This window comes from Nitrosovibrio sp. Nv17 (assembly GCF_900119085.1).
Classification (GTDB): Bacteria; Pseudomonadota; Gammaproteobacteria; order Burkholderiales; family Nitrosomonadaceae; genus Nitrosospira.
On sequence record NZ_FPIQ01000014.1, the window covers coordinates 1 to 57,671 of the forward strand.

The 57,671-nt window shown below is 65.0% G+C and carries 51 protein-coding genes (1 of these 51 running past the window's edge); 38 read left to right on the forward strand and 13 right to left on the reverse strand.

What is annotated here, in order from left to right; translation table 11 throughout:
- Positions 1-609 precede the first annotated feature (609 nt).
- Both BT108_RS08845 and BT108_RS14170 read left to right on the forward strand, forming a co-directional pair.
- On the forward strand, positions 610-1,182 hold the full coding sequence (locus tag BT108_RS08845; protein ID WP_072294184.1) for a hypothetical protein: 573 nt from the start codon (positions 610-612) through the stop codon (positions 1,180-1,182).
- A gap of 947 nt (positions 1,183-2,129) precedes the next feature.
- Entirely contained in the window at positions 2,130-2,933 is an 804-nt protein-coding gene (locus BT108_RS14170; protein WP_255369678.1) for a PEP-CTERM sorting domain-containing protein, read from the forward strand.
- Positions 2,934-3,177: 244 nt separating this feature from the next.
- Here the strand turns inward: BT108_RS14170 and BT108_RS08860 are convergent, their stop codons facing one another.
- The 4 genes from BT108_RS08860 to BT108_RS08880 form a co-directional block, all read right to left on the reverse strand.
- The gene (locus BT108_RS08860; RefSeq protein WP_072294186.1) at positions 3,178-3,411 is read right to left on the reverse strand and encodes a hypothetical protein; all 234 of its coding nucleotides are present in this window, start codon (positions 3,409-3,411) and stop codon (positions 3,178-3,180) included.
- Positions 3,412-3,594: 183 nt separating this feature from the next.
- Positions 3,595-4,320 (reverse strand): flagellar brake protein, encoded by a 726-nt coding sequence (locus BT108_RS08865; RefSeq protein ID WP_072294187.1) that lies wholly within the window; start codon positions 4,318-4,320, stop codon positions 3,595-3,597.
- An 813-nt stretch (positions 4,321-5,133) separates the two neighbouring features.
- On the reverse strand, positions 5,134-5,388 hold the full coding sequence (locus tag BT108_RS08875) for a hypothetical protein (protein ID WP_072294189.1): 255 nt from the start codon (positions 5,386-5,388) through the stop codon (positions 5,134-5,136).
- A 390-nt stretch (positions 5,389-5,778) separates the two neighbouring features.
- On the reverse strand, positions 5,779-6,663 hold the full coding sequence (locus tag BT108_RS08880) for a DMT family transporter (RefSeq protein ID WP_072294190.1): 885 nt from the start codon (positions 6,661-6,663) through the stop codon (positions 5,779-5,781).
- A gap of 383 nt (positions 6,664-7,046) precedes the next feature.
- On the opposite strand from BT108_RS08880, the gene BT108_RS08890 reads away from it, so the two are divergent.
- The 11 genes from BT108_RS08890 to BT108_RS08940 all read left to right on the forward strand — a co-directional run bounded on the left by BT108_RS08890 (position 7,047) and on the right by BT108_RS08940 (position 23,155).
- Complete coding sequence (locus BT108_RS08890; protein WP_072294192.1) at positions 7,047-7,748, forward strand: DUF2325 domain-containing protein; 702 nt, start codon at positions 7,047-7,049, stop codon at positions 7,746-7,748.
- A 420-nt stretch (positions 7,749-8,168) separates the two neighbouring features.
- The gene (locus BT108_RS08895) at positions 8,169-8,627 is read left to right on the forward strand and encodes a chemotaxis protein CheW (protein ID WP_072294193.1); all 459 of its coding nucleotides are present in this window, start codon (positions 8,169-8,171) and stop codon (positions 8,625-8,627) included.
- Positions 8,628-8,629: 2 nt separating this feature from the next.
- A complete protein-coding gene (locus BT108_RS08900; protein ID WP_072294194.1) occupies positions 8,630-10,111 on the forward strand; it encodes a CheR family methyltransferase in 1,482 nt (493 codons plus the stop codon).
- Positions 10,108-10,686, forward strand: coding sequence for a chemotaxis protein CheW (locus BT108_RS08905; RefSeq protein WP_072294195.1), 579 nt, complete (start codon positions 10,108-10,110; stop codon positions 10,684-10,686). The genes BT108_RS08900 and BT108_RS08905 overlap by 4 nt, the downstream gene beginning before the upstream one ends.
- 90 nt (positions 10,687-10,776) lie before the next feature.
- On the forward strand, positions 10,777-12,240 hold the full coding sequence (locus BT108_RS08910; protein ID WP_072294196.1) for a HAMP domain-containing methyl-accepting chemotaxis protein: 1,464 nt from the start codon (positions 10,777-10,779) through the stop codon (positions 12,238-12,240).
- 9 nt (positions 12,241-12,249) lie between these two features.
- On the forward strand, positions 12,250-14,565 hold the full coding sequence (locus BT108_RS08915) for a hybrid sensor histidine kinase/response regulator (RefSeq protein ID WP_072294197.1): 2,316 nt from the start codon (positions 12,250-12,252) through the stop codon (positions 14,563-14,565).
- A gap of 10 nt (positions 14,566-14,575) precedes the next feature.
- On the forward strand, positions 14,576-15,640 hold the full coding sequence (gene cheB / locus BT108_RS08920; protein WP_072294198.1) for a chemotaxis-specific protein-glutamate methyltransferase CheB: 1,065 nt from the start codon (positions 14,576-14,578) through the stop codon (positions 15,638-15,640).
- Positions 15,637-18,591, forward strand: coding sequence for an EAL domain-containing protein (locus BT108_RS08925; protein WP_072294199.1), 2,955 nt, complete (start codon positions 15,637-15,639; stop codon positions 18,589-18,591). The genes cheB and BT108_RS08925 overlap by 4 nt, the downstream gene beginning before the upstream one ends.
- A gap of 187 nt (positions 18,592-18,778) precedes the next feature.
- The gene (locus tag BT108_RS08930) at positions 18,779-19,471 is read left to right on the forward strand and encodes an ABC transporter ATP-binding protein (RefSeq protein WP_072294200.1); all 693 of its coding nucleotides are present in this window, start codon (positions 18,779-18,781) and stop codon (positions 19,469-19,471) included.
- Positions 19,472-19,475: 4 nt separating this feature from the next.
- Entirely contained in the window at positions 19,476-22,028 is a 2,553-nt protein-coding gene (locus tag BT108_RS08935) for an FtsX-like permease family protein (protein WP_369817050.1), read from the forward strand.
- Positions 22,025-23,155: a lipocalin-like domain-containing protein gene (locus BT108_RS08940; RefSeq protein ID WP_255369679.1), complete on the forward strand. Its 1,131-nt coding sequence runs from the start codon at positions 22,025-22,027 to the stop codon at positions 23,153-23,155. Before BT108_RS08935 ends, BT108_RS08940 begins: the two co-directional genes overlap by 4 nt.
- Before the next feature lie 30 nt (positions 23,156-23,185).
- On the opposite strand, the gene BT108_RS08945 is transcribed toward BT108_RS08940, so the two are convergent.
- The 3 genes from BT108_RS08945 to djlA form a co-directional block, all read right to left on the reverse strand.
- Positions 23,186-24,478, reverse strand: a complete 1,293-nt coding sequence (locus BT108_RS08945; protein WP_072294201.1) for an alpha/beta fold hydrolase — start codon at positions 24,476-24,478, stop codon at positions 23,186-23,188.
- A 27-nt stretch (positions 24,479-24,505) separates the two neighbouring features.
- Positions 24,506-26,524 carry a S8 family peptidase gene (locus BT108_RS08950; protein WP_072294202.1) on the reverse strand — a complete coding sequence of 673 codons (2,019 nt, stop codon included), beginning with the start codon at positions 26,522-26,524 and terminating at the stop codon, positions 24,506-24,508.
- A gap of 150 nt (positions 26,525-26,674) precedes the next feature.
- Complete coding sequence (gene djlA / locus BT108_RS08955) at positions 26,675-27,451, reverse strand: co-chaperone DjlA (RefSeq protein ID WP_072294203.1); 777 nt, start codon at positions 27,449-27,451, stop codon at positions 26,675-26,677.
- 110 nt (positions 27,452-27,561) lie between these two features.
- Between djlA and BT108_RS08960 the strand changes: the two genes are divergently transcribed.
- The 5 genes from BT108_RS08960 (at position 27,562) to BT108_RS08980 (ending at position 32,205) form a co-directional block, all read left to right on the forward strand.
- Positions 27,562-28,296: a glutathione S-transferase N-terminal domain-containing protein gene (locus tag BT108_RS08960; protein ID WP_072294204.1), complete on the forward strand. Its 735-nt coding sequence runs from the start codon at positions 27,562-27,564 to the stop codon at positions 28,294-28,296.
- Between the two features lie 84 nt (positions 28,297-28,380).
- Positions 28,381-30,045, forward strand: a complete 1,665-nt coding sequence (ettA, locus tag BT108_RS08965) for an energy-dependent translational throttle protein EttA (RefSeq protein ID WP_072294205.1) — start codon at positions 28,381-28,383, stop codon at positions 30,043-30,045.
- A 53-nt stretch (positions 30,046-30,098) separates the two neighbouring features.
- Positions 30,099-30,590 carry a retropepsin-like aspartic protease family protein gene (locus tag BT108_RS08970; protein ID WP_255369680.1) on the forward strand — a complete coding sequence of 164 codons (492 nt, stop codon included), beginning with the start codon at positions 30,099-30,101 and terminating at the stop codon, positions 30,588-30,590.
- A 51-nt stretch (positions 30,591-30,641) separates the two neighbouring features.
- Entirely contained in the window at positions 30,642-31,331 is a 690-nt protein-coding gene (locus BT108_RS08975) for a formylglycine-generating enzyme family protein (protein ID WP_072294206.1), read from the forward strand.
- Positions 31,332-31,584: 253 nt separating this feature from the next.
- Positions 31,585-32,205: a Fic family protein gene (locus tag BT108_RS08980; RefSeq protein ID WP_072294207.1), complete on the forward strand. Its 621-nt coding sequence runs from the start codon at positions 31,585-31,587 to the stop codon at positions 32,203-32,205.
- 360 nt (positions 32,206-32,565) lie between these two features.
- On the opposite strand, the gene BT108_RS08990 is transcribed toward BT108_RS08980, so the two are convergent.
- Positions 32,566-33,684: a hypothetical protein gene (locus BT108_RS08990; protein WP_072294208.1), complete on the reverse strand. Its 1,119-nt coding sequence runs from the start codon at positions 33,682-33,684 to the stop codon at positions 32,566-32,568.
- Between the two features lie 336 nt (positions 33,685-34,020).
- Between BT108_RS08990 and BT108_RS08995 the strand changes: the two genes are divergently transcribed.
- The gene (locus BT108_RS08995) at positions 34,021-34,905 is read left to right on the forward strand and encodes a helix-turn-helix domain-containing protein (protein WP_177257290.1); all 885 of its coding nucleotides are present in this window, start codon (positions 34,021-34,023) and stop codon (positions 34,903-34,905) included.
- Positions 34,906-35,072: 167 nt separating this feature from the next.
- On the opposite strand, the gene BT108_RS13830 is transcribed toward BT108_RS08995, so the two are convergent.
- The gene (locus BT108_RS13830; protein ID WP_177257291.1) at positions 35,073-35,228 is read right to left on the reverse strand and encodes a hypothetical protein; all 156 of its coding nucleotides are present in this window, start codon (positions 35,226-35,228) and stop codon (positions 35,073-35,075) included.
- A 23-nt stretch (positions 35,229-35,251) separates the two neighbouring features.
- Here BT108_RS13830 and BT108_RS09000 point away from each other — a divergent pair, with 23 nt between their 5' ends.
- The 9 genes from BT108_RS09000 (at position 35,252) to BT108_RS09040 (ending at position 43,994) form a co-directional block, all read left to right on the forward strand.
- The gene (locus BT108_RS09000; protein ID WP_072294209.1) at positions 35,252-35,908 is read left to right on the forward strand and encodes a hydrolase; all 657 of its coding nucleotides are present in this window, start codon (positions 35,252-35,254) and stop codon (positions 35,906-35,908) included.
- Positions 35,909-35,989: 81 nt separating this feature from the next.
- Positions 35,990-36,682: a hydrolase gene (locus tag BT108_RS09005; RefSeq protein ID WP_072294210.1), complete on the forward strand. Its 693-nt coding sequence runs from the start codon at positions 35,990-35,992 to the stop codon at positions 36,680-36,682.
- Positions 36,683-36,812: 130 nt separating this feature from the next.
- Positions 36,813-37,085, forward strand: coding sequence for a XapX domain-containing protein (locus BT108_RS09010; protein ID WP_072294245.1), 273 nt, complete (start codon positions 36,813-36,815; stop codon positions 37,083-37,085).
- Between the two features lie 216 nt (positions 37,086-37,301).
- Positions 37,302-39,197, forward strand: a complete 1,896-nt coding sequence (locus BT108_RS09015; RefSeq protein ID WP_072294211.1) for an amidohydrolase — start codon at positions 37,302-37,304, stop codon at positions 39,195-39,197.
- A 14-nt stretch (positions 39,198-39,211) separates the two neighbouring features.
- Positions 39,212-39,667, forward strand: a complete 456-nt coding sequence (locus tag BT108_RS09020; protein ID WP_072294212.1) for a DoxX family protein — start codon at positions 39,212-39,214, stop codon at positions 39,665-39,667.
- Positions 39,643-41,259, forward strand: a complete 1,617-nt coding sequence (locus BT108_RS09025; RefSeq protein ID WP_072294213.1) for an MFS transporter — start codon at positions 39,643-39,645, stop codon at positions 41,257-41,259. Before BT108_RS09020 ends, BT108_RS09025 begins: the two co-directional genes overlap by 25 nt.
- Before the next feature lie 104 nt (positions 41,260-41,363).
- Positions 41,364-42,242 carry an alpha/beta fold hydrolase gene (locus BT108_RS09030; RefSeq protein WP_072294214.1) on the forward strand — a complete coding sequence of 293 codons (879 nt, stop codon included), beginning with the start codon at positions 41,364-41,366 and terminating at the stop codon, positions 42,240-42,242.
- A gap of 271 nt (positions 42,243-42,513) precedes the next feature.
- A complete protein-coding gene (locus BT108_RS09035) occupies positions 42,514-42,738 on the forward strand; it encodes a type II toxin-antitoxin system Y4mF family antitoxin (RefSeq protein ID WP_072294215.1) in 225 nt (74 codons plus the stop codon).
- Positions 42,735-43,994, forward strand: a complete 1,260-nt coding sequence (locus BT108_RS09040) for a type II toxin-antitoxin system HipA family toxin (protein WP_072294216.1) — start codon at positions 42,735-42,737, stop codon at positions 43,992-43,994. Before BT108_RS09035 ends, BT108_RS09040 begins: the two co-directional genes overlap by 4 nt.
- 38 nt (positions 43,995-44,032) lie before the next feature.
- On the opposite strand, the gene BT108_RS09045 is transcribed toward BT108_RS09040, so the two are convergent.
- The 3 genes from BT108_RS09045 to BT108_RS09055 form a co-directional block, all read right to left on the reverse strand.
- Entirely contained in the window at positions 44,033-45,685 is a 1,653-nt protein-coding gene (locus BT108_RS09045; RefSeq protein ID WP_072294217.1) for a tetratricopeptide repeat protein, read from the reverse strand.
- Between the two features lie 4 nt (positions 45,686-45,689).
- Entirely contained in the window at positions 45,690-46,430 is a 741-nt protein-coding gene (locus BT108_RS09050) for a hypothetical protein (RefSeq protein WP_072294218.1), read from the reverse strand.
- 480 nt (positions 46,431-46,910) lie between these two features.
- Complete coding sequence (locus BT108_RS09055; RefSeq protein ID WP_177257292.1) at positions 46,911-47,381, reverse strand: hypothetical protein; 471 nt, start codon at positions 47,379-47,381, stop codon at positions 46,911-46,913.
- Positions 47,382-47,707: 326 nt separating this feature from the next.
- On the opposite strand from BT108_RS09055, the gene BT108_RS09060 reads away from it, so the two are divergent.
- The 3 genes from BT108_RS09060 (at position 47,708) to BT108_RS09070 (ending at position 49,718) form a co-directional block, all read left to right on the forward strand.
- Complete coding sequence (locus BT108_RS09060) at positions 47,708-48,241, forward strand: DUF421 domain-containing protein (protein ID WP_072294219.1); 534 nt, start codon at positions 47,708-47,710, stop codon at positions 48,239-48,241.
- Between the two features lie 229 nt (positions 48,242-48,470).
- Positions 48,471-49,310 carry an OBAP family protein gene (locus BT108_RS09065; protein ID WP_072294220.1) on the forward strand — a complete coding sequence of 280 codons (840 nt, stop codon included), beginning with the start codon at positions 48,471-48,473 and terminating at the stop codon, positions 49,308-49,310.
- Between the two features lie 6 nt (positions 49,311-49,316).
- Positions 49,317-49,718, forward strand: coding sequence for a DUF2892 domain-containing protein (locus BT108_RS09070; RefSeq protein WP_072294221.1), 402 nt, complete (start codon positions 49,317-49,319; stop codon positions 49,716-49,718).
- A gap of 134 nt (positions 49,719-49,852) precedes the next feature.
- Here the strand turns inward: BT108_RS09070 and murA are convergent, their stop codons facing one another.
- On the reverse strand, positions 49,853-51,103 hold the full coding sequence (gene murA, locus BT108_RS09075; RefSeq protein WP_072294222.1) for a UDP-N-acetylglucosamine 1-carboxyvinyltransferase: 1,251 nt from the start codon (positions 51,101-51,103) through the stop codon (positions 49,853-49,855).
- Between the two features lie 161 nt (positions 51,104-51,264).
- Between murA and BT108_RS09080 the strand changes: the two genes are divergently transcribed.
- From BT108_RS09080 to panC, 7 genes are all read left to right on the forward strand, one after another.
- A complete protein-coding gene (locus BT108_RS09080) occupies positions 51,265-51,654 on the forward strand; it encodes a Rid family detoxifying hydrolase (RefSeq protein WP_072294223.1) in 390 nt (129 codons plus the stop codon).
- Positions 51,655-51,671: 17 nt separating this feature from the next.
- Positions 51,672-53,753 carry an ATP-dependent DNA helicase RecG gene (gene recG / locus BT108_RS09085; RefSeq protein ID WP_072294247.1) on the forward strand — a complete coding sequence of 694 codons (2,082 nt, stop codon included), beginning with the start codon at positions 51,672-51,674 and terminating at the stop codon, positions 53,751-53,753.
- Positions 53,754-54,036: 283 nt separating this feature from the next.
- Positions 54,037-55,431 carry a polynucleotide adenylyltransferase PcnB gene (gene pcnB, locus BT108_RS09090; protein WP_072294224.1) on the forward strand — a complete coding sequence of 465 codons (1,395 nt, stop codon included), beginning with the start codon at positions 54,037-54,039 and terminating at the stop codon, positions 55,429-55,431.
- Between the two features lie 5 nt (positions 55,432-55,436).
- Positions 55,437-55,946: a 2-amino-4-hydroxy-6-hydroxymethyldihydropteridine diphosphokinase gene (gene folK, locus BT108_RS09095; protein WP_072294225.1), complete on the forward strand. Its 510-nt coding sequence runs from the start codon at positions 55,437-55,439 to the stop codon at positions 55,944-55,946.
- Positions 55,943-56,584 (forward strand): deoxynucleoside kinase, encoded by a 642-nt coding sequence (locus tag BT108_RS09100; protein ID WP_072294226.1) that lies wholly within the window; start codon positions 55,943-55,945, stop codon positions 56,582-56,584. The genes folK and BT108_RS09100 overlap by 4 nt, the downstream gene beginning before the upstream one ends.
- 38 nt (positions 56,585-56,622) lie before the next feature.
- A complete protein-coding gene (panB, locus tag BT108_RS09105; protein ID WP_072294227.1) occupies positions 56,623-57,414 on the forward strand; it encodes a 3-methyl-2-oxobutanoate hydroxymethyltransferase in 792 nt (263 codons plus the stop codon).
- Positions 57,415-57,428: 14 nt separating this feature from the next.
- Positions 57,429-57,671, forward strand: the 5' portion of a protein-coding gene (gene panC, locus BT108_RS09110; protein ID WP_072294228.1) for a pantoate--beta-alanine ligase. Its footprint extends 588 nt past the window's final position; 243 of the gene's 831 nt are visible here — the first part of the coding sequence; the start codon lies at positions 57,429-57,431; its stop codon lies off the right edge, out of view.

The window sequence follows — 57,671 nt, forward strand, 5'->3', positions numbered from 1 at the left end:
GCTTCCCCAGTGAAGCATCATCTTACTTGCATCACAAACAAAATCTGAATATCTCTGATCATACAAGGATGGGTGGAGCGCAGCGTAACCCATCAAAACCTGTGGAAAGTCCCCGTAGCAACCCATCATCGGGATGAACCACCTTGACCCAGCGGTTCCATGAATTCGGTGGGTTGCGCTCCGCTTCACCCACCCTACAATTTCACCCACTCCCTGAAAGCATCCGTAGGATGGGTGGAGCACAGCGCAACCCATCATTTCTTCCGGAAAACGCCGCGATGGGTTGCATTTCATTCCATCCATCCTGCCTGGTTTGATCTTTTGAAACACTTCCGTATAATCCCAATAAAGTCTATTTATTAACGCACATACCGAAACACAAACCAACGCGACGCTCGGAGCGCCGAAAAGCGCGCTGAAATCCGAACGCATGCCTTGATTCCCGGAAACACGTCCGATTATTCATATTTGTTGCGGAAACCCTCCAATGACCTGGAGTATTCAATCGTACGCTGCACGATCATTCCCGGCAGTCCTGTGGAATCAGGATGAAGTGCGTGGAGCCGAGGATGTCACCATTCCCAATCGATTCAGTGAGGACATGAGATCATGCCGTCGCCATTGAAAGTGGACGAAGACGGGAACTGTCCGGATTGGCGCCCCCATTTCCGGAAGCTCACCCTGACTGACGCGAGGCTCGTCTTTTACAGCCACACCAAGGAGGGCCTCGCGAACTTCTTCCGCGAAAAGTCCGACTTGAAGGTCTGGGGCGGCGACGCCTTTGTGATCTACGCATATCGTGGGCGGTACTCGAAAACGCGTAAGTTCGGCAAGACCGAGATGTACGACTCGATGGATCTCGGCCACAATGGTTGGAAGGCCGGCGTGTTATCGCACGCGGGCGTGGACCTCCCGCTGCCCGAAGGTGTGCAGGACCTGATCGAGGAGGCGCTCCCGCACATCCTGAGTACCTCCCGTTATTATGTCGGTTTTCAGCTCTTCAAGTCTGGGTCTGTGGGTAAGGATAAGGGCAACTACTCATACCCTCCTGATAAGGCCCACCTCCTGCACGGCCAGAAGACGCTGGAGATACTTACCCATGGCAAGAAGGAGATCTCGTTCAAGGATGTGGCGCAGAAGCTGGGCGAAAAGGGTTGGACGGGGATCGTGGATCTTCCCTGAGATTTCCGGGGGGCGGGCATGACTGGCGGCCTGGCGTGTCCCGCGCGCGCCGGCTGGTCTACGTGAACGTCATCGATCTCAAGGTGCGCGCACCGGATTGCCTGCCGCTCTCGGCGCGGAATCGGCAATGCGACGTCCGCCTGTTCCTAGGCCTTCCTGAAACGCGCCTTGACGGCCTCCGCCTCGGAGTCCTTCTTCTGCGCGCGCAGCATCCGTAGCATCCGTAGGATGGGTGGAGCGCAGCGCAACCCATCATCTCCCGCAGAACGCCGCGGTGGGTTGCATTTCATTCCACCCACCCTACCACCACCCGCCGCATCCGTAGCATCCGTAGGATGGGTGGAGCGCAGCGTAACCCATCAAAACCTGTGGAAAGTCCCCGTAGCAACCCATCATCGGGATGAACCATCTTGACCCATCGGTTCCATGAATTCGGTGGGTTGCGCTCCGCTTCACCCACCCTACAATTTCACTTCACTCCCCGATAACATCCGTAGGATGGATGGAGCGCAGCGCAACCCATCATCTCCCACAGAACGCCGCGGTGGGTTGCATTTCATTCCACCCACCCTACCTGACTGAACATCGAGATTCTGATCTTCGGTGGAGACGCGGGCATACCGGATCTTCATCCCAGGCCGCATCCCTTCTCATGCCGTACACCTGCCAACATGCACATGGAACGGGACTGGCGCCCTCCGTACGTTCCAGAAAGGAACCTTTTAGGGATTATACTGAAGCGCTTAAAAAGATCAAGAAAATCCGAGCCCATTCCTTATCGGGCTCTTCTTTTCTTCACCATCCCAAAGACGTTCCTTTGTTGGACGATGCGCACACCCCGATCACAACCGTTCGAGATCCACGGGCACGAAATCAGCATCTCCCTGCAACGAATCCACCGGCGGGTGAATCCCCGGTTCCTTGACGCAAAAATTTGGAGGCTGTGGATGAAAACCAATATTAAATTGTTCGTAGTTTTATCTTCCGCGTTAATCGGTTATACGACTTCAAGCATGGCCGTAGCAGCAAATGTAACTTTTACGGATAGTACTTTTAATCTTTCAGATTATTCAATTTCAAAATATCAAAATTCCAACATCATAGACGTCACGGTAAGCCAAACTTCATCAGGAAATCCGGGCCCTGCTCTTCAAATTGAAATACATTTCCCCAGGACATTTGAAAGCGTAATTAATGCTTCACAATACTTAATAAATACCACTTTTCGCTATGATCCCAGCGTTCAAGGGGAGATAGATTCAATTAGCGTATCATCAGATTTGCAAGGTGTAGTCATCCAGAACGGGGCGTCTGTTCCCTTCAATCCTGTTGGCGGCAGGAACGGAGGTGGTTTAATGTTAATAAAACAAGGAGAACAGCTTTACACCAATCTACTTGGTGCAGGTTCCCCTGTTGTCGGAGGCAACAACTTTGGCTTTACACACGCTGATGGGCTTAAGGCGTCGGATTTTGGGCTCATCACCAATCTTGTCACTATACAAATAGATAATACACGGCATCCCAGCTTTACCAGCGGTGTTTTGGAATTTGGATTTCCAATGGGTCTTTATGGTACAAACTTATTCGGATTTCCCGAGACTACTGGCATTGTAACGATAGATAATCTGAGCTTTACCGTTTCTTCCGTGCCCGAGCCCGAGACCTACGCCATGCTGCTGGCCGGGCTCGGTCTGGTTGGCTTTGTCGCGCGCCGCGGAAAGCGCTCCCGAAAAGCAATGGCCAGCAGGTAGCACTGCCCCGCGAGGATGGCCGCTGCCGGGTTTTGCGGTAACGAAAGGGAAGACATGGGATTCCCGGTGGCCGGGACAGCCAGAAGACCGGTTGTCCCGGCCACCGGCCGGCCTGATCTCGATCTCCTGCCCCTTCGAGAGCCGTGGAGCACGGTATCGACTCATGGCCCACAGACGCACCGGACGGTCGGCCCGATCCCACGAGGCATGCCCGGATTCGTGCGGAAGCGGCCGCGCCGCCCCGTCAATGCGTGCCGGACAGCGCGTCGGGATCGTCGTCCACCCAGGCCCGCGCTTCCGCATGGGCTGCGCTCCGGGCTTCCGCCTCATCCGCGACCGGCGGGGAAAAGCTTTCGTAGACCACCACGTTCTCCCGGTCGAGAATCCTGTATCGCCCGTTCCACAGGTTGACGGTGTCGTCATGTTCCAGGCTGACCATGACTTTGTATCCCTTGTATTCGGTCTGATCGATCTTCATTCGGCCTCCTGCCGTTTCACGCGCCCGAGGCGCACGCCCATCCGGCTGTGCGCGACATTTCCACACCGCATGCCACGCTGCCGGAAAATCGCTTCCATGATGAAGAAAACGGGGCGGATGCTCCGTTCGATGGGCAACACTGCGCGCCGTGCCGCGGGCGGGGCACGGGGGCACGGGCCGCGGCTAGCGCACTCGATTGCGCTCCAGTTCCAGCCTGTTGATGTAGCGCTGGACCATGGACAGCATATACTCCTGCGGGTCGACGTACACGCACCGGATGCGCTGACCCGGCTGGCGGAAATCCCGGGAGGCGTCGCACACCTGCAGGTTGGCCCTGGCCGCGCCCACGCCGGGTAATTCCATCAGGCAATCGCGATAGATGACGCCTTCCTTGAACTCGATGGCGGAGTGCGTGTCGATGATCGCCACGCCGCCACGGCTGATGTCGTGCAGGGCGACCTCCACGGCCGGCGGGACATCCCGCTTCCGGACAGGGAGCGGGATGATACACTTTGCCGGGACGATCTCCGGCACGCTGGCCCGGAAGTATTCCCTCTTCTGGATGCGCAGCAGCGTCTCCGGCACGGGCATGAGAAACACGTCGCGTCCGTTGATCCGGGCCTTCTCCACGTCGTCGCACTCGAACTGTATCTTCACGCCGTCGGGAAACGTCGTGATATTCAGCTTCTCGGCCTTCAGCACTCGTCCCAGGGCATCGTCGCTGCCACAGTCGAGCGCCAGCGTACGTTGCTCGGCATCGATATCGATGATCGTCGTCAGCACGGGATCCTTGCCGTCGCCGCATTGACAGGTCAGCAACGACCCCGTGCGCATGACGGACTTCAGGATGGAGAGAATTCCCGTTCCGGAATAGATGCGGTACGACTCGTTGTCACCCTGCTCTGGCATGGCCGGCTGATGCGAAAATGGTGCGCTAACCTGAACCCAGGTCCCGACGCTGCTGATTTTCTGCGTCCCTATGAATCACGTCAATGAAAATTTTCTGTCATACTCACAAAAATTTTTCAAAAAGTTCAAAAATTTCGGAACTTTCCATATTGACGTCAGTCAAATTTTCGCGGTTGGGTTGCCCATGTTTGTAGTATGGTCATTTCCGAGCATCCTGCCCGTATACGATAAATACCTGAAAGCAAAGGAGATGTTTAGGGAGGCGTACTGACCAGACTTAGAGAACGAGGCACGACATGTGGATGGTCAAATTCTTGAGCATCTCGATCCTTAAAGGAGGTAATCATGGAACTGACAATTCTCGTAGTAGGCATAGTCGCCGTGGGTCTGTGGTTCTTTCTGTCCAAAGATGGACGGCATGAATAGAACCGAGCCTGTAACCCTGCACAGGAAAAGCAGCAGGGATAATCTTCTGGCTTCGCATACTCGACGAAACCAGGACTGACAGTTTTCCTAGCCGGTGCTCTTTCCGTGATCCCTCGGGAGCATCGGCTTTCTTTCACCTGTTTCCATCCCGCAACAAGGAAGTCCCATCCACGCCCCGGTATCGTTCTCGCCGGGCCTCGCCCCCTTCCCGCGCCTGGGGCCGCAGGCGAAAATTTCTGGTCCGCCGCGGGATGGCGTGGAGCGGATCAACAGGGGCAGGATCGGTGGCGTGCAGCAACCCATCATCTCCCGCAGAACGCAGTGCGATGGATGCATTTCATTCCACCCATCCTGCCTGGCCGCCGCTGCGGGCGGGGGTTTTTCCCCTCAGTCCCGGTGCGCCTCCGCGTTGACGGCACCGCCCTCGCTGTGGGGATGGCGCAGCTGCGCCAGCAGATGTGCGGATACGTTCATGACGAAGGGCACCAGCAGGATCGCAACGACGAGCACGAGCAGGATCGTATGCACCCCGACTTCGGTTTCGCCACGCGCCACCCTCCTGAAGAATCCCATGCACAGGTAGATCAGGCCGATCGCCAGCAGCAGGCCGAGGATCAGGTAGTCCATTCCGTTCGTGAACATTGGTTTCCGGATGCTCCCGACCCACTTCGCCTTGCGCGCGCCCGAAAGGCAACGCCGCTCATCGTACCACACCCACCCTGGATACGGAGCATAGCGGATCCATAGATCTGAGATTCTTGTGAGGAGTCATAGGGCCAGCGCATGAATGATTGAACAGGACGGTGGATCTACCAATATCACATAAAATGATTAAAATGATCATGCCACTTGCGAAACAGCATGGCAGCCGGCGTCCTGTCATACATATCCACAATACGTTTGATGATGAACGCCTTCTCCAAATAATAATCCGCGTCGAACGCCGACGCATCTCCTCTTTCTCCTCTCTCCTCTATCCTCTCTCTGCACCCGCCGCCTCCCGGCGGGTTTTTATTGTCGTCGCGATGACGCTCAGTCCAATGGAGCGGCGCCGGAACCGGAATGGCGGCGTGCGCCGATCACGCACGCCACGACCGCTACGGCCGTGCCCAGCATGCCCGCCTCGATGGGTTCGTGCAGCAGGACGGCTGCCAGCAGCATGCCCAGGAAGGGCTGCAGCAGCTGCAACTGGCTGACGGCGGCGATGCCGTCCTGCGCCAGTCCGCGATACCAGAAAATGAATCCGATCAGCATGCTGAACAAGGATACGTAAGCCAGGGAAATCCAGGCGGGCATGCCGATCTGCTGCCAGGTCGGCGGCTGGGTCATGATGCTCAGCACCGCTGTCAGCGGCAGCGACAGCACCAGCGCCCAGGAAATCACCTGCCAGCCGCCCAGATGACGCGACAGGCGTCCGCCCTCCGCATAGCCGTAGCCGCAGGTCATGACGGCCATCAGCATCAGCAAATCCCCCTGCATGGATGTAGGCAGGCTATGCGTCAGCGCGAACCCGGCCACGCAGAGGCCGCCCGCCGTGGCGAACAGCCAGAAGGCCGGGGGCAGGCGTTCACCGCCCCGCAGCACGCCAAAGATCGCAGTGGCCAGCGGGAGCAGGCCCACGAAGACGAGCGAGCGGGCGGCCGTGATGTGCTGCAAAGCCAGGGCGCTGCACAATGGAAACCCGACCACCACGCCGCATGCCACCAGCAGCAGGCTGGCGATATCGCCATGCCCCGGGCGTTCTGCCTTCAGGATGCGCAGCAGGAACAAGGCCAGCACCCCTGCAATCGCAGCCCGCATCGCCGTCAGGAAGATCGGGTCGAAATCGACCACCGCCACGCGGGTCGCCGGCAGCGAGCCGCTGAAGATCATGACGCCGATGAAACCATTGAGCCAGCCGCCGGAGGCCTGCTTCACTCCGCCCCCGGCGGTCGCGGCCCCGGAAGCCGTTTTCCCCGGTCGCCGGCTTCCTGCCGCGGGTGGATCGCTGCCCTCCCCGCGGCGCCGATGCCAGGATTCGCGGCCGCCTCCAGCCGCGCGGACGCCCGGTGGAAGATTTCCCGATCGGGTATTGCAATTGCCGGGGCATTCATTGTATTATAATGATAATAGTTCTCATTATCATTCCATGACTTCAAAACATCCTGCGCCTGGCGCCCTGAAAATGGAACGACCGAAGGACAATCCGCACTTCCCGAACCGTGCAGCCGCCATGATACGTCCATTCTGCATCTTCCTCCATGCATACCGGCCGTCGCGGACGATCGCCCTGCCACCCAGCAAAGTAAAACGGAGATAGCATGCACCCTCATTCGACGCGAAACACTGTCCAGCTTGCCCGGCCCCGGCGGCCCAGCCCGCTGCAATATCGTCTGCAGGCGCTCAGGGGAGCCCTGGCGCATCTCATCGGCAGGCTGATCGGAAACACCCGGACCCTGCATCTGGCCGCCACGATGACGAGCCTCCCCGGCGTCCGCCCGGAACAGGGCGTGGAAGCGGTTTCGCAAGCCGGATCGCCCGGCGGACAGCCGGGGCGCGCCCCGCTTCCGCCCATGGTGCTGATCCGGAGCTGCCTGAGGGCGCGTCCGGCCCCGTCCCCGGACGCGGATTCCCCGGTGCGGCTGATCAAGGCGCCTGCCATCCCTGCCGTTGCCGAAGGCGGCGACGAGGCGGGGAGCACACGCTTCGATCTCGGCGGCCTCTGCATCCTGTGCGTGGGCGGCCGCGCCACCCTGTACCCCGCGTACCGCCGCCTGATCGAGGCGTCAGGCGGGCATTTCCTGATCTATCGGGGCGATCCCCAGGAAAAGATCAGCTATCTTCCCACCCTGCTCACCCGCGCCGACGCGATCATCTGCCCCGTGGACTGCGTCAATCACACCGTTTACTTCGCCATCAGGCGCTATTGCACACGCTTCGGCAAGCCCTGCGCAATGCTGGAACGGTCGGGCCTTCCCACATTCCGCAGAGGCGTGGAAATGCTCGCCGCAGCCGCTTCCTGATTCCTCCCGAGGCTTTCCGGCACCGGGGCGGTCGTGCGCGGTACCGCGCCCTCCCCGCCGTCCCGGTTCCATCGTTACCTGTAAGATTTTACAGCTGTCTAAAGTCAACATTCTGTAGTCTCATCACTCCAATGCAATCCACACCGGCAAAGGAGGCGACGGGGACCGCCGATCAGTATACGCCAGCTATTCCGGAGGATCGGCCTGAAGCGGGACCGCATCTTCCAGATGAATCCGAAAGATCCGCTTGTGGACAGGGCGGCCTCGACACCCACCCTCCGATCCTCGATCGGTTCCGATAGCCGCCACCGGCACGCGACGGCGAGGGTGCCGCCCATGACACGGGAGCCAAATCTTCACTAACGGAAACCGGTGCCACATGAAACACCCTGCTCCCCGCCGCTCTTCACATGCCCTCGAATGGTCGACCCATACCTCGTCTTTCTGCTGGATGATCGGCGCCACGCACTGCATTTGTCCGTGGTCGACAGGGTCGTGCACATGGTCTACGTCACCCCCTTGCCGGGCGCGCCGGACATCGTGCTCGGCGTCGTCGACATGAGAGGCCGGCTCATGCCCGTGGTCGACGTCCGGAAACGCTTCGGACTGCCCGGGCGCCGCCCCGCGCCGGCCGACCAGCTCATCGTCGCACGCATGAAACAGGAGCCCGTCGCCTTGGCGGTGAACGACACCCTGGGCATCGTCGAGTGCGCCGACCAGGAGCGGATTCCGGTATCCGGCATCCTTCCCGGCGTACCGTACTGCAACGGGGTCATACGGACCCGGGACGGCCTGATCCTGATCCACGACCTGGACGCCTTCCTCTCCCTGACAGAGGCCGCCGCTCTGGACCGGGCGCTGGATGCCGCCGGGAGGTGACCATGCAGGCCGCCCTTCCATCCCCCCTGCTTTCGCAACTGAGCCGGCTGCTCGCCGTGCAGATGGGATTGCACTATCCGGCCGAGCGCTGGCGCGATCTCGAGCGCGGCATCGGCGCCGCCGCACCCGAGCTCGGCGTGGACGACGCGCGCACCTGCGCCCAGCTGCTGTCGTCCGCCCCGTTGACCTGCCGCCAGATCGAGGTGCTCGCCCGGCACCTGACCGTCGGGGAAACCTACTTCTTCCGCGGGCAGAAATACTTCGACGCGCTCGACGCGCACATCCTCCCCGCCCTGCTGGAGCGCAGCGCCCGGGATAACCGGCCGTTGCGGATATGGAGCGCGGGATGCTGCACCGGGGAGGAGCCGTATTCCATCGCCATGTCCCTCGACAAGCTCATGCGTGGAAAGGAATGGAAGGCGGTCATCGTCGCCACCGACATCAACCCGGCCTTCCTGGAGAAGGCAGCGCGGGGGATCTACGGGGAATGGTCCTTCCGGGAAACCCCGGCCTGGATCAGGGAGCGATATTTCAAGCGCAGGAAGAACGGGGAATTCGAGATCGTCCCGCACATCCGCAGGCGCGTGGCATTTTCCCACCTGAACCTCGCAGGCGGTTCCTACCCTTCCCCCGACGGCAGCTTCAACGCGATGGACATCATTTTCTGCCGCAACGTGCTGATGTACTTCAATCCGGAAGGGATCCGCAGAACCGCCCGGAAACTCCACCGGTCGCTCGACCGGGACGGCTGGCTGATCGTGAGCCCCGCGGAGGTATCCGTCAGCCTGTTTCCGCAATTCGAGGCGATCTCCTACGAAGGCTCGATCTTCTATCGCAAGACGGAAAGGGCCCCGGCACGAGCGGACGCACCGCCTCATGTGCCGCCGCCATCGCACGCCGCGGATATCCCTGCGCCAGCGACGCCGGCATCCGGCCATGCCGGATGCGCAGGCGGCGCGTCCCCCCGGCTGCGGGACACACTGGCCGAACCTTCGCCGCGTGCATCAAGCCTCCCCTCCCGGGCGGACGCGCACGCCGCCGTCCCCGCAAGCCCTGCCGCCGCGGAAACGCACTATCAAGCCGCCCGTTCCTGCGCCGACGCAGGAAATTTTCCCGAGGCGATCGAATGGTGCGAAAAAGCCATCAGCGCCGACAAGCTCAATCCGGCGATCCATTACTTCCTGGCCAACCTGAAAAACGAGACCGGGAACGGCGCCGCAGCCATGGAGTCCCTGCAGCGCACGCTCTATCTCGACCCCGATTTCGTGCTCGCGCACTTTTCCATGGCGGCCCTGCATCTGTCGCATGGCCGCACGCGGGAAGCAAGGCGGTGCTTCGGCAATACCTGGTCCCTCCTGCAGCGGCTGCCCGCCGACATGCCCCTGCCGGAGTCGGAAGGCATGACCGCCGCAGGCCTCATCGAGATCATGCGCACGCTCGACCCCCTCGATGCCACGCCGGACAACGGGAAAGGAATCACATGAACCAGCGGCTCTCCCCGCCTGAAACGGCGGAAGCGGATACGGCGCGCGCCTTGGAGGAAACGCAGCGCACCCTGAAGGCAAGGGCGCTGGCGCTGGCGCAGGCACCCCTGCCCGCAGGGGAGGAAGGCCAAGGGATCCTGCAGGTCATCGAATTCCTGCTGTCGAAGGAGCGTTTTGCCGTCGAATCCGGCCTGGTGCGCGAAGTCGCGGTGCTGGAGAACCTGGCACCGCTGCCGTGCACTCCGGCCTTCGTGCTGGGAGTGGTCAACCTGCGGGGAGAAATCCTGCCGGTCATCGACCTGCGCCGATTCTTCGACATGCCGGAGCAGGGGCTGGCCGATCTCGACCGGATCATCGTGCTGCAGTCCAAGACCACCACGTTCGGCATCCGGGCGGACGCCATCGTCGGCCTGCGCCGGGTCCCGGCGGCGGCGATCCAGGCGCCGCCTCCCACCCTCACGGGCATGCACCGCGACTATCTCACGGGCGTGGCCCCGGGGCCGCTGGCCATCCTCGACGCAGCGCGGCTCATGCACGATCCGCGCATCGTGGTGGAGGAGCACGTGGATGAATGAGGCACAGCTGCCGTGGCGCACCTTCCCCAGCCGCGCCGCATGCCCGTCGCTCCGGGGGCTCGTCCGGACTCGAGCCAGGAGGGTCAGGGCATGAGCATCAGCAGGAAAATCATCGGGGGATTCATCGTCATCCTGGCGCTGCTCGCGCTGGCGGCCGGCATTTCCCTGTACGCGCTCAATCACACCCAGGACAGCTACAATCGCTTCCTCAATGTGGATGAGCGCCTGCTGGAAAGCACCAATGAACTGCGCGCTTCCCTGTATGCCCAGCAGACCTACCTGCGCGGCACCCTGCTGTACCCGGAACTCAGGGCGGAGCATGAATCGCTGCTGCAGTCGAACGGGGAGTATTTCCGGCAGGTCATCGAGAAAATGCGGCGCCTGATGAGCACCGACGGGGAAAGCAGTCTCATCGACGATTTCGAGGCGCGGCAGGCGCAGCTGGAAAAGGCCCAGCAGGACATCATCCGGCTGGTGAGGGAAGGCAAGCAGGAGGAAGCGCGTCTGCTGACCATCCAGACATATCGTCCCCACGCCGACGCCACCATCGCCCAGGCGAGGGATTTCTACGAGCAGCAGTCGAAACAGATGGGAAAAGCCAGGGCCGAGCTTACCGCCAACGTGAGGCACACCACCCTGCTCACGGCGGCCGTCAGCCTGCTGGCCATCGTTTTCGGGTTGTGGATCGGCATCGCCCTCGGCCGCCTCATCACGCGGCAGCTCCGGGAGAGCGTCGCGCAGCTGTCCTCGTCGTCGGCCGAGATCCTCGCCACCACCACCCAGGTCGCCTCGGGCGCCGCCGAGACCGCGGCCGCCGTGAGCGAAACCACCGCCACGGTGGAAGAGGTGAAGCAGACCGCGCAACTGGCGAGCCAAAAGGCGAAGCACGTCTCCGACAGCGCCCAGAAGGCATCGAGCGTCTCCCAGGCCGGCCGGGAGTCGGTCAACCAGACCATCCAGGGCATGCACCACATCCAGGAGCAGATGGAAGCGGTGGCGGGCAGCATCCTGCAGCTGTCGGAGCAGGGACATGCCATCGGGGAAATCATCGCGACCGTCAACGATCTGGCGGAGCAGTCCAATCTCCTGTCCGTCAACGCGGCGATCGAAGCCGCGCGCGCCGGCGAGCAGGGCAAGGGCTTCGGCGTGGTGGCGCACGAGATCAAGAGCCTGGCGGAGCAATCGCGCCAGGCCACCAGCCAGGTGCGCAGGATTCTGGGCGACATCCAGAAGGCCACGCATGCGGCGGTATTGGCCACCGAGCAGGGCAGCAAGGCGGTCGCGGCGGGCGTGAAACAGTCGACTGAAACGGGGGAAGCCATCCATCTCCTGTCCACCAGCATCGGCGAGGCGGCGCAGGCGGCGACCCAGATCTCGGTATCCAGCCAGCAGCAGATGGTGGGCATGGATCAGATCGTGCAGGCCATGGGCAGCATCCGGCAGGCCAGCGAGCAGAACGTGGCGGGAACGAGGCAGGCGGAAGCGGCAGCCCAGGGGCTGTACGAGATGGGCAGCCGGCTGAGCGCCATGATCAGCGGCAGAACGGACCGATAGGACGGCAGCATGCCAGGTGACGATGTATTCCTGCAGAAGCTTCTGGCGACATTCCGGGTCGAGGCCGATGCCCACGTGCAGGCCATCGGCGCGGGATTGCAGGCCCTGAAAAAAACCCCAGCGGGGCAGCAGCATGCCGACATCCTGGAAACGGTGTTCCGGGAGGTGCACAGCCTGAAAGGCGCGGCCCGCGCCGTCAGCCAGGCGCATATCGAGGCCGTCTGCCAGTCTCTGGAAGACAGCTTCGCCGCCCTCAGAAACGGCCTCGCCGCCCTTTCCCCAGCCTGGCTGGAGCTGCTGCTGCAGGCGGCGGACACGCTGGGCGCCTTCCTGGCCGAGGACGGCGGCAGGCCGTCGGCGGCGGGATCCCTCATCGGGCGGCTCGAAGCCATGCTGAGGAAATCGCTGACCGGAAGCAATGCCTCCGCTTCCGCGAAAACCGCCGAATCCGCCTCCATGGCCGAAACTCCGCCGTCCGCGGCCACGGGTGCTGCAAACACCCTCGCCACTCCGGCCCTGGCGCAGGCGGCGATCAGGGTCTCGCCCGCGCGGGTCGACGCGGTGATGCGCCAGGCCGAGGAACTGCTGCTTCCGCGGCTGGCGCTGGACCAGCATGCGGGGGACTTGCGCACGACCATCGCGGAACTGTCGGCATGGAAAAAACGGCTGCTGCAGATCCAGCCGGCATTGCGCACGCTCGATCGCGCCCTCCTCCGGCCCGGCGGCGAGGGCGCGAATCCGGAGGGTGGACACGCAATTCCGCGGCTGCTCAAATACCTGGACGAAGAACGGTTCCACATGAAGGCGGCCGAGGAAGGGCTTGCGAAGCTGCTGCGGGCGATCGAGAAGGACCGGCGCATGCTGGCCGGCATGACCGACGCGCTGCATCAGGATGTCAAGGAGATGCAGCTGCTGCCGTTCTCGTCGCTGCTCGACGTTTTTCCCCGGTATGCCCGAGAACTGGCGCGCGAGCAGGACAAGGCCGTCGAGCTGTCGATCCAGGGCGGGAGCATCGAGATCGACCGGCACATTCTCCAGGAGATCAAGGATCCGCTGATCCACATGCTGCGCAATTGCATCGATCACGGCATCGAGCCGCCGGCCGCACGCCTGGCCAAGGGAAAGCCGCCGCACGGCCGGATCAGCCTGGCATGCACGCAGAAGGACAGCGGGGTGGTGGAAATACGGGTAGCGGACGACGGCGCCGGCGTGGCCGCCGACAGGGTGGCCGCCGCCGCCCGCAAGCTGGGGGCCTGCTCCAGCGAACAACTGGAACGGCTGGATCCGGCGGAACGGATGGCGCTGGTCTTCCAGTCCGGCGTCTCCACCGCGCCTGCCGTCACCGACATCTCCGGGCGCGGGCTGGGACTCGCCATCGTGCGCGAGAAAATCGAGCGGCTCGGGGGGAGCATCACGCTCGAGTCGAGTTCGGCCACCGGTACCACGTTCCACATGCTCCTGCCGCTGATGCGGGCAAATTTCCGCGGGGTGCTGGTGCACATCGGCGAGCAGCTTTTCGTCATACCCTGCACGCACGTGGAGCGAGTGATGCGCATCGCCCCCGAGGATGTCCACACCGTGGAGAACCATGCGACCATCCTGGTGGATGAAAAACCGCTGGCACTGGCCTGGCTGGGCAGTGTCCTCGAACTGGGCCGGCCGGCGACGGCGACTGCCGCAACCCATTCCACGGTGCTGATCCTCGCCGCCGCCGCGACCCGCATGGCGTTTACGGTGGAAAGGATCGCCGGCGAGCAGGAGGTTCTGGTCAAGACGCTCAGGCGCCCCCTGGTGCGCATACGCAATATCGCCGGCGTCAGCGTGCTGGGCACGGGCCAGGTCGTGCCGGTGCTCAACGTGCCGGATCTGATGAAAACAGCGATCGGGCGGGGGGCCGCCCGCCCCGCTGCCGTTCCCGCGCCGCCGGCGGCGCCTGCGGAGACGGCGGAAAGGCCCTCCATCCTGGTGGTGGAAGACTCCGTCACTTCGCGGACACTGCTCAAGACCATCCTGGAATCGGCGGGCTACCGCGTCGGCACCGCCGTGGACGGGGTCGACGGCTACACCGCGCTCAAGACGGAAAAATTCGACCTGGTCGTCTCTGACGTCGAGATGCCGCGCATGGATGGATTCGATCTGACCGCGGCGATCCGCGCGGACAGGCATTTCGCGGAACTCCCGGTGGTTCTGGTCACCGCCCTGGAGTCGCGCGAACATCGCGAACGCGGCATCGACGTCGGCGCCAGCGCCTATCTCGCCAAGAGCGGCTTCGACCAGAGCAATCTGCTGGAGGTCGTCCGGCGCCTGATCGGGGCCCCATCATGAGGCGCGCGCCATGATCAACGTCCTCGTGGTGGAAGACTCGCCCACCGTGCGCGAACTGCTCGTCCACATCCTCGGATCGGATCCCGGCATCGCGGTCGTCGCGACGGCGCGCGACGGCGAGGAAGCACTCGACCTGGTGCGCCAGCACCGTCCCGACGTCGTCACCATGGACATCCACATGCCCAGGCTCAACGGCCTCGAGGCGACCCGCGCCATCATGGAAACCCATCCCACCCCCATCGTCATCGTCAGTAGCAGCGAGAACATCCACGAGGTCGCGACCACCTTCGACGCGATGAATGCCGGCGCGCTGGCGGTACTGCGCCGCCCGGCCGGCCTCGGCCATCCGGAGCACCGATCCACGGCGGAAGACCTGATACGGACCGTCAGGCTGATATCGGAGATCAAGCTGGTGCGCCGCTGGCCGCAGCTGCGCGAGACGGCGCCCCTGCCGCGCAGGGATGCCGATCCGCTCGACCCGCCGGAGCAGATACGCGTCATCGGCCTGGGCGCCTCCACCGGCGGCCCTTCCGCCCTCGAAGTGATCCTGAGGGCCCTGCCGGGAAACTTCTCCCTTCCCATTCTCATCGTCCAGCACATGACGGCGGGCTTCGTGCAGGGCTTCGTGCAGTGGCTGGCCGGCTCGTGCAGCCTGCCGCTGCACGTCCCCCTGCACGGCGACCCGATCCTGCCGGGCCACGTCTACATCGCACCCGACGATTGCCAGATGAAGGTGGAGCACGGCGGCAGGATCGCCCTGACGCAGGACGAGCGCGAGCATGGCCTGCGGCCCTCCGTTTCCTATCTGTTCCGCTCGATCGCGACGGTCTATGGCCGCACCGCCGCCGCCGGCCTGCTGACGGGCATGGGACGCGACGGTGCCGATGCGCTGCGGCTGCTGCGGGAATCGGGCGCGCTGACGTTCGCGCAGGACAGGGAAACCTCGGTGGTCGACGGCATGCCCGGGGAGGCTATCCGGCTGAATGCGGCGAGGTTCGTGATGCCGCTGGGGAGGATCGCCCCCCTGCTCCTGAATCTGAACCGTCAAAACAACGGCGCGTGGGCACACTCATGACATCGCAGGCGACTCATCCCCATGGCGCCGAGATCCTGATCGCGGAGGACAGCCCCACCCAGGCGGAAAGGCTCCGCTATCTGCTGGAGGGCAGCGGCTACCGGGTGCGATCCATGCCCAACGGCAGGCTGGCGCTCGAGGAGGCGCGCCGCAGCAAGCCGGCGATGATCATCAGCGACGTGATGATGCCCGAGATGGACGGGTTCACGCTGTGCCGGGAGATCAAGCAGGACGAGCTCCTGCGGGACGTGCCCGTGATCCTGCTCACCTCGCTCTCGGACATCGGCGACATCATGCAGGGGCTGGAATGCGGAGCCGACCATTTCATCCGCAAGCCCTACGAGGACCATTACCTGCTCACCCGCGTCGAGTACCTGCTGATCAACCAGAGCCTGCGCAAGGGCCAGAAGACGCGGATCGGGATGGAAATCTACCTGGGCGGGCAGCGGCACTTCATCACCGCCGAACGGCAGCAGATCGTCGACCTGCTGATCTCCGTCTACGAAGAGGCGATCCACATCAACAAGGAGCTTCATGCGCGGCAACTCGAACTGGCGCATTCGAACCATCTGCTGACCGGACTCTACCGGATCGCCGAGGGCCTGAACCGGGCAGTCAATGAGCACGAGGTATGCGACAAGGCGCTGGATCATGTGGTGGAACTGCCGGGCATCGACGCCGGATGGCTCTATCTCTGGGAGCAGGACGGCACCCGGACGACGGCAACCCGCGGCATTCCGGACACGCCGGCGCTCAGGGAAGCGATGGAGCGCCTGGGCGAGCGCCAGCGCGGCCTGCTCGCCGAAGGCACGAGCCATGCCGCCGGAATCGACCGGGATGCGCTGTCCATGCCGCTCGGGAACGCGCTGCCGGGTTTCGGCTGCCATGCCGGCATCCCGCTCTGGATCAACAACCAGTACCGTGGCGTCCTCAACCTGGCGGGCGCGCGCCAGGAACCGTTCGGGAACCATGAGCTGGAAACCTTCCAGGGCGTCGGCCACCAGATCGGCATCACCCTGGAACGCGCCCGCCTGCACGCGCACATGGAACAACTGGTGGAGGCACGCACGGCGGCGCTGACCGCGGAGATATCGCGGCGCAAGGAATATGAAATCCGCATCATCCGGCTCAACCGCATCTACAGCGTCCTGAGCGGCATCAACAATACCATCGTGCGCGTGCGCTCGCAGCAGGAACTGTTCGACAAGGCGTGCCACATCGCGACCAGCGACGGCAAGTTCCTGTTCGCCTGGATCGGCCTGTTCGATGCCGACGCGCAGCGTATCGACCCGATGGCCAAGGCGGGCGACAACGACGGCTTCCTGTCGCGGATCGACCTGACCGATGCCGGCACGCCGGGGGATTCCTGGTTGATCGCGGAAGCGATCAGGTGGACCAAGCCCGCCATCTGCAACGACCTGACGGTCGTCATCCACGACCCCATGCGTGCCTGGCACGCCACGGCGCTGGAACGAGGCTACCGCTCCGAAGTCATCCTGCCGCTGGTCGTCGACGGCCGCCTCGAAGGCGTATTCGCGCTCTACGCATCGGAAACGGGATGCTTCGACGAGGAAGAGATGACCCTGCTCACGGAAATGGCAGGCGACATCTCGTTCGCCATGGATCACCTGAAGAAGGAGGAGCGCATCAATTACCTGGCCTTCTTCGATGCCATCACCGACCTGCCCAACCGGGCGCTGTTCCTGGACCGGGTCGACCAGCGCATCGGCACCCTGCGCGACAGCCGCGAGATCCTGTCGGTGATCCTGCTCGACATCGAGCGGTTCAGCAGCATCAACGAATCGCTCGGCCACCAGAGCGGCGACGATCTCCTGCGCCAGCTGGGAAAGCGCCTGATACTGCTGCTCGACGAAACCGACGTGCTGGCGCATCTTTCCGCGGATCACTTCGCCATCGCCATCCGCCATGCCGAAGGCAGCACGGACATCGTCCATGTCCTGGAGAAGCTGCTGCTCGGGATACAGGATCAGCCTTTCCAGATCGGCACGCACGAGCTGCGCATTTCCGCCCGGGCCGGCGCCTCCTCGTACCCCGCCGACGGTCGCAACACCGATACCCTGCTGCGCAACGCCGAGACGGCCCTGAAGAAAGCCAAGCTGTCCTACGACAAATACCTGTTCTACGCACCCGAGTTCAACGCCCGCGTCACCGAGAAGCTGAAGCTCGAGACCAAGCTGCGCCGCGCGATCAAGGAAGGGCAGCTGGTGCTCCACTATCAGCCGAAGATCGACCTCGGCAGCGGGAAGATCAGCGGGCTCGAGGCCCTGATGCGCTGGCAGGACCCGCACAACGGCCTGGTCCCGCCGCTGCACTTCATTCCCCTGCTGGAGGAAACGCGGCTGATACTGGATGCGGGAAGATGGGCGCTGTCGAAAGCCATCGAGGATTCCCAGACATGGAAATCCCTGGCGCTCGATCCCCCCAAGATCGCCGTCAACGTCTCGCCCATCCAGCTGCGGCAGAAGGATTTCGTCAGCATGGTGGCCAGCGTCATCCATGGCGCACGCGGCGCGGACATCGAACTGGAGCTGGAGATCACCGAGAGCGTGATCATGCAGGACATCGAGACCAACATCCAGAAGCTGCGGATCATTCGCGACATGCACATCGAGGTCGCGATCGACGATTTCGGCACCGGGTATTCCTCGCTCAGCTACATCGCCAAGCTGCCCGTCAACGTCCTGAAGATCGACCGCGCGTTCATCATCAACATGACCAGCAATCCGGACGACCTGCACATCGTCTCCGCCATCATCTCCCTGGCCCACTCGCTGAACCTGAAGGTGATCGCGGAAGGCGTGGAAACCCGCGAACAGGCCGATCTCCTGCGCAAGCTGGCGTGCGACGAAATCCAGGGCTACCTGTTCAGCCCCGGCGTGCCCGCGAAAAAGATCGAGGAATTCCTCTCCCGCAAGACCACGCTGCAGTAGCCGCGCCGCCCGACGGGACGGCAGGACGATGCCGCCAGCGGTTACAATAGGGCTTTTTCCGGAGCCGCCGATGCGCCCCCCATTCACCGCCGCTGCCCGCGGCGCACGCCGTCCCGCATGCGCCGCGCGAGGCCGCCCGCGCCGCGCCTCCCCGCTTTCCGCGTACCGGCCCGGGCGCTGAACCGGCATGCTGGAGCTGCGCGACGTCCGCAAGGGCTACGCAGGCGGCCGGCAGGTGCTGTCCGGCCTGTCCTACGCGCTGGCCGCGGGGGAGTACGTGGCGGTCATGGGCGAATCCGGCGTCGGCAAGTCGACCCTGCTGAACCTGATCGCAGGCCTGGACGTCCCCGACTCGGGCGAGATACGGATCGACGGCATCGCCATATCGTCCCTGGATGATGACGCGGCGACACGGCTGCGGCGCAGGCGGCTGGGATTCGTGTTCCAGGCATTCCACGTGCTGCCGCACCTGACGCTGCAGCAGAACGTCGCCCTGCCGCTGCTGCTCAACGGCGTTTCCGTGAAGCACGCCGAGGCGCGCACACAGGACATGCTCGACGCGGTCGGACTGCACGGCAAGGCACGGCAGTTTCCACGCCAGCTGTCCGGAGGGGAAATGCAGCGGGTCGCCATCGCCCGCGCACTGGTGCACCGACCCGCCCTGCTCCTGGCCGACGAACCGACCGGCAACCTGGATCCGGATACCGCGCGCGACATCCTCGCGCTCATGCGCGCCGAGATCAGGGAGAACGGCGCATCCGCCATGATCGTCACCCATTCGCGCCTGGCCGCGGAGACCGCGGACCGGATCCTGGTGCTGACGCAGGCGGGCCTGCATTCCATGGAGCCGTCCTCAGCGGGAGGCCGCGCGCACCCATGAGGCCATGATGCAGGCAATGATGCTGCGGCGCTGGCTGCTGTGGGGCGAATGGCGGGCGCACGTGCCGCAGGCGGCCGCGGTCGTCGCCGCCATCGCGCTGGGAGTCGCCCTCGGGTTCGCGGTGCACCTGATCAACGCGGCCGCCTACAACGAGTTCGCCGCGGCCGCCAGAAGCCTGTCGGGCGAATCCGACCTGCAGGTGCGCGGCGTGCAGGCCACGCTCGACGAAACGCTGTACCCTTTCCTGGCGCAACGCGACGGCGTCCGGATCGCCAATCCGGTCCTGGAGCTCGACATCATCGTTCCCGCGCATGCAAACGAACGCAGGCACGGGATGCTGAAGGTCGTCGGCCTCGACATCTTCCGGGCGGCCGCCATCGCGCCGGACCTGGTCGGCATCCCGGAGGAGGACAATCTGTTCGACCTGCTGGCGGACGACGCCATCTTCCTCTCCCCCGCCGCCATGGAGTGGCTGGGCGTCCGCCGCGGCGACCCGCTGCCGCTGCGCCGCGGAACGCAGGTGGTCACGCTGCGCGTGGCGGGCGGACTGGCGCGGGCGCGGGCGGGACAGCGCCTGGGCGTCATGGACATCGGCGCGCTGCAATGGCGCTTCCGGCAGCTCGGCCGGCTGTCGCGGGTGGAGCTGCAGCTGCTGCCGGGCGTCGACCGCGACGCCTTCAAGGCGGCGCTGGTGCGGGATCTGGACGAACGCCACCTGGTGACGCAGGTTTCCGACCAGGAGGCGCGCGTCGCCAACATGTCGCGCGCCTACCGCGTCAACCTCAACATGCTGGCGCTGGTGGCGCTGTTCACCGGCGCCTTCCTGGTATTCTCCACCCAGATGCTGTCGGTCGTGCGCCGCCGCCACCAGCTTGCGCTGCTGCGCGTCCTGGGTTTCACGCGTGCGCAGCTGCTGTGGCAGATCGCCCTCGAAGGCGCGATCCTGGGCACCGCCGGCGCCCTGCTGGGGCTGGCCCTGGGACATGCCGCAGCCGCGGCGGCGCTCGACCTCTTCGGCGGCGACCTGGGCGGGGGGTTCTTTTCCGGGATTCAACCGCAAATCCGCTTCGATCCGGCCGCGGCCGGCGTCTTTTTCCTCCTTGGCGCGGGCATCGCCATGCTGGGCAGCATGGCGCCCGCATGGGAGGCGGCCCGCACCCACCCCGCGCCGGCCCTCAAGCCGGGGAGCGAAGACCACGCCTACGCCCGCCTCGCCAGCCCCTGGCCGGCCCTCGCCTGCCTGGCGGCAGGCGGCCTGTTCACGCAACTGCCGCCGGTGTCGGGCCTGCCGGTCTTCGGCTATCTCGCGGTCGCGCTGCTGCTGATCGGCGGCATCGCGCTGATGCCGCGCCTGGCCGCGTCGGCCTTTTCCGGCCTGCTGTCCCTCGCCGCCCGCCGCCCCCTGCGCGTGATCCCCGCGCTGGCGCTCTCCCGCCTCGCCAACGCCCCCAACCAGGCGGCCGTCGCGCTCGGCGGCGTGCTGGCGAGCTTCACCCTGGTGGCGGCGATGGGCATCATGGTCAGCAGCTTCCGCATCTCGGTGGACGAATGGCTCAGGCACATCCTGCCGGCCGACCTCTACGTGCAGACGGCGGCCGCCGGCGACACGCGGGGCCTCACGCCGGCAGAGGCAGAAATGATCGCCGCCGCGCCAGGCATCCTGCGAGCCGATTTCTTCCGCTCGACCCAACTCGCGCTGGACCCCGCGCGTCCGGGCGTGACGCTGATCGCCCGGCCCATCGATGCGGCCGACCCCGCCGCCACCCTGCCGATGACCGGTACGACCCTGCCTCCCGCCGCGCTGCCGCGGGACGCCATCCCCGTATGGGTGTCCGAGGCGATGGTGGACCTGTACGGCCACACGCCCGGAAAGCGGATCACGCTGCCCATCGGCGATGCGCCGCGGGACTTCGTGGTGGCCGGCGTGTGGCGCGACTACGGGCGGCAGTTCGGCGCCATCCAGATGCGCCTGTCGGACTACCGCTCGCTGACCCGCGATCCCCTCGTGAACGACGCCGCGCTGTGGCTGCGGGCGGATGCCACGGCCGAGGATGCCATGGCATCGCTGCAGCGGCTCCCCTTCGGCGGCGTGCTCGACATTTCCGCGCGCAGCCGCATCCGTGCGCTGAGCCTCGACATCTTCGACCGCAGCTTCGCGGTGACCTACCTGCTGGAAGCCGTCGCCGTCATCATCGGGCTGCTGGGCGTGGCGGCCGGATTCTCGGCGCAGACGCTGGCGCGCATCCGGGAATTCGGCGTCCTGCGCCACATCGGCATGACGCGCCGGCAGATCCTCGCCCTCCTGGCTGCGGAAAGCGGCCTGCTGACCGCGCTCGGCATCGTGCTGGGGTTCGTGCTCGGGGGATGCATCAGCCTGATCCTCGTCTTCATCGTCAACCCGCAGTCCTTCCACTGGACCCTGCAATGGCACCTGCCCGGGCAGGAACTCGCCGCCGTTGCCCTGGCATTGCTGCTGTCGGCCTCCCTGACGGCGCTCGCGGCCGGGCGCCGCGCCCTTGCGGACAATGCCGTGCGGGCGGTGCGGGAGGACTGGTGACGGGCCGCGCCCGGCCGCGCCCGCCCCGCGGCCCAGCACTGCTCGCCGCGGGCATGCTGCTCGCCACGCTGTGCTGGGCGGATGCCGCCGTCGACCCCGCGGCGGAAGCGGAGCCGGCCCCGCGCTTCGCACCGGTCGTGCCCGGCACCCCGCTCGCCTTTCCCGCGGATTTCGGCGCCCATCCGGACTTCCGCACCGAATGGTGGTATGCCACCGGCTGGCTGGAGATGCCCGACGGCAGGCCCCTCGGCTTCCAGGTCACCTTTTTCCGCGCCGCCACCGAGGTCGATCGCGCCAACCCCAGCCACTTCTCGCCGAAGCAGCTCATCATCGCCCACGCGGCGCTGTCCGATCCGGCCGTGGGCAGGCTGCTGCACGACCAGAGAAGCGCGCGCGAAGGCTTCGGCCTGGCCTACGCCCGGGAGGGCGACACCGACGTGAGGCTGGACGACTGGCACCTGGTGCGCACCAGGAACGGTCACTATGAAACTGTCATCCATGCGGACGGCTTCACGCTGCGCCTGTCCCTGGCGCCGACCCAGCCGCCGATGAAGCAGGACCGGGACGGCTATTCGCGCAAGGGCCCACGCCCGGAGCAGGCCAGCCACTACTACAGCGAGCCGCACCTGCGGGTCTCCGGCAGCGTCACCCGCGACGGCAGCACCATGCCGATCAAGGGAACCGCCTGGCTCGACCACGAATGGTCCACCGCCTACCTCGACCCGGACGCGGACGGCTGGGACTGGGTCGGCGCCAGCCTGGACGACGGCTCCGCCCTGATGGCGTTCCGGATACGGGGAAAGGACGGCAGCACGATCTGGGCCTACGCCGGCCTGCGCGACGCGGCCGGGCGCTTCACGCTGTACGAACCCGGCCAGGTGGATTTCCAGCCGCGGCGCACCTGGCGCTCGCCGCGCACCGGCGCCGCCTATCCGGTGGAGATGCAGATCCGCACCGGCACGACCGAATGGCGGCTCCTGCCGCTGCAGGACGACCAGGAACTCGACGCGCGGCAGTCCACCGGCGCGGTCTACTGGGAAGGGGCGGTCACGGTGACGCGCGACGGCCGGCCGGCCGGCCGCGGATACTACGAGCTGACGGGCTACGTCAGGCCGCTGCGGCTGTGAGCGGCCCCGGCCGCCTCCCCGGAGATCCGGTCAGGGCAGGAACGCCTTGCGCACGGCGTGGCAGATTTCTTTCCCGGTCACATCGCTGTGATCCCTGATGAAGCGGCTCGCCTCCAGATTGAAGAACCTGCCGGGCTGGAACGCGTAGTCCCCGCCCACTGCGAGCAGCGGGCCATCGACAGCCTCGCCCGCCTCCATCTTCTGCGCCCCGTTCCGGCCGATCGCGCCGAAGACGTCGTTCTTGTCGCCGAATGCCATGGCCTTGTCCCCGTTGATCCGCGACGCCAGGGGGTAGGCCAGGCCTACCGCCTTGTCGTTGGGGGTGTGCGTGATCAGGATGGGGCCGCCGATCCGCTTCCTGTCCACCACGTCGCGGAAGAAACCCGCCTTCGAAAACCCGTTGTGGGAGAAGGCCGCCTGCAGCAGCGTCATGCTCCTTATCCTGTCGGTATGGGAATGGGCGGCCGCCGCGGCGACCACACGGCCGCCGAAGCTGTGGCCGATGAGGTGAACCGCCCGTACCCGGGAGGCAAGCCTGTCGACGAGCGGCGCCACGCCGTTCTTGCCGACGGTCCCGGCGCGGGTCTTCATTTCGTAGTAGGTCGTGTAGTTCAGGATGTTCATGGCGGCAGCCTTGAACCCCGAAAGGACCTCCACGATTCCCGCCGCGCCGCCCTCCCCGGCGACGCCATCCGCCGCCTGACCGGGCAGCGAAGCCCCCCCGCGGCCCGCGATCTCTTCATCCAGATCGTCCGCATCCGCCTTGAGGCTCGTCATCAGCTCGTTGCCGTCGTCCTTGAAGAAACTGTCCGAGGCGTCATCCTTCGTCGCCGCACCGGGATCCAGCAGCGCGCGGATCCTTTCCATGAATGCGCGCCGGGCGCTGGCCTTCTCGTCGAGATCCGGGAGCAGGGCCTCGACTTCGTCGAGCAGCCGGCGCTGGTCGGGATCGGTAAAGAGTTCCTTCATCCGCTCCAGCCTCTGCAGGACGATCCTGTCGGACTCCGCGTCCCCGAACCCGAGGCCTGCAGCGCCGTGACCCGCGTCCGGCGCACCGGAAACCGATAACGATTCATCATATTTTTTCGAGGGCCAGATCACTCCGACGACCGCAAGCCCCGACACGTCGCCGGGATCGATCGCCCGGAAGTTTTCAAAGAATCGGCGATAAAGCCCCTCCGCCTCGAGCCTATCGTTGTTCCAGCCATGGGATATGACGAAAACACTCTCGATCCCCGGCGGGAGATCCGCCTGCTTCCCGATCTCCTGGCCGTCCTTGCCGAACTCAGCCTCGATGTAGGGAATTCCCGCAATATCGTTCATGGATAGGCTCCTCTCCGTCGTTTCAGATTATATCGATTGAATCGCCCGCATCAGATCCACCAGCCCCGCACCCTGAAAATACCGGTCGCGCCGCAGATCCGTCGCGGATTGCAGAAAGATGTCCTTGACGCGCTCGGCCTTGCCGATGAACTCGATCCGCACCGAGAGGAACGCCGCGATCGCGCCGCTGACGTGTGGAGCCGCCATGCTGGTGCCGCTCGTTTCCACGTAGTCGCATTCCATGCCGTGCGCGCCATTTTTCTTCAGGAGCCCGGTGGCGCACGAGATGATCTTCTCGCCCGGCGCGACCAGATCGGGCTTGAGACGCCCGTCGCCGGTGGGACCCTTGGAGGAAAAATACGATACGCCGTAGATGTGGGGCATGTCGCGATGGGTGGAGCCGACCGTGATGGCAAGATCGGCATTGCCCGGATCGTTGATGGTCAGCGCCATGCCCGCCGCGGTGGCGCCGATGGAGGACTTCAACGTTCCATAGCCCGTATTGCCGGCCGCCACGACCACCACCACTCCCGTCTTCACCAGGCGATCCACCTCCACGCACAGCGGGCTCTGGCCGCAGGCGAACCATTCCGGCTCGAAGCTGTATCCCAGGCTCATGTTCACCCCATGGATCAGCAGCCTGCGGCCGTAGCCGTTGATCTCCTGGATATGCGCGATCGCGGCGATCAGGTTGCTCACGCTGCCCTTGCCGTTCTCATCGAGAACACGCAGGCTCACGAGCCTGCACTGCGGGGCCATTCCGCGCATGCCCCCGGTCAGCTTCGTCGACTGGTATTCGACGTCTTCGGCGTCCTTTTTCAGGTAGCGGGAAACCGCGGTGGGAACACGGGCCTCCGCCAGGGCGGATGCGCCCGCGGGGGCGGCCTCCGCCTGGACGTCCCATTCACCGGCGATTATCCCGGCCACATGCGTGCCATGGCCGTTTTCGTCATCGAACGGCCCGCTCCCGTCCACCGTGAAATCCTTGTGCCACGTCAGGGCTTCATCGACGTTGTTGTATTTGCGGAAATGCCCGTGATCGCGCCGGATCCCGGAATCCATGACGGCCCACGTGATCCCCGCGCCCTGTGCGGAAAACGAATTCTGGGCCGCATCGGCCTTCACCGTGGCGATCGACTTGCTGATGTACGCCGAAACCTCGAAATCCGGCCAGATGCGGAATATCGCACGGAACTTGCCGGGATCGATCCTCGGCGCCGGGGACGGATCGTCCGCCATCCCGTCACGTGCCCGGAGTTCGGCCTCCCGGGCCTGCGCCTTGGCATCCTGGATATTCAGGTCGACGAGAGCCTGGATGGCGCGTGCTTCCAGCCGGGCGAACACATAGCCGCTGCCGTGCTGATCCTTTTCGAGATGGATGTCCTGCCCCGCATCCTGCACCCGCGCCTTCCGCTTGGCTTTTCCGATGTTCTCGAACACCCAGGCCCGGGCCGCTTCGCGCCCGCCCGGATATTCGAGATTCAGGTCGATGATGACATCGTATCGATCGGGATGGATCCGCACCAGGGGCCTGCGGTCATCCGCAAGCCGGTCGTTCGCCGCCAGCATGCGGCGGATGACGGCGGCGTGCAGGCGGGCAAATCCATACGACTCCGCGTCTCCCAGGAGGGGGCCGATCGTCTGCGCCGCCACCGCCCGCTTGAGGGCGTCGTGGCGGCGACGCTCCCTTGAAGACATGTCATCGTCACGATGCCTTCCCGAACCCTCCTGGGCTTTCCCTTTCCCTTCCATGGCGACCAGGCGCTTCTCCGATGCCGCTACCGCGGCCTCGGCCGCCTGCGCCGCCATCTCGAGAACGTTCCGGTGCAATTCTTCCGCCGTGTCGAAGTTCGATCTGGCGTACTCGATCACGCTGTTGAACTTGCGCAGATCGATCCCGCGCCCGGCCTGAAAGGCCCCGATCCGCCGCAGTTCCCTCTCCATCTCCCGCAGCAGGGGAATGGCGATGATCGAGCGGTCGAGCACCAGCGGATCGAACGACTTTACCTGCATCTGCTCTTCGGGTGGACGGCTGGTCGATGACATGCGTGCCTCTTGCCGGGAATGGGGATGCGAAACGGCAAACCCGTCTATGATAATCCGTTTCGGGTTTTTGCAACAAGCTCATCGCACGCCGGAACCCTCGGCGGCCGCGGTACGCCCCCTGGCCGGATGGGGCCGCCGTGAATGGCGGGCTCAGGTCATGCCCCGGCTCTTCTTGATCAGGTCGTAGGCCTTCTGCACCTCCTGGGTGCGGGCAGTCGCCATCGCGATCATGTCCTCGGGCATGCCCTGCCCCATCAGCTTGTCGGGATGATACTGGCTCATCAGCTTCCGGTAGGCGCGCTTGACCTCCTGGTCGCTGCTGCCGGAGGCGATGCCCAGCGCCTCGTAGGCGTCGTCCAGCGTGCTGGCGGAGGCGGGCTGCGCCTCCGAGAAGTGCGACTGCCCCAGGATCATGCCCAGGAGCTGCCTGAATCCGGATTCGTCGTAGCCCAGCCGGGCGGCGAAACCCTTCAGGAGATTTTCCTCGGCGGCGTCGATGCGCCCGTCCGACAGCGCCATGACGATGAGATATATGAGCAGCATCTGCCGGAGGTTGGCGGTATGCCCGCAGACGGCCATGAACTCGTCGAGCTTCTGCATGACATCGTAATCCTGGGCGGCGCCCTGCCTGAACAGGGCGATCGCCTGCTGCCGGTGCTCCGGCGTCATCCCCAGCTTGCGCATGAAATCCTCGACGTGGTCGATCTCCTGGCGGGAGATGTGCCCGTCCGCCTTGGCGAGCTTGCCCATGAGGATGAAGAGGGTCTCGATGAAGACCGCGCGGCGGTGGGCGCCGGTGAACGGATTGACGGCGCCGGCGCCGTATGCCCGGTAGCGGTCCAGGGCGCCGCCGGCCAGGTAGCCGAGGATCGCGCCGAAGAAGCCGAGGAAGTAGTAGCCGAGCAGGAGTCCGAGCAGCTTGAACAAGAAGGTTCCTTCGCGTAGTGTGAAAGGCTGCGACCATGCCGCATCCGCACGTGTACCGCCCGCGCGGGGGCAATGCCAATGTGTTTCCTGTTGAAAGAATGGAGCCAGCGATGATCGAATTGTATTCGAGCCCGACGCCCAACGGACAGAAAATCATGATCATGCTCGAGGAAACCGGATTGGAGTGGCGGCACGTCGACGTCGATATCGGCCTTGGCGACCAGTTCAGTCCGGAGCACCTGGCGCGCAGCCCCAACAACAAGATTCCCGCCATCGTGGATACCGGCGGCCCCGCAGGCGCACCCTACGTCATGATGGAGTCCGGCGCCATCCTCTGCTACCTCGCGGAGAAGGCCGGCATGCTCCTGCCCGCCGCGCCGCGCGAGCACTACGACACGCTGCAGTGGCTGTTCTTCCAGGTCGCCCACGTCGGGCCCATGTTCGGCCAGGCCAATCATTTCAACGGCCAGGCGCAGGCGCACGCCTACGCCCGGCAGCGCTACAACGACGAATGCCTGCGGCTGTACCGGGTGCTGGACAACCGCCTGATGGCCTCCCCCTGGCTCGCCGGCGCGGCGTATACCATCGCGGACATCGCCACCTATCCCTGGTGCCGCCGGCATGCCGAGCGCGGCATCGACGCCGCCTCCCACCCCGGCTTCACGCGCTGGTTCCAGGCCATGGAAGCGCGTCCCGCGGTGCAGCGCAGCAACGCCCTGGCCGCGGAAATCCGGGCGCGCATGGCGCGCGCGGCGGAGGGGCGTCCCGCCATCGACATCTATGACACACGGGACAACGCCGAGCGCCTCGCGCGCGCCACCGCACCACGGCGGCAGGAATCCTGAACGGCGCCCGCACGCGGGCTTCGTATATCGCGCCGCGATGGGTTAAACTCGGGGAATTTGCTCAACCGATCAGGATACCGCTCCATGGCCCAATACGTCATGACCATGAACCGCGTGGGCAAGGTCGTCCCGCCCAGGCGCACCATCATCAAGGACATCTCCCTCAGCTTCTTCCCCGGCGCCAAGATAGGGCTGCTGGGCCTCAACGGTTCCGGCAAGTCCACCGTGCTGCGGATCATGGCGGGTGTGGACCGGGAGATCGAGGGCGAGGTCACGGCGATGCCCGGCCTCAAGATCGGCTACCTCCCGCAGGAGCCGCAACTCGACCCCGGGCAGACCGTGCGCGAGGCCGTCCAGGAGGGCCTGGGCGACGTGGTCGATGCGCAGCGCAAGCTGGAGGAGGTCTACGCCGCCTACGCCGAGCCCGACGCCGACTTCGAGGCGCTGGCCGCCGAGCAGTCGCGGCTGGAAGCCATCGTCGCCACCGGCGGCGGGGACACCGCGCAGCAGATGGAGATCGCCGCCGACGCGCTGCGCCTGCCCGACTGGGAGGCCACGGTCGGGCACCTCTCCGGCGGCGAGAAGCGCCGCGTCGCCCTGTGCCGGCTGCTGCTGTCGCAACCCGACATGCTGCTGCTGGACGAGCCCACCAACCACCTCGACGCCGAGTCGGTGGACTGGCTGGAACAGTTCCTCACCCGCTTCCCCGGCACGGTGGTCGCGGTGACGCACGACCGCTACTTCCTCGACAACGCCGCGGAGTGGATCCTGGAGCTCGATCGCGGCCACGGCATTCCCTGGAAAGGCAACTACAGTTCCTGGCTGGAACAGAAGGAAACCCGCCTGAAGCAGGAAGAATCAAGAGAGTCGGCGCGGCAGAAGGCCATTCGCAAGGAGCTGGAATGGGTGCGGCAGAATCCCAAGGGACGCCAGGCCAAGTCCAAGGCGCGCATCGCCCGCTTCGAGGAGCTGAGCTCGCAGGATTACCAGAAACGCAACGAGACGCAGGAAATCTTCATCCCGGTCGCCGACAGGCTGGGCAGCGAGGTCATCGAGTTCAGGAACGTCTCCAAGGCGTACGGGGAGCGCCTGCTGATCGACGGCCTGAGCTTCAAGGTGCCGCCGGGCGCCATCGTCGGCATCATCGGCCCCAACGGTGCGGGAAAGTCCACCCTGTTCCGCATGATCGCAGGCAAGGAGCAGCCGGATGCAGGCGAGATCGCCCTCGGCGCAACCGTCCGGATCGCGCACGTGGACCAGTCGCGCGACGCCCTGGAAAACGACGAAACCGTGTTCGACGCCATCTCGGGCGGCCACGACCTCCTCACCGTCGGCCGCTTCGAGACCCCCGCGCGCGCCTACCTCGGCCGCTTCAACTTCAAGGGCACGGACCAGCAGAAGCAGGTCGGCGCCCTCTCCGGCGGCGAGCGCGGACGCCTGCACCTGGCCAAGACGCTGATCGCGGGTGGCAACGTCCTGCTACTGGACGAACCCTCCAACGACCTCGACGTGGAGACCCTGCGCGCCCTGGAGGACGCCCTGCAGGAATTCGCCGGCAGCGTGCTGGTCATTTCCCACGACCGCTGGTTCCTCGATCGCATCGCCACCCACATCCTCGCGTTCGAGGGCGATTCCCAGGTCGCCTTCTTCGACGGCAACTACCAGGAGTACGAGGCCGACAAGCGCAGGCGGCTGGGCGAGGAGGGCGCGAAACCGAAGCGCATCCGCTACAAGCCGATTAACCGCTAGCGCCGCGCGGCAGCCGGCATGCGGACTCCCCTGCCACCGACGGACCCGCCGCGATGAGCGGCCCCGCGCCCTGGGGCCATCTCACCGCCCTGGCGATCTGGATCGCCCTCTCCGGTGCGCTGTACCTGTACTTCGACGCCTACCACAAGCCCACCGTCGCGGTCGCGGATGCGGTGGCCGGCGGCGACGGCGTCACCATCCCGCGCTCGCGCGACGGCCACTACTACGTGCGCGGCGCGATCAACGGCCACCCGGTCGACTTCATGGTGGACACCGGCGCCGGCGCCGTGTCCGTCAGCCACGAGATCGCCCGGCGCGCGGGCCTGCCGCGGGGAGCGCCCGCCCGGTTCATGACGGCGAACGGCGACGTCATGGGCGAGATGGTCCCGGGACAGACCGTCGAGGCCGGCGGCATCGTGGTGCAGGGACTCAGCGTGGGAGTCGGCCTCCACGGCGAGGTGGCGCTGCTGGGCCAGAATTTCCTGCGCAAAGTGGAAGTCGTGCAGTCGAATGATAAAATGGTGCTGCGGGTCAGAACCCGCTAGGGTGCGGCGCGCCGAACCGCTCGACGGGATGCCTGTCAGAAGAATAACATCATGAGATCCGTCCACTACATTCTGCTCCTTGCAGCAATGCTGCTCGCTCCCCCGCAAGCGTACGCGGCGGATCCGCAACCGGGCGCGAGCGACCGGGCATGCCCGGTCTGCCCGGAGATGGTGGCCATCCCCGGCCACAAGTTCGCCATCGGCAGGCACGCCGTGACCTTCGCGGAGTGGGATGCCTGCGTGGCGGATGGCGGCTGCGGCGGCTACCAGCCCTCCGACGCCGGCTGGGGACGGGGCAACCGCCCCGTGATCAACGTGCACTGGAACGATGCCCAGACCTACATCCGGTGGCTGTCGGAAAAAACCGGCAAACCCTATCGTCTGCCCACCGTCGAGGAATGGGAGATCGCCGCGCGCGCCGGCACCACCACCGACTACTACTGGGGCAACGACGTGGGACGCAACCATGCCAACTGCGACGGCTGCGGCAGCGAGTGGGACAACCGCAGGACGGCGCCGGTGGGCAGTTTCCGGCCGAACGCCTACGGACTGTACGACATGATGGGCAACGTCTGGCAGTGGACCGACACCTGCTGGCAGGGCAACTGCACCAAGCGCCTGTTCCTCGGCGGTTCCTGGAACCATCGCCCGCAGGACATGCGTACCTCGACGCGCAACTGGTTCGCGGTGACCAAGCGCATGCGCTACCTCGGGTTTCGCGTCGCGCTGACGCTGCCCTGACGCTGCCCCCGTTGCCTTGCCGCGACTCTTCGAAGATGTCTGTTGTAAGGAATTTTCCGCAGTTATGATATGTGAGAAAATTTCTATATATCAATGTATTAGGTTTGATTGTGGTGTATGAGTGCACTTGGCAGTTGATGAATCAGGGGCCACATGGGTGCAATGCGAAAACAAGCGTGGGAGTGATCCACCGCAGGTGCTACGTGATGTTCAATGGCAGCATGGCTTCTCGGGAGTGAAGTGGGGCCAGTGATTGAACAACGGCGTCTCGAACTGGCGCAGCGCCAGATACGAGGAGCGCGAGCCCATCGAGGTGCGTATCAGCCACAATGAATTCGTGGTGGTGAGTTATCCCGGCCCGGACAGGTCTATCCGCATGGAAGACCTGAAGGCAGGCCGTGCCGTCAGCCGCCGCTACCGCAATCGGCGCATCGGCGAGTTCTTCAAGGAATTGGAGATGACCGAGGGGCGCTCCACCGGCATTCCGAAGATTCTGAAGGAAATGGCCGCCAACGGCTCGCCCGCGCCGCTGTTCGAGACGGACGACGACCGGCTGGCGTTTGTGATCCGGCTGCCGAGGCATCCTTTATCTCTGGTTCCCACCGGGGAAGTCACAGGGGAAGTCACAGGGGAAGTCACAGGGGAAGTCGAACGCTTGCTCCGTGCCGTGGCCGGAGAGATGTCTCGCCAGCAAATCCAGTCCGCGCTCGGCCTCAAGGGCGAAGATCATTTCCGCAAGGTCTACCTGCTGCCAGCCCTCGAAGCCGATCTGATCGAAATGACACTGCCCGATAAGCCCCGCAGCAGCAGGCAACGCTATCGATTGACGGCCATCGGACGGCAATGGCTGGAAGCGCATCCCGGCAGGGGTTGAAGTTGACTCTTTTTTCGTGGGCACTTTGATTTCAAGGAATTGACGTCATCCGCTGGGGTAATCTTGCACAAGAGCCGGGCATCGGCATACCCCGAAGTTCGACGGCCTGCGCCCGAGGTTGCGCCGCACCGACTGCGGACTTGGTGAGCTTGAGTTTTGCCATGATGACTCCTCGGAACGGCCCGATTCCCGGGAGCCTCACAGGAGCCTTCGGTGGGAAAACCAAGTCAGGTTTCGGAAAGCACCGGCATATGTGGAACCCGCCTAACTTATTGATAGACCTGCTGTATCGTGTCTAGCGCGTACCAACGAAATGCGGCACTGGAGCCATCGTGAAATGAAAAAACCGGTGTGCCGGGATCAGGCGCCCTGCTTCTCTCTCAGGAGCGCCTCCGACCGTTCGATCGTCCTGCGCAACGCCTGGTCGAGGGCAGGCTCGAGCCTGCCCAGCAGCTCCCGCCGGAAGTGCAGGGACAATTCACCCTCCAGCGGCGGCAGCGCCTCCACCGCATCAAGCAGCGGCACGTCCTCGGGCATGGTGTCGAGCCTGAACCCGGGCACGTGCCAGTGCAGCGTCAGGCGCAGCAGCACGCACTTGTGGCAGACGCCGCAGTTTCCCTGCGCCGAGGGGCGTTCCCAGCACACGCGCAGGTGGCGCTGCATCAGCGGCGCGGCAACGGGGTGGGTTACCAGCCGCCGGATTTTCTCCGACCGGTAGACGTCTTCCCCCGTGCTGCGCACCGACAGCCGGGTGGAGGACCAGAGCGGATCGAGATCCGGATGCGAGCCCCACGGACCCAGATGGTCCCGGTCGTAGCTGGACGAGATCAGCAGCGTGCCGATCCGCTCCTGCAGCAGGTGCCCGAGGAAGGCGATCGCGCTGCCGTGGGACGCCTCCCACGACACCCTGCGGAACAGGCGATGCCGCCGCAGATCGGTCTCGATCACCGTCCAGTCCTTCCCCGTGGCATGGGCGATGTCCGCCAGGGACGCGCGCATCGGGGCCAGGATGTCCTCCCGTTCCAGCGGAACGTCGAATCCGGCGGCCAGGATCAGGAGATCGGGTGCGGGGTCGGCGAAGAAGCAGGAATGGAACGAGTCGACGCCAAGGCTGAACGCCAGCCCCACGCCGGGAGCCGGCACCCCGGGCTCGCCCGGTGCCAGGCCTGGCGCAGCCACGCCCCAGCCCCACCACGCGTCGACCTGCTCCAGTATGCGATGCGCATTCTCCAGCCATACCGGGTCGCACGCGGCGCCGGCGAGGCGCCTGCCCGTCGCCGCGGCGGGCAGGAGAAACGCCGTGCCCACGGCCTCGGGAGACAGAATGAGCCCGGTGCGCTCGCTGCGTACGCGCAGCGGCATGCCATCGACCTCCAGGCTCAGGTCATGGCCGTGCTGCGCCCGCGCGGGAATGCGCACGGGCCGCCCCAGCAGGCGCATGATACGGTCGCGTGCCTTGGGCCTGCGCATCGTGTCCATTTTCCCTTCCTCCCCTGACGGTCCGAGGCGGACTATACCCGCTTTTCGCCGGACCGCCCATCGCTTCGATCCAGGCGGCCGCGATACCGATGACTTCCTTTTACCCTGGCGATGACTCGCCGTGATGCCTGCAGGGATGCAGGATCGCGATCCTCCGCATGAACATGGAAAATCCCGTCGAGACAAGCCGTGCAACAATCTTCCGGGAGAATGCCACTCCAGGCTGATCGCGCATGCGCGACGTGCGGAAAGGCCGTCTGAAGCATCGATTAATGGAGCTCCGCCACCTATAATGTCTGCTTCCACATAGTCATTCCGCTGACCGGAGAGGCATTCTTGAACGCGCGCATCGACCATCTGGATCCGCTGCCGGAGAACATGCTTGACATGTCGGTGTCTCGCCGTGCCTGGAGCGGCGTGAACGTCGATGTCACCACATTCCAATGCAATGGCCGCGTCATCCACCGGTTGAGCAACGATTCGGAAGCGCTCCTCAGTGTCGTGCTCGAGGAGATTGGAAGCGGCCGCTGCGAGCCGCGCCTGAGGGAGGGCAGCCCCTGTCCCATCGGCTACATGCCAAGGCACATGCTCTATGCCCCGGCCGGCATGGAAGTGTGGGGCTACAGTGCGGATACGCGCTACGTCAGGGATGCGAGCCTGACGTTCGATCTCCCGGAGCTCGGGGAGCGGCTTTCCACGAAATTCGATGTCTCGGCCATCTCCACGCCACGGCTGAGATTCGTGGACGACCGCATATGGACTTTGGTGAAACTGCTGGCAGACGCGGTGAACGATCCCGATCCGTCGATGCAGCTATACGGCGATGGACTGGCGACCGCGATTGCGGCGCGTCTCCTGTCATCTCCTCCGGAGATCGGCACGGACGCCAAGGGCCTGTCGCCATGGCAGCTGCGGCGTGTCCTGGAGTACCTGGACGCCAGCCTCCCCGACCACGTCGCCCTGGCGGATCTCGCTACCCTGTCGGGACTGTCGCAATGGCACTTCAGCCGGGCCTTCAAGGCCTCGACGGGCCTGGCTCCGTACCGCTGGCAACTGGAGGCGCGGCTGCGGCGGGCACAATCCTTGCTGCTCGACACAGCGGCGTCCCTCGAGCAGGTCGCCGAAGCGACGGGCTTTGCCGACGCCGTGCACTTCGGGAGGACGTTCCGCAGGATCGTCGGCGCCACGCCCGCCGTGTGGCGGAAAGTTCATAAGGATTGACCGAAAACCAGTAGCAAATTCAGACTGGCAATCGCAGAAACAGACAGTGCCTTCCATTCCGCTGCGTAGCATACTTGTTCGACCGGACAGGCGAGCGTAGCGGCACCGAGCGTTTGAAGACCCTCGCCTTCCCGGACCACCAAGTCCTGAAGGAATGAGATGAGCGCTCACGCCAGATATCTCTCGGAAGCCGTTTCGAGAGCGACGCACGCCACGCCGGCCCAGCGTGCAGCCCGGCCGCTGCCACCCGCCTGGATACCGCCCTTGGCGGGGGCGGCCGCATCCATGCTCACTTCGTTTTTCTCGACCCTGCCGGCATTCATGCCGCCCACCCAAGGAGTTTTCCATGCCCAAGACACCCAAGACCGGCCTCGACGCCCTGCTTCGCCCCGCCGACAGCATCCTTGTGCTGATCGACCACCAGCCGTACCAGTTCACCAACCTCAACAGCCATGAGCCGACGATGATCATCAACAACGTCGTCGGTCTGGCCAAGACGGCCAAGGTGTTCAACGTGCCGACGATCCTGACCACCGTCCTGGAGGAGCGCGGCGGCCACATCATCAAGGGCCTCCAGGACGTCTTCCCGGACCAGAAGCCGGTCGATCGCACGTTCATCAACGCCTGGGAGGATCCGAACGTCACCGGTCTGGTGAAGAAAAGCGGGCGCAGGCAGCTCATCCTCGCGGCGCTCTACACCGAGATCTGCCTCGCCATGCCGGCGATCCAGGCGCTTGACGAAGGATACGACGTGTTCATCGTCACCGACGCGTCGGGCGGTGTCTCGCGGGAAGCCCACGAAATGGCTGTGCGCCGCATGGTGCAGGCCGGTGCCGTGCCGGTCACCTGGATGGTGGTGCTGGGCGAATGGCAGCGCGACTGGGCGCGGGAGAAGACCGTAGCGGGTGTCGCAAATGCCATTCTCGAACACGGTGGCGCCAGCGCCGCTGCGTTTGCCTGGGAAATGCAGCTGCTTGCCGGCCGGGCTGCATCGGATCAATGAGCATGCCTGCCATCGCGCCGCCCGCCGCCGATACCGTTCCACGCCTTTGCAACCGCTCCCATCATCTGAAGGAGAAACATCATGTCCAGCACGTACCTTGAAATTCTGACCCCCCGTAACAGCCAGATCATCTTCATCGACCAGCAGCCGCAGATGGCCTTCGGCGTGCAGTCGATCGACCGCCAGCTGCTGAAGAACAACGTCGTGGGCCTGGCCAAGGCGGCAAAAATCTTCAGCATCCCGGCCACCATCACCACGGTCGAGACCGAAAGTTTTTCCGGCTACACCTATCCGGAACTGCTGGCCGTGTTCCCGGACAACAGGATTCTGGAGCGCACCTCGATGAACTCCTGGGACGACCGGAACGTGCGCGATGCGCTGGCCGCCAGTGCCGCCCAGGGCCGCAAGAAGATCGTGGTCTCGGGCCTGTGGACCGAGGTATGCAACACCACCTTCGCGCTGTCGTGCCTGCACGACACCGACTACGAGATCTACATGGTCGCCGATGCTTCCGGCGCCACCTCGTCGGATGCGCAGAAGTACGCGATGGATCGCATGGTCCAGGCTGGCGTCGTGCCGATGACCTGGCAGCAGGTGGTGCTGGAGTGGCAGCGGGACTGGGCCCACAAGGAGACCTACGACGACGTGATGGCCCTGGTGAAGGAGCACTCCGGTGCCTATGGCATGGGCGTGGACTACGCCTACACGATGATCCACAAGGCCCCCGAGCGCGTCCGGCACGGCGAGCGCATCGGCCCCAACCCGGCCCAGTAAGGCAGGCACAAGCAGCCGGGTGGAGGCCGCGGCCGCGGCACTGCCCGGCGCCTGGCGTCTACGCCGTCATGCCGCGCCTTGCGCCGGCCGCCAGGCGGTTGTGCGCACCACTATCTTGTTCGAGGTGAATATGAGGCTCTATGTATTGTCCCTGGGTGCCGGTTTGCTCGTCGGCGTCATCTACAGCCTGATGAGTGTCCGCTCTCCCGCGCCGCCGCTGGCTGCATTGATCGGCCTGCTGGGCATCCTCGTCGGCGAACAGATCATCCCGGTCGGCAAGCAATTGTGGAACGGCACCGCGTTCACTGCCGCCTGCGAGAAGACCCAGGCGACCCACCATGTATTCGGTCAATTGCCCGGCCGGAATGAGGTGGGGAGGGCCTCCGGAAAGGATCAGGCATGAGCCCGCCACGGCCACCCATCGAATCTGCGCATGGCGGCGCATGTTTGGTTGGCTGGATGGATGCACTTGAATCATCCATTGGAGTCAAACCCATGACATCCCGGCGCAAGGTTCTCGGCACCGCAACGACGCTGCGGCGCTGGCTCCGCATTGGCGCTGAACGGCGTCCTGGACCACGGTGCAGCCGCTGAAGCATTCAGAGAAGGAGAGTCCCCCATGTCCGATTCCGTCCCCGATATCATCTTCCACAACGCCCGGATCACGACGCTCGATCGCAGCAACCCCGTCGCCAGCGCCGTGGCGATCAAGAACGGCCGGTTCCTCGCGGTCGGCACGGATGCGGCGATCCTGCCCCTGGCCGGCGCAGGCACCCGGGTCGTCGATCTCAGGCGCCGCAACGTGCTGCCCGGTCTGTTCGACAACCATATCCACTTGGTGCGCGGCGGCCTGAACTACAACCTCGAACTGCGCTGGGATGGCGTGCGCTCGCTGGCCGACGCACTCGACATGCTCAGGCGCCAGGTCGCCATCACGCCCGCGCCGCAATGGGTACGCGTGGTGGGCGGCTTCACCGAACACCAGTTCGTGGAAAAACGCCTGCCGACCATTGCAGAAATCAATGCGATCGCCCCTGACACGCCCGTATTCCTGCTGCACCTGTATGACCGTGCGCTGCTCAATGGCGCTGCCCTGCGCGCCGTCGGCTACACCAGGGATACGCCCGAGCCGCCGGGCGGCCAGATCATCCGCGACGGCAATGGCAATCCCACCGGCCTGCTGCTGGCCAGGCCCAACGCGATGATTCTTTATTCCACGCTGGCCCAGGGGCCGAAGCTGCCGTTCGACTATCAGGTCAACTCGACTCGGCACTTCATGCGCGAACTCAACCGCCTGGGCGTGACCGGCGTGATCGACGCGGGCGGCGGTTTCCAGAACTACCCGGAAGACTACGAGGTCATCCGGAAGATGGCCGACGAAGGACAGATCACCGTTCGCCTGGCCTACAACCTGTTCACGCAGAAGCCCAAAGAGGAAAAAGAGGATTTCCTGAAATGGACGTCCAGCGTGGAATACAAACAGGGTGACGACTACTTCCGCCACAACGGCGCCGGTGAAATGCTGGTGTACTCGGCCGCCGACTTCGAGGACTTCCGTGTCGAGCGCCCGGATATGCCGCCGGAAATGGAAGGCGAACTGGAAGAAGTGGTGCGCGTGCTGGCGGAGAACAAGTGGCCCTGGCGTCTGCACGCCACCTATGAGGAAACCATTACGCGCGCGCTGGACGTGTTCGAGAAGGTCAACCGGGACATCCCGTTGCAGGGCATCAACTGGTTCTTCGACCACGCCGAGACGATCTCCGACAGATCCATCGACCGCATCGCCGCGCTGGGCGGCGGCATCGCTGTGCAGCACCGCATGGCCTATCAGGGCGAATACTTCGTCGAGCGCTATGGTGCCCGCGCCGCCGAAGCCACGCCGCCTGTCAAACGCATGCTCGAACAGGGCGTCAAGGTCTCTGCCGGCACCGATGCCACCCGCGTGGCCTCGTACAACCCCTGGGTGTCGCTGTCGTGGATGATCACCGGCAAGACGGTCGGCGGTCTCGGCCTGTATCCGCGGCGCAACCTGCTCGACCGCGAGACGGCGCTGCGCATGTGGACCGAGAACGTGGCCTGGTTCTCCAACGAGGAAGGCAAGCGCGGCCGCATCGAGGCCGGCCAGTTCGCCGATCTGATCGTGCCGAGCGACGACTTCTTCAGCGTCCCCGAGGACGAGATTTCCTTCCTGACCTCGCGCTTGACCGTGGTAGGTGGCAGGATCGTCTACGGCGATGGCGAATTTGCTGCGCTGGACGACAATCCGCTGCCGCCGGCCATGCCCGACTGGTCGCCCACGCGCACCTTCAGGGGCTACGGTGCCTGGGGCGAGCCGGAGGGCGCAGGCAGGAACTCGCTGGCACCGCTGCATGCCCAGGCCGTCGCTTCCTGCGGATGCGCCAGCGCCTGCGGCCTGCACGGCCATGACCATGCGCGAGCCTGGGCATCCGGCGCGCCGGCGTCGGATCTGAAAGGATTCTTTGGCGCCCTGGGCTGCTCCTGCTGGGCCGTGTAACGGCACCCCGCCCCATGGCAACGCTCGACCTTTGCAAGCTGGGCACCGCCGTGCACCCGGTTTTCGGCAGCCGCGCCGTGCGCTTCATCGCCTATCTGGGCTTGTGTGCGGCGTACCTGCAAGGCGGACTGGTCAAGCTCACCGATTTTCCCGGTGCGATCGCCGAAATGACCCATTTCGGCCTGTCGCCGGCGCCGCTGTTCGCGGTTGCGGTGATCGTGCTTGAACTGGGAGCTTCCGTGCTGATCCTCACGGGACGGCTGCGTTGGCTCGGGGCACTGGGACTGGCGGGCTTTACCCTACTGGCCACCGGCCTTGCTCTGCGTTTCTGGGAGTTGCCGGCCGGGCAGGAACGCTTCATGGCCGCCAATTCGTTCTTCGAGCATCTTGGACTGATCGGCGGCTTCCTGCTGGTCGCTTGGCTGGATTTGCAGGAGAAACGGACATGGCGGACAGGATCACTGCATTGAACGAATCATCGGGCAACTTCGCACCCTTGCGGCAAACCCTGTTCGCAGTGCTCTGGGTAGCAACCGTGATCGGCAATACCGGCAGCTTCATCCGCGACGTTGCCAGCGCGTGGCTGATGACCGATCTGTCCACGTCTCCCGCAGCCGTGGCGCTGGTGCAGGCCGCAGCGACATTGCCGGTGTTCCTGCTGGCAATTCCCGCCGGCGTGCTGGCTGATGTTCTCGATCGGCGCAAATTCCTGATCGGCATCCAGCTCCTGCTGGCCAGCACCAGCATCAGCCTGATGCTGCTGTCGGCTGCGGGACTTCAGTCGGTGGCATCGCTGGTCGCACTGACCTTTCTCGGCGGCATCGGCGCGGCACTGGCGGGCCCGACCTGGCAGGCCATCGTACCTGAATTGGTCCAGAAGAAGGATCTCAAGAGTGCGGTGGCACTCAACTCGCTGGGCATCAACATCGCGCGGGCCATCGGTCCGGCGCTGGGTGGGCTGATCCTTGCCAGCATGGGCGCGGCCTTCACTTATGGCGTGGATGTCGTCAGCTATCTATTCGTCGTGGCCGCCCTGTTGTGGTGGCCGCGTCCGACAACCGGACAGGATGCGCTGTCCGAGCGTTTCGCCGGTGCCTTCCGTGCCGGGCTGCGCTATGCCCGCGCCAGCCGCGAACTGCACGTGGTGCTGCTGCGCGCCTTCCTGTTCTTCGCGCTGGCCAGTTCGGTCTGGGCGCTGCTGCCGCTGGTGGCGCGCCAGTTGCTGGGCGGCGGCGCGGGCTTCTATGGCATCCTGCTCGGGGCGGTCGGCCTCGGGGCGATCAGCGGTGCAGTCGTCATGCCACGCCTGCGCGCCCGCCTGGACGCCGACGGCGTGCTGTTGCTGGCCGCGCTGGCGACGGCGGCGGTAATGGCGTTCCTGTCCGTCGCCCCGCCGCAGTGGGCGGCGGTGGCGGCGCTGCTGGTGTTGGGCATGGCCTGGATCACTGCACTGACCACCCTCAATGGCGTGGCCCAGGCGATCCTGCCGAACTGGGTGCGCGGGCGTTCGCTGGCGGTGTACCTGACCGCGTTCAACGGTGCCATGACTTTGGGCAGCCTGAGCTGGGGTGCGGTTGCGCAATGGACCTCGGTGCCGTTCACCCTGTTGGCCGGTGCGGCCGGGCTGGCGCTGGTCGGCCTGGCGGCTCACCGGATCAAGCTGCCGGCGGGCGAAGCCGACCTGATGCCCTCGAACCACTGGCCCGAGCCGCTGACGGCTACACCTGTCGAAAACGACCGTGGCCCGGTGCTGATCCAGATCGAATACCGGATCGCGGCGCCGGATCGCGCTGATTTCCTCAAGGTGCTGGCCCGGCTGTCCGCCGAACGACGACGCGATGGCGCTTATGCGTGGGGCATCGCTGAAGATACCGCCGACCCCGGCCTGATGCTCGAATGGTTCCAGGTCGAGTCGTGGGCTGAACATCTGCGCCAGCACAGGCGGGTATCCGGGGCCGATGCCGATATTCAGGAAGACGTACTGCGCTTTCATCAAGGGGAGCAGCGTCCCGTGGTGCGCCATTTCCTGGCGTTCAACAATCCGCATGAAGGACGCGCATAGGCGGCGGAATGACATCGTCAAGGCTGTCGCGCACACGGTGAGTTGACCGCTCTGATTGACTGAACATATTGACGCTCCGTTTTCACACTATCGAGGAATGAACGATGACGACACGCTACGGGTTTCGACGAGTCGGCGAGGTCGACGTGTTCTATCGCGAGGCGGGGCCGGGCGACGCGCCGCTGATCCTGCTGCTGCATGGCTTCCCAACCGCCAGCCACATGTTCCGCGACCTGATCCCTCTCCTCGCTGACCGCTTCCGGCTCATCGCACCGGACCTGCCCGGTTTCGGACAGACCCAGGCGCCGCCGCGCGGGACGTTCGATTACACGTTCGACCGCCTTGCCGACGTGATCGAGGGTTTCACCGACGCCATGTCGCTTGATCGATACGCGCTCTACATCTTCGACTACGGCGCACCTGTGGGCCTGCGTCTGGCGATGCGCCAGCCCGAACGGATGTCCGCGATCGTCTCGCAGAACGGCAACGCCTACGTCGAGGGATTCAGCGACGCATGGGGGCCGTGGAAGGCCTACTGGCGTGAGCCGAGCGCAGCAAACCGGGAAGCCTGCCGACCCTCGCTCGCGCCGGACACGATCCGGAACTGGCAATATGGCACCGGAGCCGATCCCAGCCGCTTGTCGCCCGACGGCTACGAACTCGACATCGCCTACATGGCGCGGCCGGGCGTGGAGGAAATCCAGCTCGATCTGATCCTCGACTACCGCAGCAACGTCGCGCTCTATCCGGCCTTCCAGTCCTACTTCCGCGAGCACCGTCCGCCGCTTCTCGCCGTCTGGGGGCGTCATGATCCGGCGTTTCTACCCGCCGGCGCCGCCGCCTATCAGCGCGATCTTCCGGATGCGAGGGTTCATCTGCTCGACGCCGGGCACTTCGCGCTGGAGACGCATGCGCAGGAGGTGGCAACTTTGATCCGCGCATTCCTCGACAGCGCGATCGACCCCGCCACGGTAACAATCTAGTGCCCGTTATTGCAGTAACAGGCACCAGGTGCAGGGCGAAGCCTGCTGCGAGACCAGCGCCTCGCACCTGACCGGAATCTCTTCATTGACCGCCGCAGCCTGCCTGAGCGCCGTCGGGAGGATGCCGACGGAAGCGCAGCCGTGCTTGAGTCTGGGCAGTCTATTGAGGAACGCGGCCTCCGCTCCGCATGCGATCCGTGAAAATCCCGATCGGGATTTTTTATGCAACCCCGGCTGACTTCATGATAAGATCATCCCGAAAGGGGTGAAAATGCAGTCCATAAACGACTCGACAGCCTTGGGCGCCGTGATCCGCGCCGAGCGCAAACGCCAGAAACTCACGCAGGAACAACTGGCGGCACTGGCGGGCGTGGGCATTCGCTTTGTCCGTGAACTGGAGCAGGGCAAGGAGAGCTGCCGGATCGGCCTCGCCTTGGCCGTGCTGCGTACGCTTGGCCTGTCGGTCAACGTGGCCGGACGCGGAGATGACGCATGACCCGCACACTGGATGCTTATCTGCACGACCGCAAGGCCGGCCAGCTTGTCCAGTCCGAAAATGGACAGCTGGCGTTTACATACGACGTCGACTATGTGGCGGAATCGGGGCCGCCGATTTCCGTCTCGATGCCATTGCGGCAAGAGATCTATGACGACGGTACCGTGCGCCCGTATTTTTCCGGCCTGCTCCCCGATGAGCGTGCCCGCAGCCGCCTGGCGGCAGCGCTTGGCATATCCCCTGGAAACGCCTTCGGGCTGCTCGAGATCATCGGTGGCGAATGCGCAGGGGCGCTCTCGCTCATACCCGAGGGGGCGGATTTGCCGGATCCCTCATCCGACGAACCCGAACCACTCGATGAAGGACGCCTGGCCAGGCTCCTGGCAACGCTGCGCGTGCGCCCCCTGCTGGGAGGCGAGGAAGGCGTGCGCCTGTCGCTCGCGGGCTCCCAGGACAAACTGGCCGTACGCGTCGCAGATGGCATGATAGCGCTCCCCAGAAACGGTCACCCAACCACCCACATTCTCAAACCCTTCATTGCAGGGCTGGAAGGCACCGTCGAAAACGAAGTGTTCTGCATGCGCCTTGCCGCTCGTATGAGGCTGGACGCACCGGCCGTCACGAAGGCGACGGCCGGAGGAATCGATTTTATCCTGGTGGAGCGATATGACCGTCTGCAGGAGAAAGACGGCGTCATTCGCAAGCTGCATCAGGAAGATTTCTGCCAGGCACTCGCGATTCCACCCGAACTCAAGTATGAAGACGAGGGCGGCCCGGGCATTGCGCGTTGCCAGAACCTCATTCAGCGCCATACGGCCCGCCCTGCGGCCGACCGGCTGGTCTTCCAGAAGATGCTGATCTTTCACTACCTGGTTGGCAACGCGGATGCGCACGCCAAGAACTGTTCACTGCTCTACCGCAGCCCGACGCCGGAACTGGCCCCACTCTACGATGTCGTCTGCACGGCGGCCTATCCGCATCTGTCCAGGAACCTGGCGATGAAAATCGGCGGCCGTGCGGTTCCCGACACCCTCCAGCTCGAGCACTGGCACACGATAGTGCTCCCGACACCGCCCGCCCGGCGCATGCTGTCGGCAACCCTGCGGCACATGGCGCAGGCGATAGGGCCGGAGGCCGACAGGCTCCTGGAAGAAATGGATGCGGAAGGTATCCATCATCCCATCCTGAAAATCATCCGGAGAATCATCGCGACGCGCGCCAGCCATGTCATGCGGGTGACGGAAAAAATGGAATGACCGCCACGGGACGCCCCGGGCCGGGTCAGTCTGCGTGATCAGGAGCTAGCCCTCCGGATCGCCTCCCCGAGGAAAGCATCCCTGTCCTCCCCCCACACCCCGACAACCGCCAACGCCACGTCTGCATAGCTTCGAGCGGCCGGGAAGGATTCGGCGAACGGCAGGGCGGTGGCCAGCGCTTCCCGGGCACAGGCCAGCGATCTTTCACGGTCCGGCACGGCCTCCAGATAGAATATGCCCAGATTCACCAGCGTCCTCACCACCTCCGGCTCATAGGCCTGCGGGTGGGCCTCTGCCAGGCGGCGGTAGATCGCCAGCGCCTCTTCGTACCCCGCTGCGGCGGCAGCAAAATCGTTGCTGGCCTGCTGCAGTATTGCCAGGTTGTTCAGCGTCATCGCCACGTCCCACGCATAGGCCTGCGGGTGGGCCTGTGCCAGGCGGCGGCGGATCACCAGCGCCTCTTCGTACCCCGCCGCGGCGGCGGCAAGGTCGTTCATGGCCTGTTGCAATAGCGCCAGATTGTTCAGCGTCTCCGCCACGTCCGGTTCATAGGCCTGCGGGTGGGTCTCTGCCAGGCGGCGGCGGATCGTCAGCGCCTCTTCGTACCCCGCTGCGGCGCCGGCAAGATCGTTCATGGCTTTCTGCAAATTCGCCAGGTTGTTCAGCGTCGTCGCCACCTTCGGCGCGTAGGCCTGTGGGTGGGCCTGCGCCAGGCGGCGGTAGATCGCCAGCGCCTCTTCGTACCCTGCCGCGGCGGCAGTATGATCGTTGCCGGCCTGCTGCAATACCGCCAGGTTGTTCAGCGTCATCGCCACATACGGCGCGTAGACCTGCGGGTTGGCCTCTGTCAGGCGGCGATAGATCGCCAATGCCTCTTCGTACCCCGCCGCCGCGGCGGCCAAGTCGTTGTTGTCCTTCTGCAATCCCGCCAGATTGTTCAGCGTCGCCGCCACATACGGCTCGTAGGCCTGCGGGTCGGCCCGCGCCAGACGGCGGTAGTATTCCAGGGCTTCTCCATAGAGGGGAAGAGCAGCGGCGAACTGGTTGTGCTCGTGCAGAAAATACGCATAGGCAAAGGTGTTGTCGGCCGTATGGGCTGCTTCCAGGGAGCGCTGGAAGTATTCCAGGGTCTTGCCGTAGCGGTCGGACAGCGTGAAATCCACGGCGGTCAGGCGCGCCAGGATCAGGAATTCGTTGGCCTTGTCGGCCAGGCGTGCCTCATTTTCCTCCTGCCGGGCCTGCAGCATTCGCTTCCGGTCGAGCAGGGCATCCAGCTCGCTGCCCATCTCCCCCGCGTCCAGGATGGTCCGCGCCTCTGGATAACGACCCGCTTCGAAGTGCTGGCGGGCAACCCGCAGGCGCTCGGTGTTGAGCGGAATCCGGGTGAAGGTCTCGGCGAGGCGCATCACCTCGTGCTTCAGGTCGTCGAGCTTCTTCCGCACTTCGCTGCGCTGCGCGTCCAGCCGCAGCAGGTCTATCCTGAAATCCTCGTCGTCCGGGTATCGTTCCATTTTCCCCCGGACCCTGGAAAACTGCTCGTTCAGGCCGTCCAGCTGGCCTTTCAGATCCTGATACGAAATGGAGTAGTGGTAGTTGGTGATCTTCTGCCCGCCGACGATGACGTCGCCCCCCGCGGTCACCGTGGAGCCGGCAATGGTGTTCTCGGAGTTCTCGACCCTTACTCCGTCCACCGGCTTATTTCCCGATGCCGCGGGGATGGTCGCCGAGGATGACATCGCCCCCGGCGTTGATGGTGTTTCCGGCTACGGTATTTTTGCTGTGGCTGACGCTGATCGTCCTGTCCCCGCCCGGCTCGGGCGGGTCGGGCCGGAACTCGATGAATCCGCCCGTCGCCAGTTTATCGAGTTGCCGGTTGAAGTGGAACTTTAGCGCATCGACGTTCTCGTAGCGGGTCGGGAAATGGCCCAGTTCCTTCAGTTTGTCCTGGAATGCCCAAAGGCTCGTCAGATCCGCTCTTTCGGCACTGCCGGTGCTAATTTTTGTGTCCTTGAAGTAGGTGAAGATGTGCGGCTTGCGGGTGGCCTGAAACTGCCCGAAGGCCGTCTCGAACTCTTCCGCGGTGTACCTGCCGACCTTGGTCGCGAACAGCATGACGAAAAGGTCGCATTCGCGGATCGCCTTGTTGTACTCGTCCTGCAGCCGGGTCCGGGACATGGCGTCCAGAAAATCCTCCCAGACGATGAGGTCGATGAAAACACCCTTGCCGACCCAGTCCCCGTTTTTGCGACTGATGAGGATCTCGAACTGCTCCCTGTCCTCCTTCAGTTCGGAAGAAGAGGCCAGGAACAGCTTCTTTCTCTGAAGATTCGATGCGTCGGACATTGCCGCTCTCCTGTCGATGGCGATCGGACCGGTTGTTCCCGGCCAGACGCCGGCGTGCGCATGACGGATGCCACCCCGGAACACGTCCAGCATCGACTCCTTTTCCTCCACGGATGCGCAGGCGCGCTCCCACACCGCCGGGAAACCCCGGGCGACGCATTCCCATCGTCATTATAGGGAATATAAGGATGACTTCAAGAAGAGATCGTGCGGATGTGCCCACACGGGGGCGGGAACGGGAAGCGCCTGTCTATGGGGAAGCGCGTAGCTATGGCGTAGTGCCGGAGAAACTCAACGACAGACAAGGATTGCAGGGATGTTCGCCGACCCTACCTGCAGGGGTGTTGCCCAGACGCCCAGACGAATTGAGGTCAGAACGGCAGCGTAGGCCCTGTTCAGGAGACCGGGCATGTACCGGGGCATGGGATCAGTGCCGTTCGGTTATCCAACCGGAGGTCAGGGATCAGGGGAAGGAGTTCACAACCGGCAATCGTTGACATGCACACAGTACCCGCCTTGCCGATGGGGTGGGTGTGCTTTCATCCAGGTGTGGCCCACCCGGCCTGCGCCCGTTCAGAGCTTGCCCGAGCCGCTGTCGTTCCAGTTCATGGAGCCGGAGTTGCGCGCCTTCTCCTGCCGCTCATCCCGCTGCTGGGCAGGGGCGTCCTGCGCAAGCTTCTCCGCCATCCTCCCATGGTACGAGGCCTGCTGGATCGTCTCTTCCATGGCCCGCTCGTACTTGTGCAGCAGCGCCGAGGTGTGCGACTGCAGATCCTGCGCACGCCTGCCGTAGATGTAGCTCTTCTCCTCGTACTGCGACAGCAGCTGCCTCTGCTCTTCCACCTTCGCCTGCAGCTTCTCGGCGCTGCTCCGGTACTGCCTCGCCAGGCGGTCGTGGTCGGCGGCCGTCCGGGCATGCTGCGCCGCCCGATCCAGATCGACGCCGTGCGCCTCGAACCCGCCCGTCTGCGCACAGGATGCGAGGAACCCAAGCATGAACGCCACTGCGATCAGTCTTCCCTTTCCTGCCGTGCCTGTCTTCATGATGGCGATTGATCCGAATACAGTTGGAGTGACCTTATCCTATGCCGCTCCATCCCCCACGTATATTGGGGAAACCCCGGTTTTATGCTAAGAAAAACCCTTAGATTTCAAGGCCGGCCCTCCCATTTCCCGGGCCCGCGATGCGCGGGAGCAGGGCAAAGCGTGTGCTGCCGCACGGAATCCGGTCACGGGGGCGCCTATCTTCCAGATTGCCACCCTGCAGGAGCCCTTCCTGAAGCCATGAAACCCACGCGCCGCCCTGCCCGCCCCCTCCCCTGCGGCCTGCCCGTCCGGCGCCACGGCGCATTCTCGCTTCCTGTCATGTGATGCCGCCGATCGACTGGGAAAGCGTCTTCCATTTCTCGGTCCACCCCGTCGAGATGATCGTGCGGGGTACCGCCATCTACTGGTTCATATTCCTGATCTTCCGCTTCCTGCTGCGCCGCGACATCGGGGCCATCGCCGTGACGGACGTGATGCTGCTGGTCCTCATCGCGGATGCCGCCAGCAACGGCATGTCGGGCAACTATGATTCCGTCACCGACGGCTGCGTTTTGGTCGCCACCATCGCCGGATGGAACTATGCCCTGAACTGGATGAGTTTCCATTTCTCCGTCGCCCGCCGCCTGCTGCAGCCGCCTCCGCTCGCATTGGTGCGCAATGGCAAGGTTCAGCGCAGGGCCATGCGCCAGGAACTGATCACCATGGAAGAGCTGAAATACAAGCTGCGGGAACAGGGCGTGGAAAACCTCGACGAGATCAGGATCGCCTACCTGGAAGAAGACGGGGAAATCAGCGTGCTGCAGCATGACCGCTCCCCGCCTGGACGATCGCCCGGTTCGCGCACGCCGGTTCCCTGAAAATTTCCCTTGCAGGCCTTTCCCGGCGGGGTGCACCGGATTCCCCGGTTTGTACGATGGCGTACGGAACATTGCGCGGGATTTGAGCATAGTGAGGCACACTGCCTCCCCGCGCCCGACGGCGTATGGTGCTCACGCCGATATCGGGCCCGACGCGCCTGCCGTCGATTGGAGCGCCGCTCTTCCGAACACCTGACGGCATGCGCCCTCAACCCATCGGGAATCCCAAATGAACATCTACCGTGCCAGATCGACGACTCTTTCCGCTTCCCTTTTCCTGGCCATGGCCGTGATCGTCCCCCCGGCCCGCGCCGGGGACACTTCCGTCCCGCCGGCCCGGCCGGATGCCAGGCTCCCATCGCTGGAGAGGAAACTGCAGGAGGCAAGCGCCCGATTCCTGCAGAGCAACACCCCCATGAAGCCCTTCGAGCTCTACCTGGTCGGCTTCCATCCAATGAAGGATCGCCCCGACATCCAGATGGAGGCGCACCACTACTGCCACCAGGTGAACGAGGACTTCGCGCAGTGCGTGCTGTTCGATGGCAATACCAAGGACGCCAACCTGAACGGCGTGGAATACATCATTTCGGAAAAGCTGTTCGAAACCCTGCCGGCGGAGGAAAAGAAATACTGGCACCCGCACAATGGCGAGATCCTGTCCGGGCAACTCGTGGCGCCAGGCATTCCGGAAGCGGCGGAGCGGTCGTTCATGGAGAAGCAGATGAACAGCTACGGCAAGACCTGGCACTTCTGGAACACGGGCGGGGAGCATGCGCCCCGCGACAGGCTGCCCCTGGGCGACCCCAGCCTGGGCTGGTCCTTCAACCGGGAGGGGGAGGCCCAGCCCGGACTGATCGAGGCGCGCGACCGGAAGCTGAAAGTGGACAGCAACGAACTCCGCAGGAAACGCACCGGCCTCGAAAAAAGTGCCAGGCCCCAATCCGGGGTCGATGCCCTGAAGGACAAGTTCGATCGCTCCACGCGAGCCATCCCGGGCGTGGTGGACAAGGGAGAGGCGAAGAGCCGCAGCGATGGCGTTTCCACCGAAAGAAAGAATGATGGAGGATAGGAAATAATGACGAATACATCGAAGGAAGCGGATCGCATCCGGCGCTCCACCGCCGCGCACCTGAATCGGAAGATAGACCGCCGGACCGACCGCAACATCGAGCTGTACGGCGGCAGCGGAGCGGAACTCGTGCGGAAGCGCGTCGAGGAGCTGGACCGCGAATGGGACATCGAGCGGGTGCTGGAAACCAACGCTTCGGCACTGGCCCTGACCGGCCTGCTGCTCGCCACCACGGTCGACCGCAAATGGCTGCTGCTGCCGGGAGTGGTGATGGCATTCCTGCTGCAGCATGGCATACAGGGATGGTGTCCTCCCCTGCCCCTGTTCCGCCGTCTCGGTGTGCGCACGCGGGGAGAGATCGATCGGGAAAAATATGAATTGAAGGCGGCAGGCGGAATGCTGGAGTGATGGGCCCGATCCGCGCGCCGCACCCGGGGGATGAAATGTCGACGGCCGCGGGGAGGCCGCTGCCGAACGGCATTTCGCCGTCGTGACAGGGCGGTTCAAAACGCATCGGCCCGGGCGATGCGGCCCGGATGCCGTCAGCCCGCCCGCCGGATCTGCGCCCCCAGGGTGACCAGCTTGTCCTCGATGCGCTCATAACCGCGGTCGAGGTGGTAGATGCGGTCGACCACCGTCTCGCCCCGCGCGATCAGCCCCGCCAGCACCAGGCTGGCGGAAGCGCGCAGGTCGGTGGCCATGACATTGGCACCATCCAGGGCGGGGACGCCGCGCACGATCGCGGTATTGCCCTCCACCTGGATGTCGGCGTTCATGCGCTTGAGTTCCTGCACGTGCATGAAGCGGTTCTCGAATATGGTTTCAGTGATGACGGCGGTGCCGTCGGCGACGCTGTTCAGCACCATGAACTGCGCCTGCATGTCGGTGGGAAAGGCCGGATAGGGCGCGGTGCGCAGGCTCACGGACTTCAGCGGATTGTTCATCTTCAACCGTATCCAGTCCGCTCCGGATTCGATGGCGGCGCCCGCCTCCAGCAGCTTGTCCAGCACCGCGTCGAGCGTGTGGGGACAGGTGTCGGCGAGATGAATCTCGCCGCCGCTGGCGGCGGCGGCCACCAGGAAGGTGCCGGTCTCGATCCGATCCGCCATGATGCGATGGGTGGCGCCCTGCAGCCGCTCCACGCCCTCGACGGTGACGACGTCGCTGCCCACCCCGTGGATCTTCGCGCCCATCGCCGTCAGGCAATCGGCGAGATCCTGCACCTCGGGTTCGTGCGCCGCGTTCTCCAGCACGGTCGTGCCGTCCGCCAGCGCCGCCGCCATCATCAGGTTCTCGGTACCGGTCACGGTGACGATGTCCATGATGATGTGCGCGCCGGTGAGACGCTTCGCCCGCGCATGGATGTAGCCATGGCTGATCTCGATCTCCGCGCCCATCGCCTGCAGGCCCTTGATGTGCTGGTCCACCGGGCGCAGGCCGATGGCGCAGCCGCCGGGCAGCGACACCCGCGCTTCCCCGGTGCGCGCCAGCAGGGGGCCCAGCACCAGGATCGCGGCACGCATGGTCTTCACCATCTCGTAGGGAGCGACCGGATGGAGCAGGCGGACGGCGGCCAGGCCGGTTTCCACGGCGCCCTGCACCACGTCGACCCCCATCTGCCGCAGCAGCTTCAACATGGTGGTCACGTCGTTGAGGCGGGGAACGTTCTCGAGCACCAGCGTCTCTTCGGTGAGCAGCGAGGCGCACAGGATGGGCAGGGCGGCATTCTTCGCGCCGGAAATGCGGACCTCGCCCGACAGCGGCGCGCCCCCTCGTATGATCAGTTTTTGCATGCAGGCGGTCTTGTTCTATGTGTGGCTGCAGTCGCCGCGCAGCATGCGGGCGATGGGGCGATTGAATTATGCGTGCGTTCCCTTCATCATATCGCAAAATGCCGCAGGCGCACGAATCCGGATTCTCGCATTTCAAACCCCACCCTACCCGAGGAGATTGCATGACGAAACAGACGATCCATACCGACGAAGCTCCCCAGGCCATCGGCACCTATTCGCAGGCGATACGCGTCGAGGGCGGCGCCACCGTCTATCTCTCCGGCCAGATCGGCCTGGATCCGGCCACCATGCAGATGGCAAGCGGGATCGACGGGCAGATCCAGCAGGTTCTGCGGAACCTGCAGGCCGTGGCGGCGGCGAGCGGCGGCGGGCTGGGCGATATCGTCAAGCTGAACGTCTATCTCATCGATCTGGCAAATTTCCATAAGGTCAACGAAGCGATGGCGGGCTACTTCAGCCAGCCCTACCCGGCGCGCGCGGCGATCGGCGTGGCGGCGCTGCCGCGTGGCGCGCTGGTGGAGATGGATGCGGTGCTGGTACTGCAGGGGTGAAGGATGGCGGCGACGTCATGCCGGACGCCGCCCCCCATTCCGGCAGCGCGAGCCTGCGGGAAAAGCTCGGCAAGCTGGGCATCGACGACGAATCCGGCCTGATCCTGCACCTGCCGCTGCGCTACGAGGACGAAACGCACCTCCATCCGATCCACGATCTGCCCGAGGGCCGCACGGTGCAGGTCGAGGGCGTCATCACGCGCAGCGAGATCGCCTATCGTCCGCGGCGCCAGCTGGTATGCCGGGTGGAGGACGGCAGCGGCGCGCTCACCATGCGCTTTCTCAATTTCTACGGCAGCCAGGCCAGGGCATACGTCGCCGGCAGGCGGGTCCGGCTGCTGGGGGAAGCGCGCTCCGGCTTTTTCGGCATCGAGATGGTGCATCCCAGGTGCCGCATCGTCGGCGAGCAGGAACCGCTGGCGGATGCCCTGACACCGGTCTACCCGACGACGGCGGGCCTTTCCTCGGAAACGCTGCGCAGGCTGATCCGGCAAATGCTGCAGCGGCGGGAGGACGACGGCGACCCGCAACGGCATCTCGGCGAGACGCTGCCCGATGCCGTCCTGCAGCGCCACCAGCTCCAGGGTTTCCGGGAAAGCGTGCTGTTCCTGCACCAGCCACCCCCGGATGCACGGGTCGACTCCCTGCGGGAACGCACGCATCCCGCCTGGCGGCGGATAAAATTCGACGAATTGCTGGCCCAGCAGCTGTCGATGCGCCTGCACCATCGCCAGCGCAGGACCCATCATGCCCCGCCGCTTCCCGCCAAAGGCAGCCTGACCGGAGCGCTGCTCGACTCCCTGCCGTTCGCGCTCACCGGGGCCCAGGAAAGGGCATACGCCGAGATCGGCCGCGATCTCGCCGCCGACCATCCCATGCAGCGCCTGCTGCAGGGCGACGTGGGGTGCGGCAAGACCATCGTCGCCGCGCTGGCGATCTCGCAGGCGATCGAGAACGGCTACCAGGCGGCATTGATGGCCCCCACCGAGATCCTGGCGGAGCAGCACCACCGCAAGCTCACCGACTGGCTGGGTCCGCTGCTCGCCCCCCTGGACGCCGCGATCGTCCGCCTGTCCGGCGGCCAGAAGAAAAAACAGCGGCAGGCCGCGCTCGCGGCCATCGGCGAGGAGCGCGCCCTGCTGGCCGTCGGCACGCATGCGCTGTTCCAGGAAATGGTCGGGTTCGGCAGGCTGGGGCTGGCCATCATCGACGAACAGCACCGTTTCGGGGTGCACCAGCGCCTGACGCTGAGGATGAAGGGCGCCACGGGCGGCACCATGCCGCACCAGCTGATGATGAGCGCCACGCCCATCCCGCGCACGCTCTCCATGAGCTATTACGCCGACCTGGACGTATCGGTGATCGACGAGCTCCCCCCCGGCAGAAGCCCCGTGGCGACCCGGCTGGTGGCGGATACGCGCCGCGGCGAAATCATCGAACGCGTCCGGGAAGCCTGCCGCGAGGGGAAGCAGGCCTACTGGGTGTGTCCCCTGATCGAGGAATCGGAAGCCCTGCAGCTCAAGACGGCCATTGAAACCCACGAGACGCTGAAGCAGGAGTTCCATGACCTGAAAATCGGCCTGGCGCACGGCCGGCTCCCGCCGCGGGAGAAGTCCGCGGTAATGGAGGCGTTCCAGCGAGGCGAGATCCAGCTGCTGGTCGCCACCACGGTGATCGAGGTGGGAGTGGACGTGCCCAACGCCTCGCTGATGGTGATCGAGCATGCGGAACGCATGGGGCTGTCGCAACTGCACCAGCTGCGGGGGCGGGTGGGACGGGGGTCGGAGACCAGCGTGTGCATCCTGCTCTACCAGAAACCCTTGTCCGCCACGGCCCGGGAACGGCTCAGGATCATCTTCGAGCACCACGACGGCTTCGAGATCGCCCGCCGGGATCTGCAGCTGCGCGGCCCCGGCGAGTTCCTGGGCGCCCGCCAGAGCGGCGTGCCGATGCTGCGGTTCGCCGACCTGGAGCGCGACGCGGACCTGCTCGACGCCGCCCGCGCCGCCGCCGAGGAACTGCTGGGCAGCCACCCGGCATCCGCGAACCGTCACATCCAGCGCTGGCTGGGCCGCAAGAGCGAATACCTGAGGGCATGAACCGGCTGCCGGCCCCGCGCGTCGAGAGCGACCAATTGCGGTACGGCGTGTATAATCGGCAATCAGGCCGCCGACCGCCATCCATTGCCTTTCACGAAGATCCCGGATTCCGAACATCGCCCGCAACCCCGCCATCCATCCGGCAGGCTCCCCTGGAGGAAGCCGCACGACCTCGCACGGAGCCGGATCCGCCGCGGCAGCACGCCGTGCGTGTCCCGCATGATCCGCCTCCGGCGCTTACGGAAGGCTCGCGGCGCCCTGCCCGCGTTCCTCGACCGCCGCCATGATCCGTAAATTCCTCAGACAGGTATTTGGTCTCAAGCCGCCTTCGGCGGCTCCCGCATCCCGGCCGCCGGACGGGGTGCGGGTCATTCCGCGCAGCCGGCACGGCATCGCCCGCGGCCAGATCCACGCCTGCGCCCTCAAGGTGACGTCGGGGCTGCAACAGGCCGGGTACGCCGCCTTCGTCGTCGGCGGCGCGGCGCGCGACCTCCTGTTGGGGCTGGATCCGAAGGACTTCGACGTGGCGACCAGCGCGACGCCCGAGGAAGTCCGCGCCCTCTTCCGCCGCTCGCGCATCATCGGCCGGCGCTTCCGCCTGGTGCATGTCATGTGCGGCATGGAAACGGTTGAAGTCTCGACCTTCCGCGGAGATATGTCGCCGGACGCGGATGGAGAAACTGTCGCGGGCGTGCACGCCGACGAACACGGACGCCTGCTGCGCGACAACACCTTCGGCAGCCAGGAAGAGGACGCGAGGCGGCGCGACTTCACCGTCAACGCGCTGTTCTTCGATCCCGAGCGCGAGGAAATCCGGGACTACCTGAACGGCTACGAGGATCTCCAGGCCAAACGCCTGCGCATCATCGGCGACCCCGCCCGGCGCTACCGGGAAGATCCGGTGCGGATGCTGCGGGCGGTGCGCCTTGCGGCCAAGCTCGGCTTGCAGATCGACCCGGATACCGCCGCGCCCATCGGCGACCTGGCGCCGCTGCTGCGGAACGTGCCGCCCTCCCGCCTGTTCGACGAGATGCTGAAGCTCCTGCTGTCGGGCCATGCCCTGGCCTGCGTGGTCGAGCTGCGCACGCGCGGCCTGCATCACGGGCTGCTGCCGATGCTGGACGTGCTGCTGGAACAGCCGCTGGGGGAACGCTTCATCACCCTCGCGCTCAGGAACACGGATGAGCGCGTGCGCCAGGACAAGCCCGTGTCCCCCGGTTTCCTGTTCGCCGCCCTGCTGTGGCACGAGGTGCTGGCGACGTGGAATCGCCGCCAGGCCGCGGGAGAAAAGACGATTCCCGCGCTGCACCAGGCCATGGAGGATGTCCTGTCGATTCAGAACAAGCAACTCGCGATCCCGCATCGCTACGACGCCGTCATGAAGGAGATCTGGGCCATGCAGCCCCGCTTTGCCGGCCGGTCGGGGCGCCGGCCGTTCCGCCTGCTGGAGCATCCGCGCTTTCGTGCCGCCTACGACTTCATGCTGCTGCGCTGCGAGAGCGGCGAACTGGAGACGGAGCTCGGCACCTGGTGGGACACCTTCCAGCATGCCAATCCAGGAGCGCGCGAGGCCATGCTGCTCAAGGACGAAACCCCGAAAAAGCGCAGCCGCAGCCGGCGCCGCCGCAAATCCGGGCCGGAGGGTGCGGCGCATCACGCTACCGACATGGCGAAATAGCATCCATGCCATCCACCGCCGCACAGCCCGCCCACCAGGCCTATGTCGCACTGGGCAGCAACCTGGACGACCCGGCCTCCCACGTGCGCAGGGCGTTCGGCGAGCTGGCCGCCCTGCCGGCCAGCCGCCTGCTGGCGTGCTCGGCGCTGTATCGCAGCGCACCGGTGGGGCCAGCGGACCAGCCCGACTTCATCAACGCGGTGGCGCGCATGGCGACGGACCTGACGCCCGTGGGCCTGCTCGCGGCGCTCCTCGCCATCGAGCAGGCCCACGGGCGCGTGCGCGCCGCCCGCAATGCGCCACGCACGCTGGATCTGGACATCCTGATGTACGACGACCTGTGCTGCAGCGAACCCGAACTGATCCTGCCGCACCCGCGCATGCACCAGCGGGCATTCGTGTTGCGCCCCCTGGCGGAGATCGCGCCGGACTGCCGCGTTCCCGGACGGGGGATGGCGGTAGAATTGCTGGCCGCCTGCGTGGGACAGGTGGCGGAACCGGTGCAGAGCGAATGAAACTGGAAGCATGCCGCTACATCGTGGTCGAGGGACCCATCGGTGCGGGGAAGACCAGCCTGGCGCGGCGCATGGCGGATCACCTGAACGGGATGCTGCTGCTGGAGAAACCCGCCGAGAACCCGTTCCTCGAAAAATTCTACGGCGACATCCCGCGCTACGCGCTGCCCACGCAGCTGTTCTTCCTGTTCCAGCGAGCCGACCAGTTGCGCGGCTTCACGCAGCTCGACATGTTCACGCATCTCACCATCGGCGATTTCCTGCTGGACAAGGATCAGCTGTTCGCCGGGCTCACGCTCAACGATGCGGAACTCGACCTGTACCGGACGATCTATCACCATCTGCGGCCCCAGGTGGCGCCTCCCGACCTGGTGATCTACCTGCAGGCCTCCCCCTATGTCCTGGCGGAACGGGTCAGGCAGCGGGGACATGCCTTCGAGGCCGGCATCTCCCTGCAGTACCTGTGGAAGCTGGCCGAGAGCTATACGCGCTTCTTCCATCGCTACCAGGACGCGCCGGTCATGATGATCAACAGCGAAAACCTCAATTTCGTGGACAGCCAGGACGACTTCGACCTGCTGCTGCAGCAGATCGAGCTGATGCGCGGTCCGCGGGAATACTTCAACCGCGGCGCCTGATCGGCCGGCGCCGACCGCACCACACAGGGAGTCCAAGGATGCGCACGACACAAAGCGACCTACAGAAAATGCGCGATGCGGGCGAGAAGATCGCCATCCTCACCTGCTACGACGCAAGCTTCGCCGCCCTGCTGGAAGACGCCGGCGTCGACGTCCTGCTGGTGGGCGATTCGCTGGGCAACGTGTTCCAGGGCGAGGAAACCACGCTCCCGGTCACCCTGGACGACATGATCTACCACACCCGCTGCGTGGCGCGCGGATCGCGCCAGGCGTTCATCATGACCGACATGCCGTTCGGAACGTCCCAGGTGAGCCCCGAGGACACCTTCGAGCATGCCGCCGAGCTGATGGCCGCAGGCGCCAACATGGTCAAGATCGAGGGCGGCAGCCTCATGGCGCCGACCGTCGAATTCCTCATCCGGCGCGGTATCCCGGTGTGCGCCCACATCGGCCTCACGCCGCAGTCGGTCAACCAGCTGGGGGGCTATACGGTACAGGGCAGGACCGGGCCGCAGGCGAAGCTGCTGCTGGACGACGCGGTGGCGCTGGAAAAGGCAGGGGCCGGCATGCTGCTGATGGAAGTGGTGCCCGCCGCCCTGGCCGCGCGGATCACCCGGAGGCTCTCCATCCCCACCGTCGGCATCGGCGCCGGCCCGGACTGTTCCGCGCAGGTGCTGGTGCTCTACGACATGCTGGGCATCTATTCGGGAAAGAAGGCCCGGTTCATGAAAAATTTCATGGTGGATGCCAACGGCCTGCGCGACGGCGTGGAGCGCTACGTCAAGGCGGTCAAGGCCGGGGAATTTCCGGCGCCGGAGCACGCATTCTGACCGGCGAACCGGGCATGGACGTCATCACCGACATTCCCTCCCTGCGCCGCCGGCTCGGGCGCGAGCGCTCCGTCGCCTTCGTGCCCACCATGGGAGGACTGCACGCCGGCCACCTGTCCCTGGTGCGGATCGCGCGGCAGCAGGCGGAGTGCGTGGTGGCCAGCGTCTTCGTGAACCGCCTCCAGTTCCTGCCGGGTGAAGATTTCGACCGCTACCCGCGCACCCTGGGAGAAGACTGCCGGTTGCTGCAGGAACAG

Bases quoted from the DNA above. Each gene is read 5' to 3' on its own strand.
- BT108_RS08845 (WP_072294184.1), top strand. From the start codon at position 610: ATGCCGTCGCCATTGAAAGTGGACGAAGACGGGAACTGTCCGGATTGG.
- BT108_RS14170 (WP_255369678.1), top strand. From the start codon at position 2,130: ATGAAAACCAATATTAAATTGTTCGTAGTTTTATCTTCCGCGTTAATC.
- BT108_RS08860 (WP_072294186.1), bottom strand. From the start codon at position 3,411: ATGAAGATCGATCAGACCGAATACAAGGGATACAAAGTCATGGTCAGC.
- BT108_RS08865 (WP_072294187.1), bottom strand. From the start codon at position 4,320: ATGCCAGAGCAGGGTGACAACGAGTCGTACCGCATCTATTCCGGAACG.
- BT108_RS08875 (WP_072294189.1), bottom strand. From the start codon at position 5,388: ATGTTCACGAACGGAATGGACTACCTGATCCTCGGCCTGCTGCTGGCG.
- BT108_RS08890 (WP_072294192.1), top strand. From the start codon at position 7,047: ATGCACCCTCATTCGACGCGAAACACTGTCCAGCTTGCCCGGCCCCGG.
- BT108_RS08895 (WP_072294193.1), top strand. From the start codon at position 8,169: ATGGTCGACCCATACCTCGTCTTTCTGCTGGATGATCGGCGCCACGCA.
- BT108_RS08900 (WP_072294194.1), top strand. From the start codon at position 8,630: ATGCAGGCCGCCCTTCCATCCCCCCTGCTTTCGCAACTGAGCCGGCTG.
- BT108_RS08905 (WP_072294195.1), top strand. From the start codon at position 10,108: ATGAACCAGCGGCTCTCCCCGCCTGAAACGGCGGAAGCGGATACGGCG.
- BT108_RS08910 (WP_072294196.1), top strand. From the start codon at position 10,777: ATGAGCATCAGCAGGAAAATCATCGGGGGATTCATCGTCATCCTGGCG.
- BT108_RS08915 (WP_072294197.1), top strand. From the start codon at position 12,250: ATGCCAGGTGACGATGTATTCCTGCAGAAGCTTCTGGCGACATTCCGG.
- cheB (WP_072294198.1), top strand. From the start codon at position 14,576: ATGATCAACGTCCTCGTGGTGGAAGACTCGCCCACCGTGCGCGAACTG.
- BT108_RS08925 (WP_072294199.1), top strand. From the start codon at position 15,637: ATGACATCGCAGGCGACTCATCCCCATGGCGCCGAGATCCTGATCGCG.
- BT108_RS08930 (WP_072294200.1), top strand. From the start codon at position 18,779: ATGCTGGAGCTGCGCGACGTCCGCAAGGGCTACGCAGGCGGCCGGCAG.
- BT108_RS08935 (WP_369817050.1), top strand. From the start codon at position 19,476: ATGATGCAGGCAATGATGCTGCGGCGCTGGCTGCTGTGGGGCGAATGG.
- BT108_RS08945 (WP_072294201.1), bottom strand. From the start codon at position 24,478: ATGAACGATATTGCGGGAATTCCCTACATCGAGGCTGAGTTCGGCAAG.
- BT108_RS08950 (WP_072294202.1), bottom strand. From the start codon at position 26,524: ATGTCATCGACCAGCCGTCCACCCGAAGAGCAGATGCAGGTAAAGTCG.
- BT108_RS08960 (WP_072294204.1), top strand. From the start codon at position 27,562: ATGATCGAATTGTATTCGAGCCCGACGCCCAACGGACAGAAAATCATG.
- ettA (WP_072294205.1), top strand. From the start codon at position 28,381: ATGGCCCAATACGTCATGACCATGAACCGCGTGGGCAAGGTCGTCCCG.
- BT108_RS08970 (WP_255369680.1), top strand. From the start codon at position 30,099: ATGAGCGGCCCCGCGCCCTGGGGCCATCTCACCGCCCTGGCGATCTGG.
- BT108_RS08975 (WP_072294206.1), top strand. From the start codon at position 30,642: ATGAGATCCGTCCACTACATTCTGCTCCTTGCAGCAATGCTGCTCGCT.
- BT108_RS08990 (WP_072294208.1), bottom strand. From the start codon at position 33,684: ATGGACACGATGCGCAGGCCCAAGGCACGCGACCGTATCATGCGCCTG.
- BT108_RS13830 (WP_177257291.1), bottom strand. From the start codon at position 35,228: ATGAATGCCGGCAGGGTCGAGAAAAACGAAGTGAGCATGGATGCGGCC.
- BT108_RS09000 (WP_072294209.1), top strand. From the start codon at position 35,252: ATGCCCAAGACACCCAAGACCGGCCTCGACGCCCTGCTTCGCCCCGCC.
- BT108_RS09005 (WP_072294210.1), top strand. From the start codon at position 35,990: ATGTCCAGCACGTACCTTGAAATTCTGACCCCCCGTAACAGCCAGATC.
- BT108_RS09010 (WP_072294245.1), top strand. From the start codon at position 36,813: ATGAGGCTCTATGTATTGTCCCTGGGTGCCGGTTTGCTCGTCGGCGTC.
- BT108_RS09015 (WP_072294211.1), top strand. From the start codon at position 37,302: ATGTCCGATTCCGTCCCCGATATCATCTTCCACAACGCCCGGATCACG.
- BT108_RS09020 (WP_072294212.1), top strand. From the start codon at position 39,212: ATGGCAACGCTCGACCTTTGCAAGCTGGGCACCGCCGTGCACCCGGTT.
- BT108_RS09025 (WP_072294213.1), top strand. From the start codon at position 39,643: ATGGCGGACAGGATCACTGCATTGAACGAATCATCGGGCAACTTCGCA.
- BT108_RS09030 (WP_072294214.1), top strand. From the start codon at position 41,364: ATGACGACACGCTACGGGTTTCGACGAGTCGGCGAGGTCGACGTGTTC.
- BT108_RS09035 (WP_072294215.1), top strand. From the start codon at position 42,514: ATGCAGTCCATAAACGACTCGACAGCCTTGGGCGCCGTGATCCGCGCC.
- BT108_RS09040 (WP_072294216.1), top strand. From the start codon at position 42,735: ATGACCCGCACACTGGATGCTTATCTGCACGACCGCAAGGCCGGCCAG.
- BT108_RS09050 (WP_072294218.1), bottom strand. From the start codon at position 46,430: ATGCTGGACGTGTTCCGGGGTGGCATCCGTCATGCGCACGCCGGCGTC.
- BT108_RS09055 (WP_177257292.1), bottom strand. From the start codon at position 47,381: ATGAAGACAGGCACGGCAGGAAAGGGAAGACTGATCGCAGTGGCGTTC.
- BT108_RS09060 (WP_072294219.1), top strand. From the start codon at position 47,708: ATGCCGCCGATCGACTGGGAAAGCGTCTTCCATTTCTCGGTCCACCCC.
- BT108_RS09065 (WP_072294220.1), top strand. From the start codon at position 48,471: ATGAACATCTACCGTGCCAGATCGACGACTCTTTCCGCTTCCCTTTTC.
- BT108_RS09070 (WP_072294221.1), top strand. From the start codon at position 49,317: ATGACGAATACATCGAAGGAAGCGGATCGCATCCGGCGCTCCACCGCC.
- murA (WP_072294222.1), bottom strand. From the start codon at position 51,103: ATGCAAAAACTGATCATACGAGGGGGCGCGCCGCTGTCGGGCGAGGTC.
- BT108_RS09080 (WP_072294223.1), top strand. From the start codon at position 51,265: ATGACGAAACAGACGATCCATACCGACGAAGCTCCCCAGGCCATCGGC.
- recG (WP_072294247.1), top strand. From the start codon at position 51,672: ATGCCGGACGCCGCCCCCCATTCCGGCAGCGCGAGCCTGCGGGAAAAG.
- pcnB (WP_072294224.1), top strand. From the start codon at position 54,037: ATGATCCGTAAATTCCTCAGACAGGTATTTGGTCTCAAGCCGCCTTCG.
- folK (WP_072294225.1), top strand. From the start codon at position 55,437: ATGCCATCCACCGCCGCACAGCCCGCCCACCAGGCCTATGTCGCACTG.
- BT108_RS09100 (WP_072294226.1), top strand. From the start codon at position 55,943: ATGAAACTGGAAGCATGCCGCTACATCGTGGTCGAGGGACCCATCGGT.
- panB (WP_072294227.1), top strand. From the start codon at position 56,623: ATGCGCACGACACAAAGCGACCTACAGAAAATGCGCGATGCGGGCGAG.